Raw genomic sequence first — 57,671 nt, 5'->3', positions numbered from 1 at the left:
TCCGCACGACAGCTAAATAAGCAGAATCAAAGAAGCTGTGCGTTTCCTTCGTAATGACCGGTACGACACCGATGACAGAATGACGCGACTGGTTATCATACTTCGGAACCATGTCGAGATCGAGTTCCTTGCCATCCCGGTTTACGACGACAGTAACGACGCTGCGGCTATGTTCTGCTACAGCCTTAGAAATATCGGACCATTCATGAATCGGTGTACCGCCAATAGAAACAATGCGGTCGCCGTCTTTCATGCCACTGTTGGCAGCAGCGGAATTATCTACGATAGAACCGACAACCGGTTCTGTAGACACGGTCGTACTGCCGACAGTAAACATGACGCCCCAAATGAGGACGATGGCCAGAATAAAGTTCATGGCCGCACCGGCAGCAATGACGATGAGCCGGTAGCGTACCTTTTTCTTCAAAAACGACCTTTCATTCATTTCTTCCTGCTCGCTCATCCCCTGAATACGGTTGAAGCCGCCTAAGGGAATAGCCCGCAAGGAATACAAGGTGGATCCATATTGAATACTATAGATTTTGGGTCCGAAGCCGATAGCGAATTCATCGACTTGCATGCCGGACAATTTAGCCGTAAAGAAATGCCCAAATTCATGGACAAAAACGATCAAACTAAAAACAAAAATCGTTGCTGCTATTGTGATACCCAATATACAAACACCTTTCCTGCCGCGTTATGCAATCAAAAGCAGATATGCATAGACAGCCGGTGCGGCAAAAAGCAGGCTGTCAAAACGGTCGAGAATACCGCCGTGACCGGGAATGATGTTGCCCGAATCCTTGGCGCCGCACGCCCGTTTCAGGATCGATTCAATTAAGTCCCCCAGCGGTGCCATAATGGCGATAATCAGGCCAATGGCCAGCGCGTGGAGCAAAGAAAACTTAAAAATCGCAGAGAAAATCAAAGCCGTAACGATGGTACCAATAAAACCACCGAGGGCGCCTTCCTGTGTCTTGCCCGGGCTGATTTCGGGGCAAAGCTTGTTCTTGCCCATAAACTTACCCACAGCAAAGGCAAAGGTATCGCTGGCCCATGTAGAAAAGACCAGGAGGAAGACGAAAAAGCGCGACGGTTCCAGCATGACGTGCTGGAAAAGCGGTGTCAAATAAGAACCGAGCATGCCGTTGCGCAGGGCCAGCATGGCGAGGAAACCACCGCCAATATACAAGAGCCCATATAAAGAGCAGGCACTGTCCGTAACGGAAACCTTTTTGTGCAGGATGACCGTACGCAGTAAAATCCAGCTCATCATGATAACGCATAGGAGAAAGAGCAGCTTCATACCGGCAAACCACCAGGCGCTGAAGAGGCAAATAAGCCAGACATAGCCGGCATATTCCGTCAGGTTGGCCTTTTTGGCTGCCAAAAGGCGTACGTATTCATACCAGCCCAAGAGAGCCAGGAGCGTCATCATAAGGAAGAACAGCCAGTTTCCTTCGTAAATAATAAAGATCGTCAGGCCACCGCCGACGATACCTGTAATGATTCGTTTAGCCAACATAGTGCGTTTACCTGCCTTATTTTAACCCGCCAAAGCGGCGTTCCCGCCCCTGAAAGGACAGAATAGCCTCGATGAGCGTCTCTTTAGTAAAGTCAGGCCAGCAGAGATCGGTATACCAGAATTCCGCATAGGCAAGCTGCCAAAGCAGGAAATTGCTGACCCGTTTATCCGAGCCAGGACGGATCAGGAGATCTACGTCATTTTCCGGTGCCGTATAAAGGTACGAAGCCAGCGTATCTTCCTGAATATCTTCAGGCTGCAACGTGCCGGCCTGCACGTCTTCTGCCAGCCGTCGTGCTGCCCGGGTCAGTTCCATACGGCCGCCGTAATTGACAGCCACGTTGAGAACCAGACCGGTATTGTTTTTCATCTTCTCTTCTGCTGCGGCAAAGGATTTTTGCAAAATCGGATGGAGGCGGCTCAAATCACCGAGGAAATGAAGCCGTACATTGTGTTCATCCAGTTCGAGCAGATTCTTACTCAGGTATTCGTTCATCAATTTCATGATGTACGTCACTTCTGTTTCCGGACGTTTCCAGTTTTCTGTGGAAAACGCGTATACCGAAAGGACTTGAATACCCAGCTCCCCGGCAGCGACGACTATCCGTTTCAGCGTATCGGCGCCGGCGTGATGACCATATGTACGCGGCTTGCCCTGGCGCTTGGCCCAGCGGCCGTTGCCGTCCATAATGATCGCTACGTGACGGGGAATATTGTCAGGGTCCAGCATGTCTGCCGTTACTTCACTATCAGTACTAGGCGTAACAGCGTCCTGGCCGGACGGCCTTTTTTTCAAAAACGTATCAAACATGAATTATTCTCCGTGCGACAAGGCGTCACTGACGCTGTCACTTTTTTTCAAACTGTAATTGACGAGAAGCACTACGGAGCCATCAGCCGCCGCAGTTGCCCTGATGACGTAAATTGCCGTTTCATCACAGGCAAAAAAACGGCTGCGTGACACAGTCTGTGTCACGCTGTAGGCCATTTTGTTTGCTTCTAATACAGATTTGGCATACCCTAAGGGCATGCCAATGAGACTCCGTATATCCATCATACTTCCATAACTTCTTTGGTCTTCTTATCCTTCAGAGCATCAATGTCTTTGATCTTCTGATCCGTCATTTTCTGGATCTTGGTCTGTGTTTCTTTATTTTCGTCTTCCGTAATTTCCTTTTTCTTTTCCATCTTCTTCAACGTATCGTTGGCATCGCGACGGATGTTACGGATGACGACTTTGGCTTCTTCTGCATGCTTGCTGACCATTTTGCTCAGGTCTTTGCGGCGTTCTTCTGTAAGCTGCGGAATTTCCAGGCGGATAATAGTGCCATCGTTGTTCGGGTTGAGGCCCAAATCCGATTTGAGGATAGCTTTTTCAATTTCTTTCAACATGCTGCGGTCCCACGGTGCAATCGTAATGAGGCGCGGTTCCGGTGCAGAAACGTTAGCTACCTGATTGACCGGTGTCGGCGTACCATAGTAATCTACGGAAACACGGTCGAGGAGGCTCGTGCTGGCACGGCCTGTGCGGATAGAAGCGAGATCCCGTTTCAGTGCTTCTATACATTTGTTCATCTTTTCTTCATGCTCTGCTGTCAGCGTTTGTACGTCCATGAAAGATCACTTCCTTTAAAGTATTTATAATGTATACGTATATGATACAGCTTTTAGCCTTCTTTGTCGACCAGCGTGCCGATTTCTTTTCCTGTGCAAGCTGCGATAATACTGCCTTCTGTATCAATATTGAAGACGACGATAGGGATATTGTTATTCATGCACAGCGTCGTAGCCGTGTTATCCATGACGCCAAGCTGTTTCTGGATTACATCGAGGTACGAAAGGTGCGTATACATCTTAGCGTCCGGGTTAACCTTCGGATCGCTGTCATAGACGCCATCTACGCCGTTTTTCGCCATTAAGATGGCATTTGCATCGATTTCAGCAGCGCGCAAGGCAGCTGTCGTATCCGTAGAGAAATAGGGATTGCCCGTGCCGGCACCAAAAATGACGACGCGGCCTTTTTCCATATGGCGAATGGCACGGCGACGGATGTACGGTTCTGCTACCTGTTGCATGTTAATAGCTGTCTGTACACGCGTAACGACACCATTCTTTTCAATGGCACTTTGCAAGGCTAAGGCGTTCATGACCGTAGCCAGCATGCCCATATAGTCAGCCGATACGCGGTCCATACCTTGGGCATTGTCCGAAAGACCGCGCCAGATATTGCCGCCGCCTACGACGATGGCCAACTGAATGCCGGTATTTGCTACTTCTACTACCTGTTTGGCAATGGCATCAACCGTAGCCGGATCAATACCATAGCCCTGTTTGCCTGCCAGGGCTTCACCACTTAATTTCAAAACGACGCGCTTAAAATTTCTATCCATCATGGCCTCCTGTTAGAAAATAAGAGAACACAAAAAAGCAAGTGTTCTCTTATGGGAATCGTATTTAGCTTATTTAGCCTGTGCCATTACTTCAGAAACAAAGTCATCGTTGCGTTTCTGTAAACCTTCGCCGAGTTCATAACGGGTATAACGGCGGATGTCGATCTTTTCACCGATCTTAGCAATGTGTTCGTTGATAACCTGGGAAATCGTCTTGTCGCCATCTTTGATGAATTCCTGGTCGAGGAGGCAGTTTTCTTTGTAGAATTTTTCGATACGGCCAACGATCATCTTTTCAACGATCTTTTCCGGTTTGCCTTCGTTCAGAGCCTGCTGACGGAGAACTTCTTTTTCGTGTTCGAGAACTTCTTCAGGAACTTCTTCTCTCATCAGATAAGCCGGTTTAGCAGCAGCGATCTGCATAGCAATATCTTTGCAGAGGTTTTTGAAGTCGTCTGTCTGAGCAACGAAGTCTGTTTCGCAGTTTACTTCTACGAGTACGCCAATACGGCCGTTGCCATGGATATAAGAATATACGAGACCTTCAGCAGCGATACGGGATGCTTTTTTAGCAGCGGCAGCGAGGCCCTTTTCACGCAAGTAGTCTACTGCTTTGTCCATATCACCGTCGACGGCAGCCAGTGCTTTTTTGCAATCCATCATGCCAGCGCCAGTTTTTGTTCTCAAATCTTTTACCATGCTTGCTGTAATAGCCATTACAAATTCCTCCTAAAATTAACTGTATTATACAATAAAGTTTTTAATAGCCTGTTTCATTGGGCCCGTCTGTATGGCCCTATAGTCTAATAAAGGTAAGGAATGAGTGACACTCCTTACCTTTACGCTTATCATTTAATTCTCAAGGAGCTGCAGATTATTCAGCTGCTGCTTCCGTAGCTTCTTCAGCCGGTGCAGCTTCTTCAGTCTGTTCGCCCTGGTTGCCTTCGAGAACAGCGTCAGCAATTTTGCCTGTAAGGAGCTTAACGGCGCGGATAGCGTCATCGTTAGCCGGGATCGGGTAGTCGATAACATCGGGATCGCAGTTGGTATCAACCGTAGCGATAATGGGGATGTTCAGTTTGCGAGCTTCTTTAACAGCAATTTCTTCCTTCTTCGGATCGATGATGAAGAGAGCATCCGGGAGCTTCTTCATGTCTTTGATACCGCCGAGGTATTTCTGCAGTTTTTCCATTTCGTGTTTGAGAAGGGTTACTTCCTTCTTCGGCAACAATTCGAATGTGCCGTCTTCAGCCTGTTTTTCCAAAGCTTTCAGGCGTTTTACACGTTTTTCAATGGTCTGGAAGTTGGTGAGCATGCCGCCGAGCCAACGTTCGTTTACGAAGTACTGGTTGCAACGTTCAGCTTCGCTCTTAATGGATTCCTGAGCCTGTTTCTTCGTGCCTACGAAGAGAATTTTGCCGCCTTCAGCAGCGAGATCGCGGGCGAAGTTATACGCTTCGTCAACTTTCTTAACCGTCTTCTGCAGGTCGATGATGTAGATGCCGTTACGTTCCGTGAAGATGAAACGAGCCATCTTAGGGTTCCAACGACGGGTCTGGTGACCGAAATGTACGCCTGCTTCCAATAATTGTTTCATAGATACTACTGCCATAATTGTAATTCCTCCTGTTTTTTGGACCTCCGCCCGGTCATCACTTGCTAAAACCGCGCAAACGGCACAGCTGCAAGCTCGACGGTGCGTGTGTAATTTAAACCTTTAACATTATAGCATAAGAGCAATTGACAGACAAGGCCTTTTTTCTCTTTCTTTCCAGTGAGGCAAACATATGCCTCAAAGCGGCTCATAGCTCGCGGGCATATCTATGTAGAGAAAGAAAAAATAGAAGCTTTTATGGATTAATAATTGCATTTATGTTATGATAAAAGTAATTTTAAGGAACAGTTTAAAGTAACTGTATGTACGGGCGGCCCTTGTGACCGGTCTGCATCAAGAGGAGGAATTCGTATGTATGAATATTTAGACAAACTCCAGCCGGTCATCCTGGCTGGCGGGGAAGACTCCGGCGTCGGCTATAACGGCAAAGCCCTCGTCGAATTCGAAGGCGGTACGCTGCTTGAAACGATTCACACGATTTTGAACTTTACCTTCGATAAATCGCCAATCGTCGTAACCGATGACAAGAAACAGCTCAGCGCCTTGCCGGCAGCTAAGGATATGTTTATCGTAGAAGAAGCCTATAAGGGAGCCCAGACACTCGGTGCTGTAGCTACGGCCTTCCAGTATACCGATGCGGAAAACATCTTCGTTATCGGCGTTAACATGCCTTTTATTTCCATTCCTATGATCAACAAGATGGCCTACCATATCCAAATGGCTGACGTCGTCGTACCGGTACAGGATGGAACAGACATCTGTCTCCACGCCGTCTATAACCGCCGCGTTTTACCGCTCATGCGTGAAAAGATTGATGAAGGAGAACATCTCCTCCACTCGTTCTTCCCACAGATCGACCTGGTTCAAGTCGCCGTCCGTAAGGATAAGGAAGAAGACGCTATTTTCTTCAACGTCCACTCTACAGACGATTTAAAAGCTGCCGAAGAAAAATACGAAGAACTGCGCCGCAAGGAACCGGAAGTATTCGTTCCCGTTGCCGAAGCAGCCAAATAACAACCTGCTCGCACATGTAAGAGGTCCTGTCCAAACAGGGCCTCTTTTTTTTCTGCGCTCCTCTTTATAAACCTATAATAACAGACAGTGACCAGGGCCGTCCCACATGATTCACAAATAAGCCTCTCAGGGACAGACCGCATCAGGCTGCGCAGAGGTTCGCCCTTCCAGCACGTTGGGACACTATCCCGTTCCATCGCTAAGTAGCGTCGACAGCCGTCAATATATCAGATATGAGCCATGACGAAAAAAGGCCGGGCTCTGATGGGAACCTGATTTCATTATTTTATATTGTGTAATTTAATTTTTCAATCGATAATACGCTATTTTAATTGGATTATTCGCCATTTCTCACGTACAATGGACGTGTACAAAGGAGGTATCACTTATGGCAAAGACTTTGATCATCTATTACTCCCGGGCCGGGGAAAATTACGTAAACGGCCAAATCGTTTCCTTACCTGTAGGCCAGACGGCAAAGGCGGTCACGTATCTCGAGGAAGCTACAGGCGCAGATGTCTTCCCACTGGAACCGTTGCGTGCCTATAGCAAGGATTACACGACGTGTACACAAGAGGCCCTGGCGGAAGAAAAGGACCAGGCTCGTCCTGGCCTTACGAAAATGCTTACGGACGTAGCGGCTTATGAGCGGATTATCGTCGCCGGTCCCTGCTGGTGGGGAACTTTTCCGATGTTCGTCTTTACACAGCTGGAAGCGCTGGATCTTTCCGGCAAGGACGTGTATGTCCTAATGACCCACGAAGGCTCCGGCCTGGGCCACGTCATGCGGGACTTGCAACAATCCTGCCCTGGCGCAAGCGTCGTCGATGGTCTGGCAGTCCATGGCGCAGACGTAGAACAGGAAAAGGGACGGATTCAGGCCTGGGGCAAGGAAATCAGTGACTCATAGCGCCATCTCAGCAGGGAAAATCCGGCCTGGCAGCGTATAGGGAGCGCAGGAGGGACAGGAATTGGTGGATGCTTTCCCGGTGGTCCTCCTTGTGCGTACAGACGACGCAGGGGATGGTCTCCTCGCAGGCAAAGGGCGTCCAGGCAAAGGCTCCTGTGTGATCGTTGAGAAAGCCCGGTGAGAGGACGATGCCCCGTTTGGCAGCGACGTAGGTAAGGGACATGTCGTGGCTTTCGCTGTTGAAATAATGGCAGTTTGTCTCGGCGATGACCCGGCGCTGGACGATGCGCAGCGGCTCCTGGGACGGGCCGCCCACCATGAGGGTGTGGCCATTCAGGTCTTCTGTATGGATGATATCCTTTTGAGCCAACGGGTCATCGGTCCGTGTGACGAGATAGATTCTGCTATCGAACAAAGGATGCAGCTCAATATCCGGCACATGGCGCACGTCGCCCTGAAAGGCAAAGCACATATCGTACTCCCCCTTGAGGAAGGCGTCGAGGCCGTGGTGCCAGTCAAACCCCGGCGTCACAGATAGCCCCGGCTGCTCTGCCTCAAAGCGCGCAATGGCGTCGGGCAGGAAATAGATGGCCGAGCGGATAGGCACGACGATGCGGATATTTTCCTGGTATTGGCTGGCAAAATTTTGGCCCTGCTCGATAGCCATGGATAGCTCTGTCATGATATTTCTAAGCGTCGTCACGAACTGCTCCCCAGCCGGCGTGAGCGTAGCGCCCCGGCCGGAGCGGTCGAAAATGCGAAAGCCGATTTCCCCCTCGACGAGTTTGATCTGATACGTCAGAGTCGGCTGGGAAATGTAAAGGTTTTCGGCAGCTCTGTTGAAATTTTCCGTCTGGGCCAGCTCAATAATATACGCCATTTGCCGTGTGTTCATGGTGCTTCACCTCACTGCTTTATTATATGTGCTCATTGTAGCTTGGATGAGCATACTTGACAAGCTATATTGGTCCTGAGAGAGCGGACCTAAAAAAGGAGAAAAAGAAAATGGAATATGTAAAATTCGGCAATACTGGTATGGATGTGTCCCGTATTTGTCTCGGTATGATGAGCTTTGGCAAGCCAGGCAAGGAAAACGGGGTCTTCCCGTGGGCCCTTGACTATGAAGCAGGGAAACCGATCTTCCGCCGGGCTATCGAGCTGGGCATCAATTACTTTGATACGGCTAACGTCTACCAAATGGGTTCGAGTGAAGAAAACACGGGCCGCTATATCCGGGAGTTCGGTCTCGACCGCGATGAAATTGTCGTCGCTACGAAGGTCAACTTCGACATGCGTCCCGGTCATCCCAACGGCGGCGGCCTGTCGCGGAAGAATATCATGGCCGAAATCGACCACAGCCTGGAACGCTTAGGTCTCGATTACGTCGATGTCTATCAGATTCACCGCCTCGACCCGAACACGCCCATGGAAGAAATCATGGAAGCCCTCCACGACGTCGTCAAAAGCGGCAAGGCCCGCTACATCGGCGCGTCAACCATCTTCGCCTGGCAGCTCGAACGGCTCCAGAATATAGCCGAAGTCCACAATTGGACGAAATTTGCGTCGCTCCAGCCGCAGTATAATCTCATCTACCGCGAAGAAGAACGGGAAATTCTGCCTCTGTGCCAGGACCGGAAGCTGGCTGTCGTGCCCTGGAGTCCCCTGGCTGCCGGCCGCTGCGCCCATCCCTGGGGCACCGTCACGAGCCGGACAAAAATCGACGAAGTTTCGCCTATGGTCTGGAGTGCGACGGATGTGCAGGATAAGGTCGTCGTCGACAACCTGGAACACGTAGCCAAGGCCCACGGCCGCTCTATGGCTCAGGAATCCCTGGCGTGGATGCTCTCTAAGCCCTGCATCACAGCGCCCATCGTCGGCTGTACCAGCGTCGCCCACATCGAAGAAGCCGTCAGCGCCTTGGATATCAGGCTCGACGCAGACGAAATCGCCTCTCTCGAAGCGCCTTATGTACCGCACGTAAAGACCGGACTATACTAGGAGGAAATGCTATGAACGTATTATTCTTAAACGGCAGCAGCCACGTCCATGGCACGACCATGCGGGCTATTGAGGAAATGATCCATATCTTTGACGCCGAAGGTGTGGAAACGGAAGTCTTCCAGACTGGCGCCCAGCCTTTGCGGGATTGTCTCCAGTGCGGCTATTGCCAGACCCATGACGGCTGCGTCATCAAAGACGACGGCGTCAACAAGTTCGTAGAAAAGGCGAAAACTGCCGACGCCTTCATCTTTGCATCGCCTGTCTATTTCGCCCATCCCAGCGGCCGTATCTACTCTTTCATGGACCGGGCCTTCTTCAGCCGCTTCCCCAAGGACTACGAGCCGTTCCGCTTCAAACCCGCCGCAGCCATTGCTGTTGGGCGCCGGGGCGGCACGACGGCGGCGCTCGATGGGCTGAACAAATATTTCGGCCTGACCGCCATGCCCGTCGTCGGTTCGACCTATTGGAATATGGTCCACGGCTACGACTCCGCCGATGCGCCACAGGACCAGGAAGGCCTCCAGACCATGCGCAACCTGGCCCGCAACATGATCTGGCTTGTCCGGGCCATCGAGGCCGGAAAAAAAGCCGGTATTCCCTATCCGCAGGAAGAAAAAGGCATCTTCACGAATTTCGTACGGCGGGACATGTGATGAGCCGGCCTTGTGGTATAGTTCTGTAACAAAAAAGAGCAGTCCCTTTTTGGACTGCTCTTTTTGTGTATCATCATTCGAGGATGTAGACGAGAACGGTTTTGCGGCCGAATTGCATGCACTGGTTATAGTCGAGCATGCACAGATCGACGCGGTTACCTAAGATATCACTGCCTGTATCTTCTGCCCGGGCCACACCGTAGCCGGGAATGTAAACGGTCGTACCGAGGGGAATGACGTTCGGATCGACGGCAATTTCGCCGTAGCGGGCGCGCGTTCCCATCTTCGTAATGCCCCGGCCATCGCCATCGGTTGGCAAATACGCTGTAGCCACCATGGTATAGACGGCTTTGTATTTGGAAATGGTGCCCGTGTTGATTTCTACCGTTTCCTTCGTGCCTACGTGGCGGATGAGAGGCTGCATTTCTGTGACGAGGGTCGTCGAGATGGGTTCCTTGCCAATGACCTGTCCGTCCAGGCTGACGAGGTTGGTCTTGACGGTCTTCCGGCCGTTAACCCCTTCTTGGAGGACCTTTTCTTCTCCTTGGCCCAGCGTTTCGTCCGGAATACTTTCGATTGCGAAGGGAACGACTTCATCTTCTGTAATTTCCTTACGCGACAAAGCACCGACCTTAATGGTCATGCCGGACTTGACCGGCGCCTTGACATCACCGTAGGCCCGGTAGTTTTCTGCATCATACCCGGCCTGTACAACAGCTTCACCTACAGTCTGTTTAGCTGTCGCAAGGGTTTTCTTTTGATTCCGGAATTCAATCGTTACAGGCACAGCACGGCGTACTATGGCCAGCGTGCCATCCTGCAGCTTTTCTGTGGACAAGACGACTTCATCGTCCGGCCCGAGAGTAATATTATTTTCCCGCATGAGCGCTTTGGCGTTCACAGCGTGCGTATATACAGTCTGCGCATGACCATCCGCATCAATCGTGACAGACTTGCCGCGATCGACGAAGCCTGCCAGGGAGACAGCTACGAGCAGTACGATCAAGGTCACATACATGCTCGTTATGCGCCGGGATATGCGTTTTCCCATGCCATTCCTCCTTATTCTGACCAAACACCTTATCCCTCGATTTTATCAGAAGTGGGAGTGAATGTCAAAACAAGGCCTATTTTAGGCAGGATTTGTGTCAAAATTGTAACATTTAGACCGTTTAGAGGCCCTTTATTTGTCTTTTCAGGCCCAGTTCGCGCAGTTCCCGCGTATGGGCTTCGGCCATTTCCTGCAGCTGCTTTTGTGAGTGAATGGCTTCGCCCTGGCGGCTGTCCGAGAAATACCGGTAGGTGCCGTCACTGTTCATGGCATAGGCCTTGACGTTATCCTTGAAATACAACGACAGAATTTTCTTGATCCGTTCCTTATGGGGCTTATATTCGATAGGAATCATAAGCTCTACCCGTTCATTCAGGTTACGGGGCATCCAGTCTGCCGAAGAAATGAAGACGTCTTCCTTGCCGTTATTGTGGAAGCAGAAGAGACGGCTGTGTTCTAGGTAACGGCCGACGACGCTATGGACTTCAATATTTTCACTCAGCCCTGGCACGCCGGGACGGAGGACACAAATGCCACGCACAATCAGGCGGATATGAACACCGGCCTGAGACGCTTCATAGAGCTTGGCAATGACTTCCTTATCGAGGAGGGAGTTCATCTTAGCTGTAATGGAAGCCTTTTTTCCGGCTTTGGCCCAGGCGATTTCCCGATCAATTTCTTCATAAATCCGTTCGCGCAGGTTAATAGGCGCCACGGCGAGCTTATTCCATTGGGGTGAATCGGAATATCCTGACAGGAGATTGAAGAAAGCCGATGCGTCCACGCCGATGAGCGTATTCGCTGTAAAAACGCCTACGTCTGTATAGATACGGGCGGTCTTACCGTTATAGTTGCCTGTTGCCAAATGGACGTAACGGCGGATGCCGTCTTCTTCGCGGCGTACAACGAGGGTAATCTTCGAATGGGTCTTCAGGCCCATAATACCATAGATAACGTGGCAGCCGGCTTTTTCCAGCTTGGCCGCCATGTGAATGTTGTTTTCTTCATCAAAGCGGGCCTTCACTTCCATGAGAACCGTGACCTGCTTGCCGTTTTCCGCAGCCTGGGCCAGAGCGGCAATAATCAGGGACTTACTGCTTACACGGTATAAGGTCTGTTTAATAGCCAGGACATTCGGGTCCGTTGCAGCCTGACGGATAAATTCTTCTACCGTATCAAAGGTTTCGTACGGATGGTGTACCATAATATCATTTTCTGCAATGGCACTCCACAGATCCGGTGCCTCTGATTTGCCCAGCTCCCATGACGGCTGAGGGAAGGCCGGCGGATAACGCAGATAATCATACCCTTTAATGCCCGTAAAAGAGAAAAAGACCTTCAGATCTAACGGGCCGGGAATGGTATAAACGTCCTTTTCTTCGAGCTGCAACTCTGTCATGAGGAGGCTCCGTACCATACGGCTTGCTGCTTCATGCAGTTCCAGGCGGACAGCGGCGCCTTTTCTGCGCTTTTTCAAAGACTTGACTACTTCGGCCAGCAGATCTTCTGCGTCGTCATCGATGTCCAAATCTGCATCACGAGTTACGCGGAAAGGCGTCGTCTCCAGGATCTCGCAACCCAGGAAAAACCGTTCGGCAAAGGTGCTGAGGATGTCTTCCAAAAAGAGGAAGCGCTTTTCCCGTGTGCCATCCTGCACAGGTACGGCGATGATGCGGTCCAGTACAGGCGACGGCACCGGCAGGATAGCTGTCTTTACGCTGTCATCCCCTTCGCGGCGGCGCAGGAGAACAGCCAGGTTAAGGCTCAGGCTGCTGAGGAAGGGAAAGGGATGGCTCGGATCGACAGCCATAGGCGTGACGACCGGGTAAATTTCCCGTTCAAAGTAGCTTTCAAGCCACATAAACTCTTCTTCATTCAGCTCTTCCGGCGTAACAAAACGCAGGCCTTCACTAGCCAGACGCTGGCGCAGGCTCTGCAGATACGTATACTGCTGGTGTACTTGTTCATGTACCATCGTTTCGATTGCATCGAACTGTTCCTGCGGCGTCATACCGGCAATATCGTGATGATCCAGTTCACTTTCGACAAGGTGTTTAACACCGGCTACGCGGATCATAAAAAATTCATCTAAATTGGAAGCACTGATGGCAATAAAGTTCAGCTGTTCCAGGAGCGGATTCGACGGTACCGTCGATTCACGCAATACCCGTTCATTAAATTTCACCCACGTGCATTCGCGGTTAAGAAAATTCTGAGGATCTGTATATTCCACGGCTTACACCTGTCCTTTCACAAGCTTCGGCGTTACACCGAAGACTTCTTCAAAATTAACGCTGACCTTGGCAAACATCCACCGTTCCAGGGAAATGTCGAGACGCCGTTCATAATGAACGATCAGTTCTTCCTCTTGTAGTTCTGCCCGGATGGCTGTAATCTTGCCTGTATGACTTTTATCGAGAGCATCGGCCAAGGAGAAAATGGCCTGCAGCTTCGACACGAGAAGTTCGATTTCCGGTTCCAGCCGCCGTTCGACAATATCTGCGGAAAGATCTGTCGTAGCACTCATATTAACGTATGCCGCTACACAAGCGACGACTTCCTTTTCTTCGTCGGTCAGTCCGAAAAGATCTGTCCGGCGGATCAGTTCGTACGAGCAAACGCGGTGCTTGCGCATGTTGATAAACTTACCCGTTTCGTGCAGAATCGCCGCCAACCGCAGCAGATACCCTGCCCGTTCGCTCATGCCACCGAGCTTTTGCATTGCTTTAAAAAGTGTGGCCGAGTAGCTTTCTACGCGGGCCGAATGGGCCGGATCGTAGAGATACCGGCTGGCAATGGTACGGGCCAGGCCGAGGAGCAGGGCGTGCTGGTGCTCCCTGTAAGGCGCATTGGTCGTTTCTGCAATATAGTGCATGGAATAGCCTTCTGTAAAGGTCGTGCGCATGAGGACGATCATATCCACATCGATAGTGCGGAACAATTCATAATAAAGCATAATCGTCGGCATGATGACGTTAGCCAGCCCTTCGGACAGGCCGCAATTTTGCACCAGCTTGATGGGTGTCAGGCCGTGGAAGGACTGGACGAACTGAATGAAATCGCGGGGCCTGATGAGGGTCACGCCGTTTTGTGGCTCCATATGCATAAGGCGCCCTAAGAGCACTGCTGATTTTCCCGAAAGGACGACGTACTGAATCTGGTGAGCCTGGACGTTTGCCCATAAAGGGGCCAGGTTGCCATGAATGAATTCCCGCACAGCCGTAGGAAAAGATAAGTGCTGGCGCTGCTTTTTCGTAAAGTTCTCCAAAATCCGCAGGGAGCCGAGGTACACATTTTCCTGAAACAGGAGTTCATCGTTCTGCCAGCACGTAAGCCCCATGCCACCGGACGTGATGTCGATGAGGAGTACGGCCTGGCTGGCAAAATTAAATTTCCCTTTGAGCACGTGATAGTAAAGGCCAAAGAATTTGTAGTAAATTTCCTTAGCCATATGGACCACTTCTACAGTAAAGCCCGTACGCACGTAGATCTGGTCTAATGCGTTGAGCATATTATCGGCTTCGCGGATCGCAGTCGTCGTAATCACTCGTACATCGGTCACATCATAGTCCTTTAGGAGCTGGCGGAAACCCGTCAGGATACGGCAGATTTCATTGAGCGACTGGAAGCTGACGTGATGGGTCTTGAAGACCTCTTCGCCATATTCCACTTCCTGGGACACATTTTCTATGACCTCCATATCATCCAGGGACGTGAAGGAAATAATCTTCATGGCCATGTTTACGGTACCGATATGGATGATACCAAAGTAGTGCCTGGTATTATTTTCCATAGTAAAACCTCGCTGTTCTCTCAATATTCTCACTTTACTTCATTTCATTATACATGATTTGTGACGATTATACTTTCTTTTTTAGTATAAATTATGTAAAATTATAGACAGACCTGGTATATTGCCGGTGTTATATATGTTAAAATCTAGACAGACGTACGACAGTCGCTGCTGTAATAAGCAATTACGGATTGTTTTCAGCACACTGTTTTTTTGTACCGTTTTTCGTGCCATAAGGATAAGCAAAGTGAGGTATACCAATGGAAAAAATAGCCATCATTGATATGGGGTCCAACTCCATCCGTTTCGTCGCCCTGCAAATCGCAGATAACGGCGCCTATTCCTTTCTCTATCAGGAAAAAGAAGCCATCCGTCTCGGCCATGGCCTGAGCGTTTCCGGTGAGCTAAGCGATGCAGGCATGGAACGGGCACTGACCTGTCTCAAGGTCTACAAGCACATGATGGACGTCGGCGACATACACAATTGTCTGGCTGTAGCTACAGCAGCAGTGCGTAATGCCAAAAACGGCGCCGCGTTTCTCCAGCGCATTAACGCCGAAACAGGCATTACCATGGAAGTCATTACAGGTGAACGGGAAGCCTACTTGGGCTACCTGGGCGTCATCAATACGATTAACGCCCAGGATTTCGTCCTCTTCGACTTGGGCGGTGCCAGCGTGGAACTGTCCCTCGTACGGGGCGGTAAGGTCGAAAAGGCCGTCTCCGTTCCTATCGGGGCCGTTACCCTGACGGAACGCTTCAACACCAGTACGGACCCGGGCGAAACAGCTCTGACAGCGTGCCGCGAGTACATTATGGAAGAGCTGGAAGACGTTGCCTATATTGCCGGCACGGGCCTGCCTCTCATCGGTATTGGCGGCACAGCCCGTACCTTTGCCAAAATGGACCAGCGCGCTACGGGCTATGAGCTGCAAAAGATTCACAACTACATCTTGTCGTACGACAACTTTATGGAGCTGGCCCGTACGCTTACTAATACGCCGGCAACCGAACGGAAAAAGATCCCCGGCCTTTCTGCCGACCGGGCTGACCTCATTTTAGCCGGTACGGCCGTCATTGAGGCCCTCTTTGAAATGACCGGCAGCAGCGAAATGATCATCAGCGGCTGCGGCCTCCGTGAAGGCCTTTTCTTTGAATATTACGCCGCCCTCAACCAGGCAGACAGCCCGTGCTTTGACGACATTCTCGACGCGAGCATTGCCAACTACTTAAAGACCGTACCGGGCATGAATCCGGCTCACATCCGCCAGGTCACGCGAATTTCGGAGCTTCTCTTCGATCTCTTACAGCCTCTGCACGGGTACGGGCCGAAGGAAAAACGTCTCCTCGTTACAGCGGCCAAGATGCACGATGTTGGCAAGGTCATCAACTATTACGACCACGCCCGCCATTCAGCCTTCATCATCGGCCATGCACCCCTCTATGGCCTGACCCAGATGGAACAGATTAATGCTTCCTTCATTGCCGGCTTCCATCACGGCATTAGCCGCCGGACTATGCGGGCGTACCGCTACGGCACGATGCCGTCAGAAGACGATTGGACCATGATCCGCCGCCTGTCGACACTCCTGGCTCTGGCCGAAGCATCAGACCTGACGTACGAACAGCTCGTAGAAAATATAGAAATGACGTACGCTGAAAACGTCGTCGTCCTGGTCATTACGGTTACGCCGGGAGCTACGTACAACGCAGCGGAATACGAAATGAGCCAGCTCCTCAAGCAGTTCAAAAAGGAATTCGGCGCTACGCTTCTCCTCGTCTGGAAATAATGTATAGAAATTATAATATAATCCTATAAATACAAAAAAGACTCCCTATCAGGAGTCTTTTTTGTGTGCGCCGTTTCGTTGCGCTTAGCAGTCTTCCAGGAGCGATACGTCCTCGCCGGCGAGGATTTTTTTCATTGTCCGGGCCGGACACATACGACCGCACATGGAGCATGTGCCTTCACATTCAGGCTTGCTTGATTCATAGTAGCGGCGTGCTTTTTCCGGGTCGATTGCCAAAGAAATCATCTTGTCGAAATCTACGTCTACACGGGCCTTGCTCATGGCGTCATCCCAGGCCTGGGCGCCGGGGACTCCCTTGGCCAAATCCGCAGCGTGAGCGGCGATGCGGGCGGCAATGATCCCTTCCTTCACATCTTCTACGGTGGGCAGACGGAGGTGTTCCGCCGGCGTGACGTAGCAGAGGAAGTCGGCGCCACAGGAACCGGCAATGGCACCGCCTATGGCACTGGTAATGTGGTCATAGCCAGGTGCGATGTCCGTAACGAGGGGTCCGAGAACGTAGAACGGCGCATTGTGGCAGAGCCGTTTTTCCAGCTTCATGTTGGCAGCGATTTCCGTCAGTACCATGTGGCCCGGGCCTTCGATCATGACCTGAACATTGTGTTCCCATGCACGTTTTGTCAGTTCGCCCAAGGTGATCAGCTCTTCAATCTGCGCGGCATCTGTCGCGTCATGCGTACAGCCCGGACGGCAGGCATCACCGAGGCTCAGGGTTACATCGTACTTTTCGCAAATATCCAGCAGACGATCGTAGTATTCGTAGAACGGGTTTTCCTTCTTGTTCATTTCCATCCAGGCAAAAAGGAGGGACCCGCCGCGGGATACGACGTTCGTCAAACGGGGATTGCGTTTAATCCGTTCCGCTGTCTTCTGGTTCATACCACAGTGTATCGTCATGAAGTCCACACCATCTTCTGCATGCTGCTCGACAACGGAGAAGAATTCTTCTACAGAAATGTCCTTCAAGTCCTTATCGAGCATGCCTACGGCGTCGTACATCGGTACGGTGCCGATCATGGCCGTCGACATGCCGACGAGCTTGCGGCGGAATTCCCGTGTCTTGCCAAAGTTCGACAAGTCCATAATGGCTTCTGCCTTCATGTCGATAGCATTCTGGACCTTTTGCAATTCTTCTTCGTGGTTATTGTGTTCCGGTGACACGCCAAGATTGACGTTGATTTTCGTGCGGCAGTTGAGGCCGACCCCTTCCGGGCTCAAGGCCGTGTGCAGCTTGTTTGCCGGAATGGCAACCTTGCCTTCAGCGACGAGAGCCATGAGGGCTTCCACACTCATCTTTTCCTTTTCCGCAACCGTTTTCAGCTGCGGCGTCACAATACCCTTGCGGGCAGCATCCATTTGCGTTGTGTACTCCATGCTAATATCCTCCTAAACATATCCAAAAAAATATACAAAAAAAAGCTCACCCTCATAGGGTAAGCTATTATATCCGGTAACAGCTTCCCTACGTCGGTATTATCCGAATCAGGTTCAAGGGTCAAATAAGAATTTTCTCAGCCTTACGGCTCCCCTAGCTTTTTATCCTTCCCAAAGTATAATACAAGTCGTCCTAAATTACAACCGTTTTTTTTACAAAGTGTATACGCCCATAGGACAGGCAACGGCAAAAAAATTCCTTTGATCGTTTTTCTTACTTTTCACGGAAAAGAAAAGTTCTCTTTTGAAAATCAAAAGTTTACTCAGTCAACTTTTTAAAAACCTACTTTTCACACTTAAAATGCCTGTGCCTTTGCCATGCCCGCAGCACACGGACAAGGTGCACGTTTCCCCTGTCCGTGTTATAATAAGGCCAGGAAATACCACTATAAGCTCAATAAGGAGGTCATTTCATGAAAAAGAAATCCTTGAAAACACTGGCTCTGGCAGCCCTTCTGGCTGCATCTGTTTCTGTCGGCATGTCGGCTCCAGCCTTAGCTGCTGAAGCTCCGGCCCCGTCTGTCGTCAACGTAACAGGCTATGCTGAACAGGAAGTTGCCCCGGATACGGCCTACATTACTGTCGGTATGGAAAGTACAGATGCCAACGCCCAGAAAGCCCGGACCGATAACAATACAGTCATGAACAATGTGACTAACGCCGTTAAACTCATGGGTGTCAGCAAAGACGACATGAAGACGACAGGCTTTTCTATGCAGCCGAACTACAACGACAAAGGCAAAATCGTTTCCTACACGGTAACCAACAACTTGTCCATCCGCGTCACGGACTTTGATCTCATTCCGCGGATCATCGAAAAAGCTGGTGACGCCGGTGCAAATCGCGTGACGAATATGCGCTTTACAAACGAACACGCTGATACCGTAAAGACGAATCTCATCAAAGAAGCCGTCCACAACGGTCGTCAGGCAGCAGAAGCCGCAGCGATGGCAGCGGGCGGACAGCTCGGCAAAGTAAAGGAAATCAACATTTCCGGCAGTTCCTCGGCATACAGCCACAACTACGCACCGATGGCTCTGCGCGCTGTAAAAATGGCTGATTCCGAAGCGACACCGGTCGAAGCCGGTACGAATACGCTCAGTGAATCCGTGAGCATGACATTCTACATTTTATAAGTACTCCAGACAAGACCTGTCCTCTTTGGGCAGGTCTTTTTTCTTATCCAGTTATTCTTATTTAGTATTCGTTATTATTCATTGTTCAAAATGATAGATATATAAATTTTACTATGGTATAATACGCTCATCTGACTCGCATTTTTCTATGACAAGGAGGTCTATGATGACTCACACACACATCACCCCGGCCCTTTTGGCCTGCCTGATCTGCCTGAGCCTGGCCGCCGCGCCTGTCCGTGCGGAAGAAGGCGCCCACGTGTACACGCGGGAACAGCACACGTATACGGCTACGTCAGCGTCTTCATCCCATGAAGTGACGAAAGAAACGACCCACGAGAGAGGCACACATACGAGCACGTCCTTTCATAAAGACCGGGCGGCTATTGCCGCCGGCACCGTCCTTTTCCCGCAGATGGGCGATTACGATGTAAAGAAGCAAAAGGAATCTGCTCATGATAAAGCGCTGCGCCAAGCCGGTATTCCCGGTGTCCTGGCCATGGTTCAGGCCGATAATGGCAAATGGGGCCTCATGGGGCCCTCTGGCAATTTGACAGTCACACCACAATATAAATCTATAGAGCCGACAAACCGGGGCATCTTCAACGTCACCGGCGTCAAACACGTCACGGCCATTACGCCTACAGGCGATACCGTAGCGCCGAACGACGCCCGACGCCAGCCGCTGCCCCTCTCACCGTATCATGCCTACCGGGACGGCGGTAAATGGGGCTTTGCCGATGCTTCAGGCCACACAGTCCTGCCGCCTGTCTACAAGGACGTCTTGGCATCCTTCAGCGAGGGTATTGCCTTCGTCAAGCTTGATACCGGCAAGAAGGTCGCCATCGACGAAAAAGGACAGATTCTCTTCGACGCGCCGTCTGATGACATGTATCCCTACGAAAACGGTCTGGCTGAATATCGCCGTCACGTAAGCAACCTCAACTGGGGCACTGTCGTGGGGGTCTTTATCGGCACGCAATTCGGTACAGGCTACGACGGCACGGTCATGGGCGGCTTCATCCGCGATGGCGTGAAACGCGGCTACATCGACCGGACGGGTCACATCGTCGCCGATAGCAAGAACCATTTCGTCTACCCCATGAGTGCTTGGGGCACGTTTATCGAAAACAAGGACCAGACGATTTTTGTCAACCGCCGCGGTGAAACCCTCTTCGGTCCGGGAAATTACGACGCCAGCGTCGGCACCTTCTCGGAAACCTTGGGCATTGCCACACTGAAGAATAAAGACAACGGCAAATTCGGCGCCCTGGACCTGACTAACGGTACGCTTGTCATTCCCTTTGCGTACGACGGTATCGAATTTTTGGGCAGTGACTGCCTCGTCGTCCGGCAAGGAAAAGAGCAAACCTTAGTCAATACGACGGGCCAGATTATAGGGACAGTCCCGAAAGCTACAACACTCGTCCCCTATGGTGACGAAAAGGTCACATGGGCCAAAACAGGAAAAACCTACGCCATCGTCGACGACCGCTGCCAGGTCCTCACAGCCTTTCCTGCTGGCAGCATCCAAGACGTAACGTCCTTTAGAAATGGACTTTCCGTTGTTAAACAAGAAGGAAAATACGGTATCATGCGCACAGATGGTACATGGTTGGTGATGCCGCAGTATAAAAAGATAACTCTCGTCTGACTTCAAGATGCGAAACAGCCCTGGTATACGTGAATACACGTACCAGGGCTGTTTTGTTATCAAACATTACTCCTATTAACTGTTATTAACTCTAATTTACTCTTAATAATTCTTTATCACTCTTTTTATTTTCTTCTCTATCAACCTCGTCATGCCCGTAAATTACGGCTAACAGAGGTGTCAGTTCTTTCGTATCTGTCGTATACTGCTCTGCCCTAAGGAGACGACCATCGATATGCCGCCAGACCTGGCTTACGCTGACCGCATACGTTTCTTCTTCCTGTTTCACCTTGTGGACGCTGATTACTTCGGTCAGCAGTTCCGTCTTGCCGACACGCTTAGCAGCTATAGCCAGGTCGGCATAGGATGGATTTTCTTCTGTATTTTCAGAAAAGACAGCTCCCCCATGTGTGTGGGACAGACGGTCCGCTACTGCCGCTTTTATGTAATCCGCACTGGATGCCAAATCCGGGTCGATCAGGACGGTAACAGGTGCAATATAGACTGGCGACGTCCCCTTTGACTGTGCCGGTTTATAGAAAGAGCCTCCATTTTGGCCCCACAAAGCGTCGTAATAGTGTCGCACGGCAAGTCAGCGTAGACGATCATAGAGTGCGGGAAATAGGGCGTATAGCCCGTTTCTTGCCAAACGGTTTCCTCCGGGAACTGGACATAGCCCATATGGAAAGTCTGCAGGAGTCCCAGCACGGGATCCCCTTTAAGAACGATGCGGTCCAAATGAAACTGGCCGTCATAATCACGGACGAAGTACTTGTTGCCTACGGCCGGAGCGCCGAAGGTAATGGTGCGGATTTGTTCCGGCCCCACGCCTTGGCCGGCCAGCCAGACAGCTGTCAGCGTTGCTGCTGCGCCGCCTAAGCTGTGACCGGTCAGGAGCACGCCGGCCGGTGCTTTTTCATCAGCGTGGATAAGAGCGGAAGCCAGGACCGGCTCCTTTGTCGTGTCCTCTAAGGGCGTGTTGAGGATGGCCTGTGTGTAGTCCCAAAAGCCCTGGTGTACACGTGGTGCTTCAGGGCCCGTTACAGCCTGGCCTTTAAAAGGCACGCCATGCGTACGCAGGTCACTGCGTACGTCAGCCAGGTTCGTCGTGCCGGTCATCGCTAAAATAGCCGGTGCTGTCTGATCCTGGGGCTTACGCAGGAGTACGTACTGGACGTCTGATTTCTTATCGCGCCGGTCATAATAGGTATATTGCCAGCCGTCGTTTGTAAATTCCCGTCGTGCCATTTGACCCGCTTTATCGCCATACGATGCCAAAGAGGCCCAGGCCGCTGTATATCGCAACGCAGCCTGGGTCTCTTCCGGCGTCGCCGGCGCTGCCAGGACAGTGCCAAACGACAAGGCGGCAAGACAAAGGGTTACGCAGGTTGCCGCTAGTTTCATGATAGATTCTCCTTGGTATTAAATGGTACTTAAATGTCCCTTTAGCGTCATCGGTCCCATAGGGCCGGCGACACTACCTCAGCTTGCCAGAAGGTTATGCCTTAGACAGGATAGAGTATACTTCCCGGTTGGGGTGGGTGCTTTCTTCAAAGTATAAGGTACGGGCCAGCTCCCGTTCCAGTCCTTCCCGGCGTTTCTTTTCTTTCAGGATGGCCAGGACGTCAGCGTGGGCACAGATTTCCAGGTCACCTTTGATATGTTTGACCTGGACCAGATGACGCAGGCGGCGGATAATCTGAATGGCCACCGTTTCCGGGGCAAAGAGATAGCCTGAGCCGCCGCAAATATTGCAGGGGCTGAACTGGACCTGATGCAGGCTCTGACGGGACTTACGACGTGTAATTTCTACCAGATTGAGGGCCGTCATGCCTAAGACATGGGTTTTAGAACAATCGGACGCCGTTTCTCTGGCCAGGATGTCGAGGATTTCCTTACGCCGTGCAGGCTGAGCCATATCGATGAAATCGATGAGGATAATGCCGCCAATATCGCGGAGCCGTAACTGTCTGGCAATCTCTACAGCGGCTTCCTTGTTGACGTGGAAAATCGTGTCCTGAAGGGTGCTGCTACCCGTGTACCGGGCACTATTGACGTCGACCACAGTCAGGGCTTCCGTACGGTCGATGATCAGGTTGCCCCCCGATGGCAGAGGGACTTCCCTGGCCATGAGGGATTGGACCTGTTCTTCCAGGTGGTACGCATCGAAGATGGGGTCCTGACCCTGATAGAGTTCGATACGGTTGCGCCATTCGTCACCCGGGAAAACCTGGCACATGCGTTCATACGCGTCCTTGTCGTCAACGATGACCTTCTTGACGTCGCTCGTGCAATGGTCCCGGACGGTGCGCATGACGAGATCGGCTTCTCTGTATAAGAGCTTCGGCTTTTTAGCCAGCTTGTAGCGTCGCTCGACGCTTTCCCACGTATGCAGGAGATACTGGATGTCGGCCGTCAAATCGGCTTCCTTTACGCCCTTGGCGACGGTACGGATGATGATGCCCATGCCCTTGGGCTTGAGGTCACCCGCAATCTGGCGCAGACGGTTCCGTTCTTCTTCATCACGGATCTTCTTCGATACGCCGATATAGTCTACCGTCGGCATGAGAACGGCATACCGGCCGGCAATACTGACGTTGGCCGTTACCTTGGCGCCCTTGCTGCCCTGCTCTTCCTTGATGACCTGGACGAGGACGCTCTGGCCAACGGAAATGCGGGTTTGTTGAATTTGTTTCTTTGTCGCTGCCCGCGGAAAAATATCGCTCATGGCGAGAAAGGCGTTCTTGCGGCGGCCGATATTCACGAAGGCTGCCTGCATGGCAGGCAGGATGTTCTGGATAGTACCGCGGTAAATGTGATTGACAATGTGGTTTTCATCGTCCCGTTCGACGGAAAAATCCTTGAGGACACCGTCTTCGACGACGGCCATGCGCGTTTCTTCGGGCATGATGTTGCCGATAATCAGTTTCATGAAATCACCTCCTGTCGTACAAGCCATGTAGGCCGAATCGTATTATTCAATGGCAAAAAGAGAACGGTTTTCCCCGTCTTTCCGTGTATAAATGGCGCGGCGCCGGGCCAGCATCAGGTCGGCTACGGCAGGAAGCTCAAAGGAGTTGACCAGAATGTCCCAGACCTCCTGAGGCTTAATGGCGCCGTCTGCCGTCTGGTAGATGCCGGCACGGATGGTGATGCGGTCGTCTTTAATAGTGCCCGTCAGGGGTTCGATGACATGGTCCTTGACGTGAATTTCCCTGGCCTTATGCTTGCCTTTTATAGATACCTTTTCGAAGGTAATATCTGCGTCGTCATTAAAGCGGCGCAAAACAGCATCAAGTCCGGCCTGGTCGAGCGGTGCTGTAGCCGGTCCAAAGAGATCGTATACGGCGTAATTGGCCATAGCCATGAGCTTCGGAGCCTTGGCGTCGATATAGTGGCCGTCGAGAACGGCAAAACCGTCGGGCGACTGGGCATTCATGCGTTCCATGACTTCCTGCACAGGTATTTTTTCTGCCAGCTCCATGTCAAGATATTCTACGTCAGCACAGACGCCAACACCGAGAGCCGAAGCAAAGCTCAGCTTCATATGGGGATTAAAGCCTTCGGAGTAATTAATGGGCAAATGAGCGCGGACGATGACGTAGCGCACGGCCCGGGCAAAATCAAGATGGGACAGGAATTGAAGGGCCCCGTCTTTTTTAACAGCTAAACGTAGTCTTTCCATGGCTAGCCTCTCCTTCCTTATGGTCCACAATAGAAACGCCTAATTCGTTACATACACCGCAGCCAGTACAGCTCAAATGACGGCAGTCGTGGGTCAGTTCACCCTGCAGGGCGCGCTGCCATTCCCGTTTCAGGAAGGCCTTGGAGGCGCCATCAGCCAAGTGGTCCCACGGCAGCGGTTCATCCACATCCCGCGTGCGGGCTGCGTAATAATCCGGATCAACACCGGCATTCTTGAAAGCTGTAAGCCACTTGTCGTAATCGAACAGTTCCGTCCAGCCGTCGAATTTGCAGCCCAGCTTCCACGCTTCGTAAAGGACGGCGCCCAGGCGGCGGTCACCGCGGGCAAAGGCAGCTTCCATATGGCCCGTACGGGCATCGTGGTAGTGGTAGGAAATGTGCTTATCCCGGATGAGGCTCTTCAGGTACTGCTGCTTCCGTTCGATTTCTGCCACGGGCAGCTGGCCAAACCACTGGAAGGACGTGTGCGTCTTTGGCACAAAGCTCGACACGGAGACGGTCACCTTGCCGTTGTTTTTATGCGTAATCTGGCGGTACAGGTTAAGCACCTTGTAGGCCAGATCAGCAATACCTGCCAGGTCTTCGTCCGTTTCCGTAGGCAGGCCCATCATGAAATAAAGCTTTACTGTAGACCAGCCGTTGCGGAAGGCGTTTTCACAGGCCTGCATGAGGTTTTCTTCCGTAACGCCCTTGTTGATGACGTCGCGCAAACGCTGGGTTCCGGCTTCCGGCGCCAGGGTCAGGCCGCTCTTACGGACCTGCTGGACCTTCTTGGCAATGTCGATGGAAAAGCTGTCAATACGCAGGGATGGCAGGCTGACGCTGACCTTCTGGTCTTTAAATTCTTCCAGGAGCTGATCGACCAGTTCCGGCAAACAGGAATAGTCTGCCGAACTAAGGCTCATGAGAGAAATTTCATTATAGCCGGAATTATCGATAATCTGACGGGCCAGCTGTACCAGATGTTCCGGTGTCTTTTCCCGGACCGGACGATAGAGCATGCCAGCCTGGCAAAAGCGACAGCCCCGGCTGCAACCCCGGAAAAGTTCCAGGACGGCGCGGTTGTGGACGATGTCGATATTGGGCACGATGGGCTTGGTCGGGAAAAAGACGTGTTCTTCATCGGCGACGACGCATTTTTCAATCGTTGCCGGTACGCCCGGTTCAGTTACTTCAAGAAAGTCGAAGGCTCCGTCTGCCGTATAATGCGGCGTATAGAAGGCCGGTACGTAGTTGCCCTGCTGGGTCGCGAGGGTCTTCAAAAGGCCTTTCTTACCGCCCGGTTTGCCCTGTTCTTTCCATTCAATAATCGTATCAGCCAGAAGCTGTACAGATTCTTCCGATTCGCCCAGGCAAAAAAGATCGATGTAATCAGCCAATGGTTCTGCGTTGTAAGCGCAGGGACCGCCGGCGACGACGAGGGGCATATCTTCCCCGCGGTCTTTGGAAAACATGGGAATCCCTGCCAAATCGAGCATATTAAGGATGTTGCTGAAGCTCATTTCATACTGCAGCGTAAAGCCGACAAAATCGAAATCGACGACAGGCGTCTTTGTTTCCAGAGAATACAAGGGATAGCCCTTTTGACGCATGAGCGCTTCCATATCGGGCCACGGTGCATATACCCGTTCAGCGGCTACGTCGTCCCGTTCGTTGAGAAGCGCATAAAGGATGCGCAGGCCCAAATGGCTCATGGCCACTTCATAGACATCGGGGAAACAGTAGGCTACAGTAAGCTTCACGTCTTCATGATTCTTGACGACGCTGTTCCATTCGCCGCCTACATAGCGGGCAGGTTTGCTGACCTTACTCAAAAGGACAGGATCTATAACAACAGTTCGTGACAAAGGAAAACCTCCTATCAGAAATTGAGTATGCATAAGACAGCCCGCAGGGCGGCATGAGGCTGCACTGCGGGACAATTCAGAAAATCATGGTTTGCTGACGCATATAAATACTCATGAGTATCCCCATGGCCATCATATTTGTCGTCAAGGCACTGACACCGTAGCTCATAAAGGGCAGCGGAATGCCTGTAACCGGCATGATGCCGCAGGTCATACCGACGTTGACAAGAATCTGGAAGGCCCACATGGAGACGATGCCTGTCGCCAGAAGCATGCCGAAGGGGTCTTTACATTCCTTGGCTGTAATGAGACCACGGTAAATGAGGATAAAATACAGAAACAGGATGAAGAGACAGCCTAAGAAGCCGAGTTCTTCACCAATAACGGAAAAGATAAAGTCCGTATGGTTTTCCGGCAGGAAGTTGAGCTGGCTCTGTGTGCCCTGGAACAGCCCCTTGCCGAAAAGCTCCCCTGAGCCGATGGCAATCTTGGACTGGATAATATGATAACCAGCGCCAAAGGGATCGGCGTTCGGATCGAGGAAGACGAGGATACGGGACTTCTGATAGTCCTTCAGGAAATGCCAGCCAATGGGCGCCAGGATGATGCCTACGATAGCTGCATTACGCAAGAGGGACATCTTAATATTGGAAATGAAGAGCATCCCCAAGGCAATGGCCAGGAAGACCAGACTCGTGCCCAAGTCAGGCTGCTTCAAAACGAGCAGGAAGGGAATGCCGACGAACAAGGCAATAGGGAGGAGACTGCGCCACGTATTGAGCTTACCAATACGGTCTGATAAAAGGGCGGCAGTACAGATGATCATAATCAGCTTGGAAAATTCCGACGGCTGAATCGTAATCGGTCCGAGCTGAATCCAGCGCTGAGCCCCTAAAGCCGACGTGCCGACAAACATAACCGCCAAGAGGACGATGAGGTTAATCCCATACAGCGGCTTGGCGAACCGTTTCAGCTTCGTGTAATCGTAGCGGCTGAAAAACAGGACGATGAGCAAGTTGAAGACAAACGCCACGCCCTGCTTGACGACGAAATCGTAATTGATGACGCCTTGGTTAATATGGGTCGCACTGCCGATAATGCACAAGCTGCAGCAGACGATCAAGATGGTCACGCCCAGCATGACCTTATCCAAATTTCTCCATTCTCTTTTAAACATTCGCTATAACTCCTAACGGCGGTACGAACGCCAGGCCCGGCTTTGGTCACGGCGCTGCCGCACAGATAAACGCGGTGCCAGAGACAATACAGCCTGGGACCCGGCCTGGACGTCGGCCACTTCTAATTCCGGTTCTGTTTTATCTTCCTCTACCGGGGACGGTCCGGTCATGTTCGGCGACAAGCTGGCTGCGGCCTGACGCAGTTCTTCAATAGCTGCAGCTGGCAGCGTCAGAGCCGCTTCAGCTGCTTTTGGCACAGGTTCGCCTGCCTCCACAGCTACGGTACCGGCAGACGGCAGCAATGTTATCGCTTCGTCCCAGGCAAAGGGCCTTTCTTCAAGCAGTGCGTCACACATGAGGGACAAGGACTGGAAAAAAGGATTCTCTCCGGAAACGTGCATGATCTCCCCGTCCTGACCGGCTGCATGAACGAAATCATCGTGGGGCAAGAGGCCTGCCACGTGTTCTGCATTCAGCGCAGCCATGGCTTCATCAGGGCTGACGTAGCCCGGCCGGGAGGCGTAAAAATTATTAAAGACCACAGCATAATTAAACTGTTTATGTTTATTGCAAAACTGCATGACCCGTCCTGTATCACGCAAGGACGACCACGTCGGTTCTACGACGAAGAATACCATGTCCGCAATGGCTACGGCATCCTTATAGGCGTTGCCCCGGCCAGGCGGGCAGTCGATGAGGATATAGTCGTACGTACGGCTCAGCGTATCGAGGGTATACTGAAAGCCCGGTGCGTCGACCTTTTCCCACGTGTGTTTCTGGCTTGCCGCCAGGAAATCGAGATAGGGCGACAAGGGAATAACCGCTTCAGCAGCACTACAACGCCGTTTCATAATATCGACGGCATCATAGAGGACCTCGTCTTGAACGCCGAAGAGCAAATCCAAGTTGCGCAGGCCCATATCGGCATCGGCAGCCAGGACCGTGCGGCCGCGGCGGGCCAACGTAACTGCCAGGGAAGCTGTGACCAGCGTCTTGCCGACACCCCCCTTACCGGAGGCTATAGCTATGATTTGGGACATGGAACTTCTCCTTTCCTATTCGTTTATTTTACTTACTGCTGTTTATTTGATGCATTGCCATTTTTACTGCTGTCTTTCGTATCAGCGTAGGCACCGACGTGGAAGTATTCTTCCAGCATAGTCTTGGCAATAGGGCCGGATGCCGTAGCACCGTAGCCGCCCTGTTCTGTCAAAACGGCAATGACGATGCGCGGATGTTCATACGGCGCATAGGCTACGAACCACGCATGGTCTGCACCGCCATAGTTTTCGGCAGTCCCTGTCTTGCCGGCTACCTGAATGGGGAACCCGGCAAAGAGGGACCCGGCTGTACCGGATTCTTCTGCAACGTTACGCATGCCTTCGCGAACCAGGTCGAGGGTCGACTTGGAAACCGACAGGGTACCTACCTGTTCCGGCGCAAAAATCTTGTACGGTGTGCCATCCAGGTTGTCAATACGGCTGACGAGGAAGGGTTTGTACTGGATACCACCGTTGGCTACTTCGCTGACGATCATGGCAGCCTGCAGCGGTGTGACGAGCTGAAAGCCCTGGCCAATAGCCGAGTTGAACGTATCGCCCAGATACCAGTCCTGATTAAAGACCTTCTTCTTATATTCTTCACTGGCAACGAGACCTGAGGCTTCACCGCGCAGGGCGATGCCCGTCTTTTTGCCCATGCCAAACATGCGTGCATATTCAGCCAATTTATCAATACCTACACGACGGCCCATTTCGTAGAAATAGACATTATCGGATTTAGCCAACGCTTCTGTGAAGTTCAGCCAGCCCAGGGCTTCGCCACCGGCGTTACGCATATCGACGAGCCAGTGACGGCCGCTATCGAAGATCATTTCATCGGCCGTAACCTTTTTGAGTTCCAGTGCCGCCGTCCCTGTAATCAGCTTAAACGTCGAGCCTGGCGGATATTCACCGGCAATGACGCGGTTTTCCATAGGATGATTGGGGTTATCGTTGATCTGGGCCCATTCTTTTTCTGTAATGCCCCGCGTAAACCAGTTCGGGTTGTACGCCGGACGGCTGGCCATGGCGAGAACAGCCCCGGTGTTCGGGTCGATGGCCACGGCAGCAATACCGTGTGTACCAATGCCGTTGGCGATTTGCTGATCCATGGCAGCTTCTGTAGCCTTCTGCAGGTTCAAATCGATGGTTAAGTGGAAATTATGTCCCGGTACGGGATTTTTCCGTTCCATTTCCTTTACAGGCGTACCAGCTGCGTCGACTTCTACCTGGCGGCCACCATCTTTGCCGCGCAAGAGATCATCGTAATACGCTTCGAGACCGGCCCGGCCGATCTGGGTGATGCTGGAAATGCCATCCTGCCCTTCGAGCCGTTTCAAGTCTTCTTCGTCGATCTGGCCGACGTAGCCGAAGACCTGTGCGGCCATATTATTGTACGGATAGTAACGGATTGGCTGCACGTCGACAGAAATCCCCGGCAGATCATTATGCCGTTCTTCTACTTGCGTTACGATATCCTGTGTCAAATCCTGGGCAAGCACAGTCGGTTCGAAGGAATTCTTACCTTTTTCCATTTTTTCCTTGAGTTTTGCTTCGGGCACCTTGAGGATCTGCGCCAACGTATGCAGCTCATCGTCAGTCAATTTTTTCTTTGTCGGCACGTACGTAACCATAAAGCTAGGCCGGGAGCCAACGAGAATCTGGCCGTTCCGGTCGTACATGACACCGCGCATGGCCGCAATCGGAATGGCCCGCAAGCGGTTGCCATCGGCCAGGCCGTGATAGTAATTGCCTTCAAAGAGCTGCAAATACACGAGCCGGCAAATCAGCGCGGCAAAGATGAATATGACGATCCAATAGAGGTAGCGAAAACGCCCGTCTTGGTTCTTTTTTTTCATTAAAGCTTCAAGCATGTATGATTCTCCTTGTACGCCTTGTCCACAAGCTTAATGGCGAAAATCCATAAAGGTGTAGTACAAATCATGGCGGCTCATTTTCCAAACAAAATGGTTGACCGGCAAGGCCAGGACGCCGTGATAAATGAGCATGGGCAGGCTGAACTCGACGAGGTACGCCACGAGATGGACATACTGGCCGGCCAGGAAGAGGACGCCACAGGTAACGACGAGATAAAAGAGCGTCGCCCCGAGGACCAGGAGCAGCGTCAAGAGCCACTGCTCTTCTTCAATATACCGGCCAATATAGCTGCAAATCGTGGCAATGATCAAATACGGCAAGAGGTGGACACCAAAGAAATTGCCCAGGACCACGTCTTGCGTAAAGCCGCCTAAGAGGGCCGTAATGATGGCCACCTTTTTGCCATAGTGCAATGACATGAGAACGACAAAAAGGAAAATCAGGTTCGGCTGGGTACTGCCATCAAAGATAAAAGGCAAGACCGTAGCCTGCAAGATGAAGACCACGAAGGCCGTGATCAGACAGACTGATTTCCTCATAATGCAGCAGCTCCTTTGACACCTTCTACTTTATCGCGCTGTGTTTGTGGTACCAGCTTCGGTGCTACATCAGGTTTGGCGTACGAACCAGTATCGGCAGACGAAAGAATGACAAAGACTTCTTCCAGCTTCGAGAAATCTACACCGGGACGAATGACAGCGTACTTGACGAAATCATCGTCGTTTTGATGAATTGATACGATCGTGCCGATGAAAAGGCCTTTCGGATAGATAGAACCAAAGCCCGACGTCACAAGCGTATCCCCTTCGAGGATATCTGCATCCTTGGCAATATTGACAAACTGCGGTTCCGTCGGTACGTTGCCGTTACCGCGGACGACAGAAGCGACACGCGATTCCGGACGCTGGACAATAGCGCCAATACTCGTCCGCGGATCCGTCATGAGCTGAACCCGCGACGAATGGGGATAGGCGTTGCTGATAAAGCCGACGACACCTTTCGGCGTGACGACAGCCATATTTTCCTTAATGCCTTCTTCGCTGCCTACATCGATGACCAGTGTATTAGTCCACGTGCCATAATCACGGGAAATTACCGATGCAGCACGGACGTTAAATTGGCGGTGCGCCGCCTTGAAATCGAGCATTTCCCGATAGCGTTTATTTTCTGCAGCAATTTCATAATAATCGACGCTCTTTTCCTTGAGGGCCGCATTTTCCTTTTCCAGAGATTCCCATTCGATACGGTTCTTAAGGCTTATATCGACGATATGGAAATTGGACGACAGCGTATCGAGGATGCCACTGGCAGCGTATTCAAAGGGAGATACGATCATCTGTAAGGGTCGTGAAATAAACGGCATGGAATCGCGCTGGCGCCAAGCCCAGCCAAAAATGGCTATGAGGATGAATAAGACGAGTACGATTATGAGACTCTTTTTACCGAACGAATACACTGTTAAAATCTCCTTCTGTAAATGCGTTCTACACCTTCAACTAAGGCGCCCAATTTTTCCCGGTCTTGCAATGCCCGGCCCGTACCAAGAGCGACGGCCATTTCCGGCTCTGGCGACAAGGCTACAGGAACACCGAGTTCCTGGGAAAAAAGCTGGTCCATACCATGGAGCTTCGCGCCGCCACCGGTAAGGACAATGCCGTGTTCCATAATATCGGCCGACAATTCCGGCGGGGTCTCACGCAGTACAGCCTGGACGAGGTCGAGGATTTTTACGAGAGGTTTGCCCATGACGCGATAAATTTCACTGGCTTTGACACCTACTTCGCGCTGCAGGCCATCGTCAATGCCGCGGCCTGTAAAATAATAGCCCCGGTCTTCTAAGGGTAAAACGGCAGAACCGTTGTGAATTTTCATTTCTTCAATCGTTTCATCGTCAGTGACGACAGCATATTCCTGGCGGATATAATCGCGGATAGCCTGGTCAAAATCCTGGCTGCCCAAATGGATCGACCGGGAAATAACGATACCGCCTAAGGAAAGAACAGCGATATTGGTCGTACCGCCACCTACGTCGATGACCATACTGCCAATAGGATCGTACACAGGCAGACCGGCGCCTAAAGCAGCGGCAGCAGCCGTTTCAATGAGGTAGGCTTCTTTGGCACCGGCCTGGAAAATAGCTTCTACGACAGCCCGCTTTTCGACATTCGAAGCCGCAGCCGGTACGCCGACCATAATGCGCAGGCGCTGAACACTGCGTACAGCCTTACTCAAAAGATACCCCAGCATAGTGCGGGTTACATTGTAGTCAGCAATAATCCCGTTTTGCAAGGGCTTATGAATCTTCACCGTTTCCGGCGACTTGGCCAACATCGTTTCTGCCGCATGGCCGACTGCGACGATCTTACGGTTCCGTTCATCCGTTGCCAAAATGGACGGTTCAGACATTACGATCCCCCGTCCTTCTACATATACTTGGATTGTACTGGTGCCCAGGTCAATCCCGATATTCTTCGTTAATGGTGAAAACATCGAACCCATGTCATATCCTTTCAAGGCAGGTCAGACAAGCCTGCACGTCTAAATTTCAATTCTACAGTCATCCATATATTTTAGCACAAACATACGTCACTAACTAGGGGAAAATGAGTTAAATTCATAGGAGCCTGTCATTTTATTACTCACGCTTCTTTTCTCCCTATGGTATACTATGTATATATGTGTGCGCGTGCGCCATATATCCTATAGTGCCTATACTCGTTATTTCATACAGAAAGGATGTGTCTCCTATGTGGAAAAAATCTCTCAGCCTGACCTTGGCTGCCCTCTTTGGTTGTGCCACCCTGGGCCTGGCTGCTACACCGGCGGTTATGCCAGCAGCGGCAGTAAAGCCCTTGCCGGTGCAAACGAGCCAGCCCGTAGATGCCGTAGCCAGTGCCTCCATTCCAGACGAAGAGGTGACACCTGAAACGCCAAAAGACACGCAGGAAACGAAAGAAAAAGACACGACGCTGCCTGCGTCGATCAAACATTTGGATCTCGTTCTCATCCTCGATAAGAGCGGCTCTATGTACGGCCTTGAAAAGGATACGATCGGCGGCTATAACAGCATGCTGAAAAAAGAACGGGCCCTCCATGTAGATACGCGCGTGACGACGGTCCTCTTCAATAATGAATCGACGCTGCTCACGAACCGCCGCGATATTGACGCCGTCGAAGATATGACGAGCAAGCAATACACGGTCGGTGGCTCTACGGCTCTGCTCGACGCCTTGGGAAATACGATCAACCGTCTCAGCCGCATTGACGGTATTAACAACAAAAACCACAAGGTCATCGTCGTCGTCATTACAGATGGCCTGGAAAATGCCAGTCACGAATACAGCCGGGCAACCATCAAAAAGATGATCACAGATAAGCAGGAACAAGGCTGGGATTTTCTCTTCTTAGGTGCTAATATGGACGCCGTCACAGAAGCAGGTACGTTGGGTATTGACAGCGACCATGCCGTCAATTACCAAAACAACGCCCGCGGTGTCCGGGCCAACTTCAACGCCATCGCCGCATACACGCAGAGTACGATGCAGCAAAACGGGGACGACTCGTGGAAGGATGAAGTTAAACAATAGGCCTGTCTTACAGGATACAAATCAAAACGGTGCTTCGCCACATGAGCGATGCACCGTTTTTTTCAGTCTTTCTGTACGTCGTCCTTCGTTTCCGCAGGCACTGCTTGGGAAGCTATGTCATCCAGGTAGGTCCAGCCTTCTTCCTGATGGACTTTGCCTTCCTTCATAAGGTGGCCTAAAGCCCGTTTGAAGGCTGCCTTGCTGAGACCGAACTTGGCCTTAATGACAGCCGGCATAGTCTTATCGCCATAGGGCATCTTGCCGTTACGGCTCTGGAGAAATGCGAGAATCTGCTGGCAGTCTGCATCCATAGCCTGTTCCTTCACCGGACGCAGGGAAATATTGATGCGGCCGTCTTCACGCAGGAAAGTCACACGGCCTTTTACCATCTGGCCGATGAGTACCGGTCCATTGAACTCACTGCGATGCAAAAAGGCAATCCACCGTTCCCGCGTCATGAGATAAGCTCCCTGATCGGTCATATTGTAAATGGCCCCTTCGACCCAGTCGCCTACCTTGGCTTCTGTCGCCGGTTTCGATGCGCGGCGCATTTCATCTTCTACTTCCATAGAAACGGCCAGGCGGTGGGATTTATCTTCGTAGAGCTTGACCCACACGTATTCCCCTTCTTTAGGACGGCCCTTCATTTCGGCAAAGGGCAGGAAAATGCCCCGTTCCGTACCGACGTCGACGAAAGCGCCAAAGCGCGTCGTATTGATAATGGGTACGTAGCCAATCTGGCCAATTTTAATTTTCGGCAAGTGCATGCTCGCCGTCAGCCGGCCCTGGGGATCGTGGTATAAGAAGACCGTTACCTTGTCGCCTACGGCTACAGGACTGGTCTGCTGGTTATGGTGCAGTAAAATATCGTCGTTCGTGTTGCCTGTACCGCCATTGAGGAACGCCCCCATTTCGCCGAGACGCAGCACTTCCAGCGTAACGATACTGTTTTCTTGTAAAACCTGATTCATATTATTCCCCTTCGAACGGAATCCGTTCGGCGTCGCTCCATAAGTTTTCCAGTTCGTAGTAGCTCCGATCCTGTTCGACAAAGACGTGAGCGATGATTTCGCCAGCATCGATGAGGATCCAGCGGCCCGAACGGTAGCCTTCTACGTGGCGTACAGTATAGCCGGCTTTTTCCAGCTGTTCTTCAATATTGTCCGCGACGCTCTGGGCCATGCGGTTGTTGCGCACGCTGCAGATGACGAAGTAATCGGCCATGATCGAGGCCGGTTCCATGTTGAGGATAACAATATCCCAGGCTTTTTTGTCGTACGCTGCCTGTGCGGCAATTTCGTAGGACGTGCGTTCTTTTGTTTCTTCCGTTTGTTGCTTCATGACTAATGGCATGCTTTTATTTCTCCTTTTGTACAGGCAGCCCGTGGCAGCCCGTTAATTACTGTTTGCAATGGCGTTATTTGTCGTACCAATGATTTTCTGCACTTCTACAGGATCATACGTCCAGAGCGTAGCCCCGTTCTTGCCCTTCGCTGCATCAGGCGTCTTCAAGGCTTCGCCAGGCAGCATGTAGAAATGGATGTTATCGACAGGCACGTTGCGGAAGGACCAGGCCAGGCGGGCCATATCCTTCGCAGAAATATTAGAATCTACCGTATTCCATACGCGGTATACATTAATGGCGTTGGTAATGCCGAAGTGATTTTCCAGATTTTCATAAAAGACCTTGACGAATCGTTCCTGCCGCATAGCCCTGCCTAAGGAACCGTCGCTGTCGGTATAGCGCAAATAGCCTGCGGCTTCATTGCCGTCGAGAACCTGATAGCCCTGGGCTAAGGCAATATCGGCTTTGCCGTCGGCATCTTCATGATACATATCCTTTTCCACGTATAATGGCATACCGCCCATAGTATCGATAAAGTGGGCAAAGGACGACGACGTAAAGGAAACATAGTAGGGCACGGGAATCTTGAAAATATCTTCGACAACAGCCCGGGTCAGGCTCAAACCGCCTTCACTATAAATTTCACTCAAGGCCTGGGCGCCTTTTTCCTTGCGACCTTCAATTCTCGTATTATCGGGCAGCATAATAAAATCGATGGTCTTCTTGTCCTTGTTAACCGCTGCCAGACCGACAAAATTCGTCTGCGTCGGGTTTTCCTCATCTGTACCGATGACCAGTACATACAAGGGCACGTCAGGGCTCTGCTGGGTGAAATCTTCACTGCTTACCGGCGCCGGATGGAAATGATTCCACGCCAAAACGGCCGTGATAAAGGCCAGGATTACCAAAACGATGACACCCAGACGGCGCAGGCCCCGGCGACGCCGTTCTTCCGGCGTCAGGACGCGGCGCTTTTTCTTCTTTGGCCGCTTGCCTTGCTTTTCTGCTGTCCCCTGTGGCCTTTCCTTTGTTTTCAGTGTTTCTGCCGTTCTTTTTTCTTCCTCGCCTGGCGTATTAACCGTTACGTGCGTAGGTGGCTTGCGTGTGTCCTTATCCATGCCGGGCCTCCCCCATACTGAGGATTTGCGCATTCCGGTTGACTACGGTGCCGACAAAAATGGTCTTGTCTTGCTCTAACAGATGTGTAATAGTCGAATCGTAACCGGCCAGGACGGTCTTGTCCAAATCTTCCTTGGCCAAAGCCCGCAAGTGGTCTACACCGTCGAAATCACGGCCGGCCTCAATGTAGTCGGCAACAAAAATGATTTTTTCCAGCTGGCTCATGTGCGGCGCTCCCGTCGTGTGATGGGCAATGGCGGCCAAGACGTCGGCATCATCAATGCCGTACTGCTCTTTGGCTACCGTCACGGCTGCATAGCCATGGAGGAGACTGCCAGTCTGCATGATAACCGGGTCAAGGCTGTCGCCAAAAGCCCGTAACGCTAAGGCCTGCATCTCTTCCAGGCGTTTCTGTTTGGCTGCATCGTGGAGGAGCCCTGCCATTTCGGCTTTATCGGCATCACTGCCATAGCGTACAGCCAGCTGCCGCGCCGCTGCGGCTACGCCTAAGACATGTGTATAGCGGTGACCTGTCAGGCTCTGCTGCAAATCCCCTTTAATTTTTTCTTTCAATTCTGTACTGTACATTGATATATCCCATTCTTCCTGATGTAATCTAAGACAGGCGGCGGTATCATATACCGTACGGAACGGCCCGTCTGCAGACGGCGCCGCAGTTCCGTTGAAGAAATATCCATCGTCGGTACAGGTAAGCGCAGGATGTGCTTGCCCAGATCACCAAAGCTTTCGATGACCGGGTCAATGCCTGCCGTACCGTCCGGCCGGGTAGCACCAATGACGTGGCACAGCCGCAGAATTTCTTCCGGCTGATTCCAGTTATGTAAGTCCTGAATCGTGTCGGTACCGGAAATAAAATAGAAGCTGTACCGGTCGCCGTAATGATCCTGCAAATAATGAATCGTGTCGACGGTGTACGACGGGCCCTGGCGGTGCATTTCCAAATCGCTGACCATAAAATACGGGTTATCTGCCGTGGCCAGGCGCGTCATTTCCAAACGCTGCTGCGCCGTTGCTCCATGGACTTCCTTGTTCGGTGTCATGTAGGAAGGAATAAAGAGGACCTGCTCCAAATCAAAGACCTGACGAGCTTCTTCTGCAATCATCAAATGGCCCAGGTGAATAGGGTTAAACGTACCCCCCATAATCCCCAGTCTAACGCGTTCCATGATAGAGATAAATCCCTCCCCAAATAACCACTGCTGTCAGTATATATAATACCAGAAAAACAGCATAATGTTTATACTCATAATGGGTTTTAGGCGAACGGGCGTACTGCCCAAAGGTCCGCAGGTACCCGCGTACTACACGTAACACCCGTTTCATTCGCGGATCTGCCCTTGACCGTGAATGATGTATTTATAGCTTACGAGCTCGGCCAGGCCCATAGGACCACGGGCGTGCAGTTTTTGCGTGCTAATGCCGATTTCAGCGCCGAAGCCAAACTGGAACCCATCTGTAAAGCGCGTCGATGCATTGACATACACGGCAGCCGAGTCGACTTCCTTCAGGAAGCGTTCAGCCGTTTCTTTATTTTCCGTGATGATCGTTTCCGAGTGGTGCGTGCTGTAGTGGCGGATGTGATCCATAGCCTCGTCTACAGAGGCTACAGTCTTAATCGACATGATCAAGGCGTTGTACTCCGTCTTCCAGTCCTCTTCCGTAGCAGTAATGGCGTCGCTGCCGGCAACAGCCTGGGCCTTAGCATCAGCCCGCAGTTCTACCTGGTCCGTTTTCATAACCGGCACGAGGCGGTCTAACAGGGGCTGCAAAACGTCCTCATGAACGAGAAGTGTTTCCATGGAGTTACACGTCGACGGCCGCTGGACCTTCGAATTTTCAATAATCGGCACGGCTTTATCGAGGTCAGCCTCTTTATCGACGTAGACGTGGCAGACACCACTGCCCGTTTCGATGACCGGCACGCGGGCCGTATCGACGACCATGCGGATCAGGCCGGCACCACCGCGGGGAATGGCCAGGTCGATAAATTCGCGCAGCGTCAGCAGTTCCCGGACGAGGGCACGGTCCGTATTTTCCAGGAGGCCTACGACGTCCGGATTGATACCGGCTTTTGCCAGGCCGGCGTGAATCACCTTGGCCAGAGCTAAATTAGAAGAAATAGATTCGCTGCCGCCGCGCAAGACGGTAGCGTTGCCCGATTTCAGGCACAGGGCTGCTGCGTCGACGGTAACGTTGGGCCGCGATTCGTAAATAATGGCAATGACGCCTAAGGGTACGCTGACCTTGCTGATAGCCAGGCCGTTCGGACGCGTCCACGACGCCAGCGTTTTTCCCACAGGGTCTGGCAATTCGCTGACCTGGCGCACGCCTTCGGCCATAGAAACAATCCGTTCCGGTGTCAGCTTCAGGCGGTCCAGCATGGCCGGAGCCATGCCCTTTTCGCGGGCCCGCGCCAAATCCTCTGCGTTGGCTGCGAGAATAGCATCCGTCTGGTTAATGAGTTCTTCAGCAATATATAAAAGAGCCTTGTTCTTGACGTCCGTCGCCGTCGTGGCTAAGACGTAGGCAGCGTCATGGGCTGCCTTTGCTTTGCTGTATACTTCTGATTCCATAGGATTTCCCTCCCTGTTAGTACAGAGCCACCAGGTTATCCCGGTGAATGACTTCTTCATAAATGCCGTCCGGGCCGAGAACGCCGGGAATGGCCGACGACTGCAGTCCCTTAATGGCATTGATGTGGACACTGCTGTAGTTGGTAATGCCTTTGGCAATAATCAGGCCGTCGTATTCCACATTGACGATATCCCCTTCGTGAAACATACCGGACACACTCTTAATACCTACGGCCAAGAGGCTCGAGCCATGAGCTAAAATGGCATTACGGCAGCCTTCATCGACGTGCAGTGTACCCGTAGCCTTACTGCCTGATACCAGCCAGCGTTTCTTCGAATGTAGCGGCGCTTCTTTAGCCTTAAAGAGCGTGCCTACAGGCTCGCCGGCAACGATGCGGCTGATAATACCGTCTTCACTGCCTGAGGCAATGACCATATCCACATCGGCTGCCGTCGCAATGGAAGCCGCCTGGATTTTCGTATGCATACCGCCCGTCCCCATGGCACTGCCGGCATCACCGGCAATTTCGTAAATGTGCTTGTCGATCGTTTCTACGACGGGAATAATCGTTGCTTCCGGATGGGTCTTCGGGTTATCCGTATAGAGACCGTCAATATCCGACAAGAGGATCAGGAGATCTGCGTCGACGAGGCCGCTCACCATAGCCGACAAGGTATCGTTATCGCCAATCTTGTATTCGTCGACGGCGACGACGTCGTTTTCGTTAATAATAGGAATGATACCCATGTCCAGCATTGTGAGGAGCGTATTGCGGGAGTTCATGAACTTGCTGCGGTCCTGCGAATCCATGCGCGTCAGGAGTACCTGGCCGACGATCTGTCCGTATTCACTAAAGAAGCGTTCATATGTATGCATGAGGACGCCCTGGCCGACAGCAGCAATAGCCTGCTTTTCCCGGATATTGCGCGGTCGGTGATCCAGGTGTAACGGCGCCAGGCCGGCGTTCGTCGCACCGGAGGTGACAAGGATCATTTCCTTGCCCATGTTTTGCAGATTCGCCAATTCGCGAACGAGATGTTCAATGCGCTGGTAATTCAACTTGCCCGTACTATGGGAAATCGTACTGGAACCGACCTTGACGACGATTCGTTTCTTATCCCCAAAGCCCTTGCGTATGCTGTCCATGAGATCACTTCCTAGGCTTTAATAAATTCGTAATGGGATTTTTCTTTCTTCTTCTTGAAAAGTACACCGTAATGGCCAATAACCTGCACCAGTTCGGCACCGAGCATATCGGCCAGGTCTTCCATGGTTTCCTGTGTATCCAGGTTAGCATTGTTGAGGACGTGGGCCTTTACCAGTTCCCGCGCCGTAATGGCTGCACGGGCGCTGTCGATGACGGGATTGCTCAGGCCGTCCTTGCCAATCTGGATGACCGACGGCATTTGCGAAGCCAGAGCTTTGAGTGTACGTTTATCTTTACTTGTCACAATAGGTAATTCCTTTCTATAAAAGCAGTGCTTTACTGATGATATTCAAATTCCATGCCATAAATGCGGACCGTATTGCCTTCTTCAATGCCATTCTTGCGCAGGAGCTTATCCAGTTCCATATAGCGCCAAATACGCTGGAAGCGGCGTAAGGACATGTCGTCGTTGAAATTGGTCATGGCCACGAGCCGTTCAATACGCGGGCCGGTAATGACAAAGGCACCGTCGTCGTCGCGGGACACTTCGAAGTCCGGTTTTTCTTCCATCTTGTAGACTACTTCTTCCGTATTTTGTTCCGGTTCTTCTACGTACGTATCGAGGACCTGCCAAACGTATTCCATGAGCTCCGGCAAGCCTTCTCCTGTCGCAGCGCAGACCGGGTAGACTTCAATATGGCGTTCATCCATATATTTTTGGAGACGCTGCATCGGTTCGTCCGATTCGAGGAGGTCGATCTTATTAGCAACTACGATCTGAAGCTTCTTCGACAGCCTTTCACTGTACTGGGACAGTTCCTTGTTGATCTTTTCGAAATCCTCGATGGGATCGCGTTCTTCACTCCCTGAAACGTCGAGAACGTGAATGAGGATTTTCGTCCGTTCAATATGACGGAGGAAGTCGTGCCCCAGACCAATACCGTCGGCAGCCCCTTCGATGAGGCCCGGAATATCGGCCATGACGAAGCTGCGCATTTCCGAAAGGGTAACGACGCCCAGAATCGGGTTGAGCGTCGTGAAATGATACGCTGCTACTTCCGGTTCGGCTGCCGAAACGGAGCGCAAAATGCTCGACTTGCCAACGCTCGGATAACCGATGAGGCCGACATCAGCGAGAACCTTCAGTTCCAGCTTGAGCCAGCGTTCTTCCCCCGGTTCGCCTTTTTCGGCAAAGGTCGGAGCCCGGTTGGCACTGGTACGGAAGTGGTAGTTGCCGCGGCCGCCACGGCCACCTTTGGCAACGATAGCCGTCTGGCCATCTTCGTGGAGATCCGCCATGAGGGCGCCCGTCGTTTCTTCGCGCACAAGTGTACCGACCGGTACGGGAATGATCAAATCATCGGCATCGCGGCCGAATTTATTGCTCCCCTGGCCTTTGCCACCGGGCTTAGCCTTGAAGAGCCGGCGGTAGCGGAAGTCGACGAGGGTATTGACGTTGCGGTCGGCTACGAGGACGACATTGCCGCCCTGGCCGCCGTCACCGCCGTTCGGGCCACCCTTGGGTACGAACTTTTCGTGGCGGAAGCTGCTCATGCCGTCGCCACCGCTGCCGGATTGTACAAATATTCTTGCTCTGTCTATAAACATGGTTCACCTCATGATAAAAAACGAAACCAACGATCCCTGGGACGCTCTAAAAAAAGAAATACAAAAAGGGACGCGGTAATATAAGTATACCACGTCCCTCGTCTATCTGTCCCGATATGATCTAGTATACTTTTTCAGTATCCTAATTATTCTACCTGTTTTCCCTGACTTTGGCAAGGGCATTTATTTATTTTCCAAGATTTCCAAGGCTTTTTGATACTGCAAATCTGTCGTATCGTTCGGTTCCAAATTGACTTCTACATCGGGCACGATGCCGACACCGTCAATTTCCCTGCCGTTGGTCGTCTTGTATTTGGCCACGGTCAGCTTCAAGGCCCCGGCCTTATCGAGGGGATATACGCCCTGGACGGTACCCTTGCCGTAGCTCTTCGTGCCGACAATGGTGCCGAGTTTCAAATCCTGAATGCAGCCAGCCACGATTTCCGAGGCACTGGCTGAATTGCCATTGATGAGGACCACCATGGGAATCCGTTCGTCTGTCCCGTCAGCCTTGTATTCCGATTCTTCGCCCGAACGGGACGTAAAGGAAACGATGACGCTGTCAGGCGGTACGAAATTGTTGCACACGGCGACGGCCTGATCGACAAGTCCCCCTGGGTTATTGCGCAGGTCCAGGATCATCTTTTGCATGCCTTCACCTTTGAGGCGCTGAAATTCCTTCGTAAATTCTTCGCCAGTATTTTCGCTAAAGACAGCGACGCGGATATAGCCAATGTTCGTGCCTTCTACCATATGACCGGCTACGGTCTGAATTTTTATCTTCTTCCGTTCGATCGTATAGTCCTGTGTCGTGCCGTCGCGGCCAATCGTCAAGGTGACGCTCGTTCCTTCAGGACCGCGGACGGCCTTCGATACGTCTTCTAAAGGCATGCCCTGCGTCGGCTTGCCATCGACGGCAAGAATCAAATCGCCACGCTGCAAGCCCGCTGCCTGGGCGGGACTATCGTCCATGACGCCGGCTACGAGGACACCGTCATCACTGGTACCGATATAGACACCGACACCGGCATAGGAGCCTGACGTTTCGTCAGAAAAGGCCTGGAAATCATCGCCGTCGAGATAAATGCTGTGCTTGTCGCCGAGCTTACTGACGATGCCTTCAAGGGCACCGTTCAGAAGTTCCTGTTTATCCACTGCACCGGGATAATTCGTTTCTACCAGGTGGAGCGTACGGAAAAACTTGATGAACCCCGTCGGCGAACCTGTATAGTAGGCAAAGAGGCCTGCGAGCAGGAGAAAACTGCATGCCACCGTGAGCAACGCCCAAGAAATGGCTTCAGTCAGTTTTTTTATCCAGCTCTTTCGTTTTTCATGTAGTGTACTCATAAAGGCCTCCTTCTGGTCTTATAAATAGCCCATGGGGTCAACCGGTTCGCCATTGGAGCGCACTTCAAAGTGAACGTGCGGCCCTGTCGAGTTCCCTGTAGAACCGGCGTAGGCAATAACCTGGCCTTTGGAAACGGTCTGCCCTGACGATACGGCCAACGATTCGTTATGACCGTAGAGTGTCGACAGGCCATTGCCGTGGTCGATGACAACGCCATAGCCGTAGCCGCTGATCCAGCCGGCTTCAACGACGACACCCGAATCAGCTGCATGAACCGGCGTGCCATAGTCAACACCGATATCGATACCCGAATGGAGAATCTGGCGGCCAAAGATCGGATGGGTACGGTAGCCAAAGGGCGACGTAATGACGCCGTTTACCGGCCACATAAGAGCCCCGGTGCCGCTGACGGGCTGGTAAGCATCATTGCTGCTGTCGACGCTGCCACCGGAGCTAGAGCTATCAGCCTGGGCCTGAGCCGCCGCTGCTGCGGCGGCTGCGGCCTGTCGGGCTGCGGCACGGTCACGCAAGGTCTGGGCAATCTGGTTGGACGATGCTTCCAATTCCTTGTACGCTTCTTCAGCCGTAGCCTTATCGCTTTCAGCCTTTGCCAGGATGGCCTGCTGTTCGGCCTTATGTTTCTCAATTTCTGCCTGTTTGGCTGCGGCTTCATCCTTCAGCTTCGCCTGCTGGGCCCGCTGCTCTTCCAGCGCCGCTTTGGCCGAGGCAATCTGAGCCTGTTCTTCCCGGATGGAAGTAATGAGCTCTAAATCGGAATTGACAATGCGTCGCAAGAGTTCGATGCGATTGGCAAAATCGTCAAAATCCTTAGCGCCTACGACGACGTCAAGATAATTCAGCTGGCCGTGCATATAAATATCACGAATACGCCGGCTCAGGACCTGTTCACGGCTGGCCAAATGGGTCTGGGCTTTTTCCAGTTCCCCCTGTGTCTTGACGATCTGCTTATCCGTTTCTGCCAGCTGATCAGAAATATTCTTATATTCTGCCCGGGCTGCATCCAGGCTTTCCTGGATAACCCGCAGCTTTTCAAAGACGTTGCCAATAACGGCTTCGGCTTCGTTCTTCTTTTGTGCCTGTTCGTTCATCTGGCTCTGCACCGTCGAGAGCTGATTCTGCAGATCTTCGTCTTCTGCGAGAACCGCCCAGGCCGGATTCATCAGGCAAAGCGCTGCCAGGATGGCCAACAGGGATTTCTTGTAGCTTACAGTCTGCATGACATCACACCTTCATATAACGTTTCAAAGAAATGGTACTGCCAATAGCCCCGATGATCATGCTGATAACGAGGATAATGGCGCTGGCCTGATACATGAATGGGTACGGGCTGACCAAAGGTAAGAAGGCCAGGGTCCGGTGAATCGTTGCCACCGTAAATTCATAGAACTGGACCAGGGCTAAATCGGCAATGAGGCCGCCAATGAAACCGAGGAGCAAGCCTTCCAAGAGGAACGGCCAGCGGATAAACCAGTTCGTCGCACCGACGTATTTCATGATGCCGATTTCCCGGCGCCGGGCAAATACAGTCAGGCGGATCGTGTTAGAAATAATAAATAAGGTTGCAAAGGTGAGGAAAATGATGAGCGCAATGCCGCCCCAGCGGATGATCGTCGCCACCTGGAAGAGCTGCTCAATGATTTCCTGACCGTAGTGGGTACTTTCTACTTCTTTGTACTCGCCTACGACTTCTGCCGTCTTACGCACCTGTTCCGGATTATTCAGGGTCAGCGTATACGATGTAGGCAAGGGGTTTTTGCCATCGAGGGCGTCAAGGATCCCCGGCTGATCTTTCATCCGTTCCTTCAGCTTGTCCATGGCCTGATCTTTATTGGTAAATTCGATGGACTTCACGTCTGGCAGTTCTTTCAGCCGCTTGCCAACACTCATGACCTGGTCTGTCGTCAGGCCGTCCTTCAAATAAACGCTGATCTGTACCTGGTTTTCCAGATTATCGGCAAAATAGTCCAAATTCGCGACCATAATCAGGAAAAGGCCTAGGACGAAGAAAGAAACGGCCACCGTCGCAATAGACGCGATGGACATAAAGCTGTTACGCCAAAAGGACGTGAACGCTTCAGAGAGGTAGTAGCGCATCGTTCTAATCTTCATAGTCGTAACCTCCCTGCTGTACGTCGCGGACAATCTTGCCGTCGACAATTTCAATAACGCGCTTATTCATCATGTCGACCAGGGTCTGATCGTGTGTTACCATGACGACCGTCGTGCCCATGTGATTAATCTTGGTGAAAATTTCCATTATCCCCTTGGACGTTTCCGGATCGAGGTTCCCTGTCGGTTCATCGGCAATGAGGAGGAGCGGCCGGTTGACAATGGCCCGGGCAATAGCGACACGTTGCTGTTCGCCGCCGCTCAGATTCTTCGGCAGGGCATCGGCTTTGCCTACGAGGCCAACCAGATCGAGTACGTTACGCACCCGTTCCTTAATAAGCCGCCGTGGTGCTTCAATAACTTCCATGGCAAAGGCTACGTTTTCTTCAGCCGTCTTATTGGGCAGGAGACGGAAGTCCTGGAAGACAATGCCCATACGGCGCCGCAAATAGGGCACACGGCCCTTGCGCAGCTTGGTTACGTCAATGCCATCGACGATAACCGTGCCTTCCGTTGGCAGCTCTTCATGGTCCAGAAGCTTAATGAACGTCGACTTGCCGGCACCACTGGCACCGACAACGAAGACGAACTCGCCTTTTTTAATATGCACATTGGCGTGATCCAAGGCAACGGAACCGTTGTCATAGACCTTCGATACATTCTTGAAATAAATCATGTTTTCTGTGATTCCTCTTTTCCTCGACCCAGCCAGCTACAGGGTCCGAGATTTTTTCAGACATCTACTATTATATACGAAAAACAGCGGCCTGCAAATCGCTGTTTCTCAAATCTGTCCAGCGCTTCAGGACCGCTTGTTTTCTTTTTCTATTACTTGTAAGGCCAGCGTGGCGTTGCGCATAGACTGACGGCGCAAGTGATTGAGCTGTCCTTTTACGCCAGCCGAAATGCCGTGCTGACTCAGTTTTTTCAAAACATCGTCTACGAGCCCTTGCGCTGTCACTGTTTCCATCGTGCCACAGAGGTGCTCCCCTATAGCGTCGATAAAGCTGTCGATTTTCGGATCATAGGAAATCGACGTGACTGGCACGCCCATAATGGATGCAAAAACCAGGGCGTGAAGACGGTTGGCAATGACCGCGTCCATACAGCCCATGAGTGCCATGAACTCGACCGTATTGTAACTCGCCTTGAGGACCGTTGCCGGCTCGTGCATGCGCGACGCAATATCGGCACCGGCTTCGACGTCAGCCGGATACTGCATAGGGATGAAAATGATACGGGCTCCCGTTTTTTGTACGAGCACATCTGCCGCCTTGGCAATCTCATCCTTAAAGCGGGTCAGATTCTGCCAGTTGCGCACGGCAATACCGATACGGCCGCCGACACCATCGATGCCGGCCTGTTTCAAGAGGTAATAGCCTACCTTCGTATCGGCCGGATGAATGGAAAGCACTGCATCGGCTGTTACGTGGATCGGCGGTTTCGTAACGCCCATGCGTTCGAGCTCCCCTTTCGAATCCTTATCACGGACGCTGACCATCTGGACGCGCTGCAACACCTTGCGCACAGCTGCCCGCGCCTTGGGCTGCCGCACAGGGCCAATACCCTGGGCATACAGCATGACCGGTACGTGAAAAAAGAGGGCCATACGCATAATAAGAAGATAATAATAGAGGCTGCGCGTACTAGTTACGTCCTGCAGCAGGCTGCCGCCGCCACTGATGAGCAGGTCCGACCGGCTCAGGGCAGCAGCAATACCCGGCAAATTCAAACGATGCACAGTCCGTACGTGATGGTTTTCCCGGGTTAGCTGGGAATTGCCCGTAATGACGGTAATCTCCGCCTGCGGCATGAGGTCTTTCAGGGAGCCGATTAAGGCTGCCAGCATAGCTTCGTCGCCAGCGTTGGCAAAGCCGTAATAACCGGAAATGACAATCTTAGTCACGCGTGTCCACCCGCTTTCCGAGCCAGGTCGTTACATACTGGAAAATGGCAATGGCACAAATGAGGAGAATCCCCAGGACCGTGCCTACTGCCCAGCCGTCGAGGCCGCGGATAAAGGACATGAGGAAAGGCGTACGGATATGGGCAAAGGTTTCTACCATAGAACCGACGCCGATAACCGAGGCAATGACTAAGAAGAAATGCAGCAGCTGTGGCCATTTACGGTAAATAGCTGCCACGAGGAGGAAAAAGGCCGGATGACCGACGAGAAATTCCTTTTCCCGCGGCCGGGCATACATGGCATTTTCCAGGAAGCGGCGCATGACCACTTCAAAGCCCGGTACAGGCACGCCCGATGTGTGGCCACTGCGGCCGACGAAAATAATCGCTACCAGACCGAGGAAGCCTACGAGGATGAGCGTTCCCATGCGGATAGGAATATTGAGGAATTTCCGTACGAATTCCGTAAAATCTGCTGGCGTTGCCAGCTGCCGGCCCATAACAGGGAAGCGGCGTACGTAGCCGATGGCTACGATAATGAGCGGCAAGAGGAAGGTCAGCTTCACGCCGCGATAGTAATCAAATTCCATGAAGAAACGGATATTTCCCAGCATGGCCGCAATGAAGAGGCCGCCAATCATGGACATACCCACGGCTGCGGCGAGGCCCAGCGTGCCATCACGGATAACCCGGCCATAGCCAAGCTTTTGCGTGATGTGCTGGCTCTTCCAGTAGTCGAGGAGAATGAGGATCGCCGCCGACGGTGCCGTAACAGCACAGCCTACAGCCATCATCTGCAGGAAGAGAGCGCCCTTGGCAATCATGGCGCCACCGGCACCAAAGAGGACGGCCAAGACGAGAAGGCCGTAGTTGATGCGGTTCGAAAGAGGCAGCAAGAGATTCAGGAGCAAGACGAAGCCACAGGCTGCAGCCGCTGCCGTAATAGCCAGGAGCAGCTTATTTGGATAATAGAGCGGCATCACCGATGCTTTGCCCAGGTGATAGCCCCGTTCGCTCAGCTTCGTCGATACGTTGTGAATGTAGTTGAGGTTCGTATCGGTCAAAGACTGGCCATGGAGGGGCTTCTTATAAAGAGGATAGAGATTAGCCCGCACGTTGCGTTCCAAATCGCTGATATAGAAGCGCATCGTCGCTTCTTCCGGCGTAATCTTATCCAATTCTTCTTTCGACATAGCATAGACACGGACCGTATCATAATGCATGAGACCGGCCAAGTCATACATGCCATCTTGCTTGTCATACTGCAGCTGATCCGCTGCTTCGATCATGTAGAAAGGCATCTGACGGGCCAGCATACGATCTGCTGTAAGCTGTAAGAGACCTTTCCGTTCGCCAGCGTCCGGGCTGTAGCCCAAGACTTCCTTGCCGACAAACATGACGCCCGAAACATTCTTAATCTTGTCAGCACGACGGAAGAAGGCTTCCACCTTATCCGGCGTAGGATCGCTGTAGTTCGTCGGCCGTAAAATGACGTGGAAGCCGGCTTTGGCGATCTTGTTGGCGTCGGCCGACATAATACCCAGGTTTAATTCGCCCAGGGCCGGCATGACACCGTGAATGCCCAGGATACGGTACTGGGGATTGTCGATAACTACGGCGTTTTTAGCGCCCAAACGGGTCTGTAAATCTTCCGTCAGTTCATCAAAATAGAGATCATTTTGATTCTTCGGCTTACCGATGAGGTAATATTCGTAGTTTTCATTGCGCAGGCCAAACTGGGGGTAATAGACCTCGCTGGCCATTTTCGTAATGAGTGAACATTCACCACGCTGGGTCATCTTGTTCAGCGTCGTGTCATAAATGGTGAAACTCGTAATACCGGCATCGCGGCATTTTTGCAGAATCGTATCCAGATCATAGCCATCGTTCAAACCCATGACGACGACAGCGTCGTAATCGAGGGCTTGCTCAATAGACATGGTGTCTGTTTCCACCTGATTCCGTTCCATACAGAGATATATACTGCACAGGAGGCCTATAAAAATGGCAACTACCATGAGCCAGATACTCCGTTTGTTCTTTTTGTTCATCTAATCACCTTATCTGCGGCTAACTAACCTGCCCGTGCAGCGTCAGGGAATCTCCCTGCATGGTTATGCTGTCCGGTACGATACCAAGCGGAAAATCCGCAAAGTCATACACTTCCAGGCGGGCCAGCTGGAAACCGCTGTATTTCGCGCCCAGCGCCGAGACCGTCACATTTGATGGCAAGAACATGAGCTTCGTGCCTTCCATGCCAAAGTGCCCGCTAATATCGGCATCCGCATTGACCAGGCCGCCCACGCGGATCTTGCCCTGCAGGTGTACCTGATCGCCACTAAAGGTAACGCTCAGATCTTTTGCACCTTTTACGGCTTGCTTCAAATAAGCCTGCAAATCTTCACTCGTAATGCGCGCGTTTAGCTCACCGCTCTGGGCCGACGTGACGACGAGTTTATGCTGCGTCAAGCTGTCAATGGGGTTAAATTGTACGCCGTGGAGGTTACAATCCATATGCTGGACGCGCAGCTTGCCAATGCGTATTTCATCACCGCTGGCCTGAACATCATCGATGTGCCCAGTCAGGATTTCAATACCTGGCGAGCTGGTAACGCTCACATCCTGCGGCTGAATTTCCATGTGCTCTGCCAGGGCCTGGTAAATACCGGCCTGGGCCAGCTTCGGTGCGCCCAAATCGAGCCCTGCAAGCAAGGCTGCGACGATCACACCTGTCACTATCCATTTTTTCTTCATCATTTATATGCTCTGCTTTGCCAGCCGCTTTTCTTTCTGCTGCTGCAAGAAGCCTTCAATAAACATATCCAGATTGCCATCCATGACGGCCTGAATATTCCCTGTTTCCACGTTCGTACGGTGATCCTTGACGAGCGTGTACGGGTGGAATACGTATGAGCGGATCTGACTGCCCCATTCGATGGCTTGGTGTTCACCGCCGATTTCGGCTTTCAGCTGGGCTTGTTTTTCCTGTTCCAGTTCAAATAAACGGGCACGTAAGTACTTCATACACATTTCCCGGTTTTGTACCTGAGACCGTTCATTCTGGCACTGGACAACGATGCCCGTCGGGATATGGGTCATACGTACAGCGGAGCTCGTCTTATTGACGTGCTGGCCACCGGCACCGGACGCACGGAAATAGTCAACGCGGACATCATCCATATTGATTTCAATATCCACATCGTCCGGCAGTTCCGGCATCACGTCGACAGCCGTAAAGGACGTATGACGGCGTGCTGCAGCATCGAAAGGAGAAATACGGACCAGGCGATGTACGCCCTTTTCCGATTTCAAGTAGCCATAGGCATATTCCCCTTCTATGGTAAAGGCGGCGCTCTTAATACCGGCTTCATCACCAGGCTGCATATCCATGACGTTGATCTTAAAGCCGTGTTGTTCGGCCCAGCGCGTATACATGCGTACGAGCATTTGTGTCCAGTCCTGGGCTTCCGTGCCGCCGGCACCGGCGTGGAAGGTCAGGATGGCGTTACACGTATCATATTCACCGGAAAGGAGCAGCAATACTTCGCGCCGTTCAATTTCCTTCAAGAGGGCATTGTACTGTTCTTCAATTTCACCGGCCAGGTCCGATTCCTTTTCTTCCATAGCAATTTCCAGGTAATCCAGGAGGTCTGCTGCTTTCGTTGCCAGTTCTTCGTGGCCTTCGACTTCCGTCTTCAGGAGTGTCGCTTCCTGCGAAATTTTACGGGCCTTGTCCGGGTCATTCCAAAAATCAGGATCGCTCATTTGCATGTCCAGATCCATAATGCGGTCTTTCTTTTTAGCGAGGTTAAAGTGAATCCCCGATTTCCTGTATTCTCTTCTTTAAATCTTCCAAAGGCTTACGCATTTCTTCCAATAACACAAGAATCACCATCTTTCAAATGATAAAAATACAATAGGACAGGCGCCGCCCCTGATGAGAGAGGCAAACGCCTGTATGAGTTCCCGCTAGCTTACTTCGAATTACTCTTTCTTACCGTTTTCCAAATCTTCCTCTTCGCCTAATTCAGGGATTTCGTCGTGCACTTCCTTGGCACCCTGCAGGTGATCTTCTACCTTCGGTACGTCCGGCTGCTTGCTGTACGTAATCTGAATGTGATAGAGAAAGGTAACAGTCGTCTTTTTGATAGAGTCGACCATTTCTTCAAACATTTCATAGGCTTCAAATTTATATTCGACAAGGGGGTTCTTCTGGCCATAGGCACGCAGGTTGATGCCTTCCTTGAGGGCATCCATAGCGTCTAAATGGTCCATCCACTTGCTGTCGACAACGCGGAGCATAATGGCCCGTTCCAATTCACGCATCGTTTCGGAGCCCACTTCTTCTTCGCGGGCAGCGTAGAGATCGCTGGCGATCTGATAGAGCTTTTCTTTGACTTCCACACGGCTCATGTTTTCCAGCTCTTCGCTCGTAACGGCATCCTTCGGAATGAAGTACTGCTGCATTTGCGTCAACAGGCCCGCAAAATCCCATTCTTCCGGATAGAGCTTTTCATCAGCGTATTTAGCCAGACCATCATCGATGATGTCGCTGACCATACCGAGAATGGTATCCTTCAGGGAATCGGCTGTAAGTACCTGGCGGCGCTGGCCATAGAGGACTTCACGCTGCTGGTTCATGACATCGTCATATTCAAGGACGTATTTACGAATTTCGAAGTTATGGCCTTCGACCTTCTTCTGCGCCTTTTCAATGGACTTGGTAATCATGCTGGCCGTAATCGGTTCATCTTCGTCGAGGCCGAGCTTATCCATAAACTTGGAAATATTATCAGAGCCGAAAATACGCATGAGGTCATCTTCAAGGGACAGATAGAACTGTGTCGTACCGGGGTCGCCCTGACGGCCTGCACGACCACGGAGCTGGTTATCAATACGACGGCTTTCGTGCCGTTCTGTACCGATAATCATGAGGCCACCCAATTCAGGCACACCTTTGCCCAGTTTAATATCTGTACCACGGCCAGCCATGTTGGTTGCAATGGTAACCATATCCTTCTGGCCGGCATCTTTGATAATTTCAGCTTCCTTTTCATGGAACTTGGCGTTCAGCACGTTGTGAACGATGTGTTCCTGATCAAGGAGACGGCTCAGGATTTCCGACTGGCTGATGCTCGTCGTACCAACCAGGATCGGCTGGCCGGTCTGATGACGTTTGACAACTTCCCGTACGACGGCACGGTACTTGGCGTTCTTCGTCTTATAAATGACATCCGGTAAATCCTTACGGATAGCCGGGCGGTTCGTCGGAATGACGTACACGTCGAGTTTATAAATCTTATTAAATTCATCTTCTTCCGTCTTGGCCGTACCGGTCATGCCGGCGAGTTTTTCGTACATACGGAAGTAGTTCTGGAAGGTGATCGTAGCCAAGGTCTTGCTTTCGCCCTGAACCTTGACATTTTCCTTCGCTTCAATAGACTGATGGAGACCATCGCTGTAACGGCGGCCAAACATAAGGCGACCCGTAAATTCATCGACAATGACGATTTCGCCATTTTTGACGACGTAATCCTTATCACGGTGCATCATGAATTTGGCGCGCAATGCCTGAATGACGAGATGGTTCAATTCCAGGTGTTCACTATCGAACATGTTGCTAATGCCAAGCATCTTTTCGACCTTAGCTACGCCGGAATCGGTCGGTGCAATGGTCTTTTGCTTTTCATCCATGATATAATCATCAGCCGTAAAATGCTTGACGATTCCTGCCAACGTATAGTACAGATCGGTAGACTTTTCGCCAGGACCGGAAATGATCAGTGGTGTACGGGCTTCATCGATGAGGATACTGTCCACTTCATCGACGATACAGTAATTCAGAGGCCGTTGTACCATCTGGTCCTTGCTGATGACCATGTTATCACGCAGGTAGTCGAAACCAAATTCATTGTTCGTACCGTACGTAATATCTGAATTATAAGCACGGCGGCGCTGTTCATACGTCAAATCATGGACGATAAGACCGACGGACAGACCGAGGAACTTATAGATCTGGCCCATTTCTTCACTATCACGCGTAGCCAAGTAATCATTGACCGTAACGACATGGGCGCCTTTTCCCGTGAGGGCGTTCAAATAGACCGGCAAGGTTGCAACCAGTGTTTTCCCTTCGCCGGTTCTCATTTCGGCTATATCACCGCGGTGTAAGACAATGCCACCCAGGAGCTGTACATCGAAATGACGCATACCCAGGACACGGCGTGACGCTTCACGAACCACGGCAAAGGCTTCCGGCAGAATCTGGTCCAGCGTTTCACCCTTGCTCAGGCGTTCCTTGAATTCAAAGGTCTTAGCCTGGAGCGACGAATCACTAAGAGCTGTCACCTGCGGCTCCAGATCATTAATGTGACGCACAATAGGCCACATTTTTTTCAATTCCCGGTCCGTGTTATTGCCGAGAAGATGTTGTATGAATTTATCAAACACGAAAAGACCTCCATTACGAACGTATTGATGAGCTACTGACACTAACTAACACTAATATCAATTCAACATTTTACAACAAAAAGCCTGCTTTTTGCAATAGGCCCATGTAAAACCTCTGTATCTAAGCGTCCTTCTTACAGTAAAAAGGAATCGTAGGCAGCGTGTACCTGAACAGCACAAATTCATTTTCTAAAAATAATTTTCCATTACCCTATCTTTTTCAAGTAATAGATGATAGAATGAATTGTTACCATAAAGGAGGAACTATGTTAGAAAAATTTCAAGAATTAAATATCAGTGAAGAGATCATCCGTGCATTGAATGACATGGGTTTCGAAGAACCAACCCCTATCCAGGCAGAATCTATTCCGGTTGCACTGGCCGGCAAAGACATGATTGGCCAGGCTCAGACCGGTACCGGCAAGACGGCTGCATACGGCATCCCCGTATTGGAAAAAATTATGGCCGCTCCGGCAACCAAAGACATTCAGACGGTCATTCTCTCGCCGACGCGTGAACTGGCAGTACAGGTCGCTGAAGAAATCAACCACCTCGCCCAGCATACGTCGATCCAGGCCCTGCCGATTTACGGTGGCCAGGATATGGAACGGCAGCTGCGCCGCCTGCGCAAATGCCCGCAGATCATTGTGGCCACACCAGGCCGCCTCATTGATCATATGAAACGCGGAACGATCCAGCTCAGCCACATCTCCACTATCGTCCTCGACGAAGCAGATGAAATGCTGAACATGGGCTTTATAGATGATATTAAATTGATCATGGGCGCTACGCCGGAAACACGGCAGACGCTTCTCTTCTCGGCTACAATGCCTAAACCAATCCAGGAACTGGCAGAAAACTTCCTGCACGATCCCCAGATCATCCGCATGAAAGCCAAAGAAGTAACCATGGAACTGATCGAACAGTCCTATATCGAAGTACCGGACCGTCAGAAGTTCGATATCCTCTGCCGGCTCCTCGATCTGCAGGAACCAGACCTGGCGATCATCTTCGTACGCACGAAACGCCGCGTCGATGAAGTTTCCGAAGCCCTGAAAAAACGCGGCTATTCTGCCGAAGGCATTCACGGCGACCTGACCCAGGCCAAACGTGATACGGTCATTCGCCAGTTCCGCGAACGCACCATCGATATCCTCGTCGCTACTGACGTAGCTGCCCGTGGTCTCGACATCAGCGGTGTCACCCACGTCTTCAACTACGACCTGCCCCAGGATCCTGAAAGCTACGTACACCGCGTAGGCCGTACAGGCCGTGCCGGTCAGACCGGTGAAGCTACGACCTTCGTCATTCCCCGCGAAATGGAACATTTGCGCACGATTGAACGCCTGATTAAGCGCTCCATCAAACGCCGCAAAGCTCCTACCCTTTCGGAAGCCCTCGAAGGCGCCCAGCAGGCAGCAATCCGCAACCTTATCGTTACGACGGAAGAAGCAGATTTCGCCATGTACAAGTCGAACGCGGAAGAACTGCTCTCCAACTTTGATTCCGTCTCCCTCGTCGCCGCAGCCATTAAGCTCCTGACGAAAGAACCGGATACGACACCGGTCAAGATTACAGAAGAAGCACCGCTCCGCGTGAGCCGCAGCCGTCGCCGTGAAGGTGGCCGCAAAGACCATCGCAGTGGTGACCGCCGTGAAGGTGGCCGTCGTGAATTCCGGCCGCGCCGCAAAGACCATGAAGGCGATTCCCGCCGCAGCCAGCGTAACGAAGGCAGCCGCGACCGTCGTCATGAAAACGGCGATAAAAACCGCAAAAAGGTTCATAAAGAACCGAACCGCTCTGTATTCAAGCCCTATTTCAAGGACTAATACGCACGGTTTAGAAGCCTTTCTCTAAGAACAAGGCAGAGCGCTATTCCCGCGCAGGGACAAGCGCTCTTTTTTTATGTTTCTCTGTCTACTAGAGAAAAATTTCTGTCTTTTTCAGGCGTATTTTATGTTTTCCCTTTACAGGCCTAACTCATTGTGATACATTTAAATATATAGCATAAAAGTTAGGTATATATGCTATGCCAGTTGTCTATAGAAACTGGCACAGTACTTGAGGGAGGCGTTTTCTATGATAGAAAAAAGAATTATCGGGGTTGCAGGTTTAGGTCACGTAGGTGCGCATGTCGCGTTTTGTCTCGGCATGATGGGGGTCGCCGACGAAGTACTCCTATGTGACGCCAACGAAAAGAAAGTCATCAGTGAATGCAATGACTTGAACGATGCATTCATGTTCATGCCCAACCATACGACCTACCGCGTCGTCGATTATGCAGGTCTTGCTGAAGCCCACATTATCGTCAATGCCGTAGGTGATATCCGTATTTGCCAGTCTTTAAACCGTGACGACGAACTCGCTAACAGCGTCCGCCAGGTATCGGACTATGTACCCAAAGTCATGGCTGCCGGCTTTAACGGTTACTTTGTCAACATTACCAATCCCTGCGACGTCATTACGCGCCTCATTCAGAAATTAACGGGCCTGCCCAAGAACCATGTTCTCGGCACGGGTACAATGCTCGACTCGTCCCGTCTGGTACACGCCATCTGCGACGCTACCAACCTCGACAGCCGCGGCTTCTTTGCTTTCATGATGGGCGAACACGGCAACTCTCAATTTGCTCCCTGGTCTCAGGTCAACTTCTACGGCCAGACGCTCGACCAGATTGAATCCCAACTCGGTGTTAAGCTCGACCGCGCTGCCATCCAGGAAAAAGCTATCCAAGGCGGCTGGCTCACCCTGTCCGGCAAGGGCTGCACAGAATACGGCATCGCTTCGGCTGCAGCAACCTTGGTACGTACGATTCTCCACGATGAAAAACGTATCATCTCCTGCTCTGTCGAACTCGACGGCCAGTATGGTGAACACGACATCTACATTGGTGTACCGGCCATCATCGGCGCCAATGGCGTAGAAAAAGTCCTGGACTACGAATTGAGCGAAGACGAAAAAGCAACCTTCAAAACATGCATTGCAAAAGTACGCTCGAATATCGAAAAAGCCAACGCTATTTTGGCTGAAAAATAAGTACCAGCAAAAATGCCACCTGGCCTTAGCCAGGTGGCATTTCTTTTATCCTTCTTTACGAATATCTTCTACTGTTTCCGTATACACGTCCGCCACAGTATGACGGGCCAGCTCGGCCTCAAAGGCCTGCTGGATTGCATCGAGCTCGATAGTCAGGCTTTCATGGATATGACGTCCTACAGGACACTGTGGATTAGGATGACTATGGAAGCGGAACAACTCTTCATGACTAGTCTTTTCCACTGCATCATAGACCTGTAAAAACGTAATCTCACCTAAGGGCTTAGCCAGCGTAATACCGCCAGGACCACGCCGTGTTTCCAAAAGGCCCGCTCCCTTCAGTTGTCCGACGAGATTGCGGATAATGACAGGATTACAGCCTACGCTTCCGGCGAGGAAATCGCTCGTTACCTTATAGTCCTGGGAAAAATAGGCCGTCGCCGTCAAAATATGGATAGCTATAGAAAATTTAGTTGAAATTTGCATAAAATCGTACCTCGTTTTCTTTCCTAACAAATAATACAATAGTATTATACCAAGAAAACGCCAAATCGGCAAAAAAAAGACACTCTTATGACTGAACCGCTCCCCGTCAAGTAGACAGAGCAAAAAATAAAACATGTACTTATTACTGCCACCGATATCCGGTGGCAGTTTTTATGCTGCCACGTAATAGTTATTGTGCTTTTCCATCGGGGTTACTACACCCAGTTTTCTCTGTAAACGCTTAGTATTGTAATAGCCAATGTAATCCTCAATCATTGCA

The 57,671-nt window shown here is 51.6% G+C and carries 54 protein-coding genes and 1 riboswitch (1 of these 55 running past the window's edge); of the genes, 10 read left to right on the top strand and 44 right to left on the bottom strand.

Features of this window, described 5'->3' with window-relative positions:
* The 8 genes from rseP to rpsB all read right to left on the bottom strand — a co-directional run.
* Positions 1–673: the 5' portion of an RIP metalloprotease RseP gene (gene rseP / locus H8J70_RS04530; RefSeq protein WP_186502673.1), read on the bottom strand. The gene continues 353 nt to the left of window position 1, outside the view; 673 of the gene's 1,026 nt are visible here — the first part of the coding sequence; it begins with the start codon at positions 671–673; the stop codon falls past the left edge of the window.
* A gap of 24 nt (positions 674–697) precedes the next feature.
* Positions 698–1,525, bottom strand: a complete 828-nt coding sequence (locus tag H8J70_RS04525; RefSeq protein ID WP_186502672.1) for a phosphatidate cytidylyltransferase — start codon at positions 1,523–1,525, stop codon at positions 698–700.
* Positions 1,526–1,541: 16 nt separating this feature from the next.
* Entirely contained in the window at positions 1,542–2,336 is a 795-nt protein-coding gene (gene uppS, locus H8J70_RS04520; protein ID WP_186502671.1) for an undecaprenyl pyrophosphate synthase, read from the bottom strand.
* A gap of 3 nt (positions 2,337–2,339) precedes the next feature.
* Complete coding sequence (locus H8J70_RS04515; protein WP_246415264.1) at positions 2,340–2,582, bottom strand: hypothetical protein; 243 nt, start codon at positions 2,580–2,582, stop codon at positions 2,340–2,342.
* On the bottom strand, positions 2,579–3,139 hold the full coding sequence (gene frr / locus H8J70_RS04510) for a ribosome recycling factor (RefSeq protein ID WP_186502670.1): 561 nt from the start codon (positions 3,137–3,139) through the stop codon (positions 2,579–2,581). Before frr ends, H8J70_RS04515 begins: the two co-directional genes overlap by 4 nt.
* A 53-nt stretch (positions 3,140–3,192) precedes the next feature.
* Entirely contained in the window at positions 3,193–3,918 is a 726-nt protein-coding gene (gene pyrH, locus H8J70_RS04505; protein WP_186502669.1) for a UMP kinase, read from the bottom strand.
* A 66-nt stretch (positions 3,919–3,984) separates the two neighbouring features.
* Positions 3,985–4,632, bottom strand: coding sequence for a translation elongation factor Ts (gene tsf / locus H8J70_RS04500; RefSeq protein ID WP_186502668.1), 648 nt, complete (start codon positions 4,630–4,632; stop codon positions 3,985–3,987).
* A 157-nt stretch (positions 4,633–4,789) separates the two neighbouring features.
* Positions 4,790–5,527 carry a 30S ribosomal protein S2 gene (gene rpsB / locus H8J70_RS04495; RefSeq protein WP_186502667.1) on the bottom strand — a complete coding sequence of 246 codons (738 nt, stop codon included), beginning with the start codon at positions 5,525–5,527 and terminating at the stop codon, positions 4,790–4,792.
* 354 nt (positions 5,528–5,881) lie between these two features.
* On the opposite strand from rpsB, the gene mobA reads away from it, so the two are divergent.
* Both mobA and H8J70_RS04485 read left to right on the top strand, forming a co-directional pair.
* The gene (gene mobA / locus H8J70_RS04490) at positions 5,882–6,544 is read left to right on the top strand and encodes a molybdenum cofactor guanylyltransferase (RefSeq protein ID WP_186502666.1); all 663 of its coding nucleotides are present in this window, start codon (positions 5,882–5,884) and stop codon (positions 6,542–6,544) included.
* Between the two features lie 388 nt (positions 6,545–6,932).
* Positions 6,933–7,454 (top strand): flavodoxin, encoded by a 522-nt coding sequence (locus tag H8J70_RS04485; protein ID WP_186502665.1) that lies wholly within the window; start codon positions 6,933–6,935, stop codon positions 7,452–7,454.
* A gap of 7 nt (positions 7,455–7,461) precedes the next feature.
* Here H8J70_RS04485 and H8J70_RS04480 read toward each other — a convergent pair whose 3' ends face one another.
* Positions 7,462–8,349 (bottom strand): LysR family transcriptional regulator, encoded by an 888-nt coding sequence (locus tag H8J70_RS04480; RefSeq protein WP_186502664.1) that lies wholly within the window; start codon positions 8,347–8,349, stop codon positions 7,462–7,464.
* A 110-nt stretch (positions 8,350–8,459) separates the two neighbouring features.
* Here H8J70_RS04480 and H8J70_RS04475 point away from each other — a divergent pair, with 110 nt between their 5' ends.
* Together H8J70_RS04475 and H8J70_RS04470 are read left to right on the top strand one after the other, a co-directional pair.
* Entirely contained in the window at positions 8,460–9,452 is a 993-nt protein-coding gene (locus H8J70_RS04475) for an aldo/keto reductase (protein ID WP_186502663.1), read from the top strand.
* Between the two features lie 11 nt (positions 9,453–9,463).
* The gene (locus tag H8J70_RS04470; RefSeq protein WP_186502662.1) at positions 9,464–10,108 is read left to right on the top strand and encodes a flavodoxin family protein; all 645 of its coding nucleotides are present in this window, start codon (positions 9,464–9,466) and stop codon (positions 10,106–10,108) included.
* 73 nt (positions 10,109–10,181) lie between these two features.
* On the opposite strand, the gene H8J70_RS04465 is transcribed toward H8J70_RS04470, so the two are convergent.
* The 3 genes from H8J70_RS04465 to H8J70_RS04455 form a co-directional block, all read right to left on the bottom strand.
* Positions 10,182–11,159, bottom strand: coding sequence for a resuscitation-promoting factor (locus H8J70_RS04465; RefSeq protein ID WP_186502661.1), 978 nt, complete (start codon positions 11,157–11,159; stop codon positions 10,182–10,184).
* 121 nt (positions 11,160–11,280) lie between these two features.
* A complete protein-coding gene (gene ppk1, locus H8J70_RS04460; RefSeq protein ID WP_186502660.1) occupies positions 11,281–13,392 on the bottom strand; it encodes a polyphosphate kinase 1 in 2,112 nt (703 codons plus the stop codon).
* Between the two features lie 3 nt (positions 13,393–13,395).
* A complete protein-coding gene (locus tag H8J70_RS04455) occupies positions 13,396–14,952 on the bottom strand; it encodes a Ppx/GppA phosphatase family protein (protein WP_186502659.1) in 1,557 nt (518 codons plus the stop codon).
* A gap of 260 nt (positions 14,953–15,212) precedes the next feature.
* Between H8J70_RS04455 and H8J70_RS04450 the strand changes: the two genes are divergently transcribed.
* Positions 15,213–16,742, top strand: coding sequence for a Ppx/GppA phosphatase family protein (locus tag H8J70_RS04450; protein WP_186502658.1), 1,530 nt, complete (start codon positions 15,213–15,215; stop codon positions 16,740–16,742).
* An 84-nt stretch (positions 16,743–16,826) separates the two neighbouring features.
* Here H8J70_RS04450 and thiC read toward each other — a convergent pair whose 3' ends face one another.
* A complete protein-coding gene (thiC, locus tag H8J70_RS04445) occupies positions 16,827–18,137 on the bottom strand; it encodes a phosphomethylpyrimidine synthase ThiC (protein WP_186502657.1) in 1,311 nt (436 codons plus the stop codon).
* A 68-nt stretch (positions 18,138–18,205) separates the two neighbouring features.
* Positions 18,206–18,303: riboswitch (TPP riboswitch) on the bottom strand.
* Positions 18,304–18,610: 307 nt separating this feature from the next.
* Here thiC and H8J70_RS04440 point away from each other — a divergent pair.
* Together H8J70_RS04440 and H8J70_RS04435 are read left to right on the top strand one after the other, a co-directional pair.
* Positions 18,611–19,333 carry an SIMPL domain-containing protein gene (locus H8J70_RS04440; protein WP_186502656.1) on the top strand — a complete coding sequence of 241 codons (723 nt, stop codon included), beginning with the start codon at positions 18,611–18,613 and terminating at the stop codon, positions 19,331–19,333.
* Between the two features lie 163 nt (positions 19,334–19,496).
* On the top strand, positions 19,497–20,987 hold the full coding sequence (locus tag H8J70_RS04435; protein WP_186502655.1) for a WG repeat-containing protein: 1,491 nt from the start codon (positions 19,497–19,499) through the stop codon (positions 20,985–20,987).
* A gap of 91 nt (positions 20,988–21,078) precedes the next feature.
* On the opposite strand, the gene H8J70_RS04430 is transcribed toward H8J70_RS04435, so the two are convergent.
* The 11 genes from H8J70_RS04430 to mreB form a co-directional block, all read right to left on the bottom strand.
* A complete protein-coding gene (locus tag H8J70_RS04430; protein WP_186502654.1) occupies positions 21,079–21,453 on the bottom strand; it encodes a hypothetical protein in 375 nt (124 codons plus the stop codon).
* An 11-nt stretch (positions 21,454–21,464) separates the two neighbouring features.
* A complete protein-coding gene (locus H8J70_RS04425) occupies positions 21,465–22,391 on the bottom strand; it encodes a lipase family protein (RefSeq protein WP_186502653.1) in 927 nt (308 codons plus the stop codon).
* Positions 22,392–22,485: 94 nt separating this feature from the next.
* Positions 22,486–23,919 carry an Rne/Rng family ribonuclease gene (locus H8J70_RS04420; protein WP_186502652.1) on the bottom strand — a complete coding sequence of 478 codons (1,434 nt, stop codon included), beginning with the start codon at positions 23,917–23,919 and terminating at the stop codon, positions 22,486–22,488.
* A gap of 42 nt (positions 23,920–23,961) precedes the next feature.
* On the bottom strand, positions 23,962–24,672 hold the full coding sequence (locus H8J70_RS04415; protein ID WP_186502651.1) for a TIGR03936 family radical SAM-associated protein: 711 nt from the start codon (positions 24,670–24,672) through the stop codon (positions 23,962–23,964).
* Complete coding sequence (locus tag H8J70_RS04410; protein WP_186502650.1) at positions 24,647–26,572, bottom strand: TIGR03960 family B12-binding radical SAM protein; 1,926 nt, start codon at positions 26,570–26,572, stop codon at positions 24,647–24,649. The genes H8J70_RS04415 and H8J70_RS04410 overlap by 26 nt, the downstream gene beginning before the upstream one ends.
* A 43-nt stretch (positions 26,573–26,615) precedes the next feature.
* Complete coding sequence (rodA, locus tag H8J70_RS04405) at positions 26,616–27,716, bottom strand: rod shape-determining protein RodA (RefSeq protein WP_186502649.1); 1,101 nt, start codon at positions 27,714–27,716, stop codon at positions 26,616–26,618.
* Positions 27,717–27,728: 12 nt separating this feature from the next.
* The gene (locus tag H8J70_RS04400) at positions 27,729–28,757 is read right to left on the bottom strand and encodes an AAA family ATPase (protein WP_186502648.1); all 1,029 of its coding nucleotides are present in this window, start codon (positions 28,755–28,757) and stop codon (positions 27,729–27,731) included.
* A gap of 32 nt (positions 28,758–28,789) precedes the next feature.
* Positions 28,790–30,631, bottom strand: coding sequence for a penicillin-binding protein 2 (gene mrdA / locus H8J70_RS04395; RefSeq protein WP_186502647.1), 1,842 nt, complete (start codon positions 30,629–30,631; stop codon positions 28,790–28,792).
* A 33-nt stretch (positions 30,632–30,664) separates the two neighbouring features.
* Positions 30,665–31,174: a rod shape-determining protein MreD gene (gene mreD / locus H8J70_RS04390; protein ID WP_186502646.1), complete on the bottom strand. Its 510-nt coding sequence runs from the start codon at positions 31,172–31,174 to the stop codon at positions 30,665–30,667.
* Positions 31,171–32,091, bottom strand: coding sequence for a rod shape-determining protein MreC (gene mreC / locus H8J70_RS04385; protein WP_186502645.1), 921 nt, complete (start codon positions 32,089–32,091; stop codon positions 31,171–31,173). Before mreC ends, mreD begins: the two co-directional genes overlap by 4 nt.
* A gap of 2 nt (positions 32,092–32,093) precedes the next feature.
* Entirely contained in the window at positions 32,094–33,134 is a 1,041-nt protein-coding gene (gene mreB, locus H8J70_RS04380; protein WP_186502644.1) for a rod shape-determining protein, read from the bottom strand.
* Positions 33,135–33,382: 248 nt separating this feature from the next.
* On the opposite strand from mreB, the gene H8J70_RS04375 reads away from it, so the two are divergent.
* Positions 33,383–34,222: a vWA domain-containing protein gene (locus H8J70_RS04375; RefSeq protein ID WP_246415263.1), complete on the top strand. Its 840-nt coding sequence runs from the start codon at positions 33,383–33,385 to the stop codon at positions 34,220–34,222.
* 62 nt (positions 34,223–34,284) lie between these two features.
* On the opposite strand, the gene H8J70_RS04370 is transcribed toward H8J70_RS04375, so the two are convergent.
* The 18 genes from H8J70_RS04370 to secA all read right to left on the bottom strand — a co-directional run bounded on the left by H8J70_RS04370 (position 34,285) and on the right by secA (position 53,869).
* The gene (locus H8J70_RS04370; RefSeq protein ID WP_186502643.1) at positions 34,285–35,193 is read right to left on the bottom strand and encodes a CvfB family protein; all 909 of its coding nucleotides are present in this window, start codon (positions 35,191–35,193) and stop codon (positions 34,285–34,287) included.
* Between the two features lies 1 nt (position 35,194).
* Positions 35,195–35,575: a ribosome silencing factor gene (gene rsfS / locus H8J70_RS04365; protein ID WP_186502642.1), complete on the bottom strand. Its 381-nt coding sequence runs from the start codon at positions 35,573–35,575 to the stop codon at positions 35,195–35,197.
* Positions 35,576–35,617: 42 nt separating this feature from the next.
* Positions 35,618–36,685 carry an LCP family protein gene (locus tag H8J70_RS04360; RefSeq protein ID WP_246415262.1) on the bottom strand — a complete coding sequence of 356 codons (1,068 nt, stop codon included), beginning with the start codon at positions 36,683–36,685 and terminating at the stop codon, positions 35,618–35,620.
* Complete coding sequence (yqeK, locus tag H8J70_RS04355; RefSeq protein WP_186502641.1) at positions 36,678–37,274, bottom strand: bis(5'-nucleosyl)-tetraphosphatase (symmetrical) YqeK; 597 nt, start codon at positions 37,272–37,274, stop codon at positions 36,678–36,680. Before yqeK ends, H8J70_RS04360 begins: the two co-directional genes overlap by 8 nt.
* On the bottom strand, positions 37,256–37,873 hold the full coding sequence (gene nadD, locus H8J70_RS04350) for a nicotinate-nucleotide adenylyltransferase (RefSeq protein ID WP_186502640.1): 618 nt from the start codon (positions 37,871–37,873) through the stop codon (positions 37,256–37,258). Before nadD ends, yqeK begins: the two co-directional genes overlap by 19 nt.
* 153 nt (positions 37,874–38,026) lie before the next feature.
* On the bottom strand, positions 38,027–39,280 hold the full coding sequence (locus tag H8J70_RS04345) for a glutamate-5-semialdehyde dehydrogenase (protein ID WP_186502639.1): 1,254 nt from the start codon (positions 39,278–39,280) through the stop codon (positions 38,027–38,029).
* Between the two features lie 16 nt (positions 39,281–39,296).
* Complete coding sequence (gene proB, locus H8J70_RS04340; RefSeq protein ID WP_186502638.1) at positions 39,297–40,427, bottom strand: glutamate 5-kinase; 1,131 nt, start codon at positions 40,425–40,427, stop codon at positions 39,297–39,299.
* 11 nt (positions 40,428–40,438) lie between these two features.
* Positions 40,439–40,732 (bottom strand): YhbY family RNA-binding protein, encoded by a 294-nt coding sequence (locus H8J70_RS04335; RefSeq protein WP_186502637.1) that lies wholly within the window; start codon positions 40,730–40,732, stop codon positions 40,439–40,441.
* 32 nt (positions 40,733–40,764) lie between these two features.
* Positions 40,765–42,036 carry a GTPase ObgE gene (gene obgE / locus H8J70_RS04330; protein ID WP_186502636.1) on the bottom strand — a complete coding sequence of 424 codons (1,272 nt, stop codon included), beginning with the start codon at positions 42,034–42,036 and terminating at the stop codon, positions 40,765–40,767.
* 183 nt (positions 42,037–42,219) lie between these two features.
* Entirely contained in the window at positions 42,220–43,383 is a 1,164-nt protein-coding gene (locus H8J70_RS04325) for a S41 family peptidase (protein WP_186502635.1), read from the bottom strand.
* An 18-nt stretch (positions 43,384–43,401) separates the two neighbouring features.
* The gene (locus tag H8J70_RS04320) at positions 43,402–44,622 is read right to left on the bottom strand and encodes a murein hydrolase activator EnvC family protein (protein WP_186502634.1); all 1,221 of its coding nucleotides are present in this window, start codon (positions 44,620–44,622) and stop codon (positions 43,402–43,404) included.
* 4 nt (positions 44,623–44,626) lie between these two features.
* Positions 44,627–45,514, bottom strand: coding sequence for a permease-like cell division protein FtsX (gene ftsX / locus H8J70_RS04315; protein WP_186502633.1), 888 nt, complete (start codon positions 45,512–45,514; stop codon positions 44,627–44,629).
* Positions 45,504–46,190 carry a cell division ATP-binding protein FtsE gene (gene ftsE / locus H8J70_RS04310; protein WP_186502632.1) on the bottom strand — a complete coding sequence of 229 codons (687 nt, stop codon included), beginning with the start codon at positions 46,188–46,190 and terminating at the stop codon, positions 45,504–45,506. The genes ftsX and ftsE overlap by 11 nt, the downstream gene beginning before the upstream one ends.
* A gap of 126 nt (positions 46,191–46,316) precedes the next feature.
* A complete protein-coding gene (gene csaB, locus H8J70_RS04305) occupies positions 46,317–47,420 on the bottom strand; it encodes a polysaccharide pyruvyl transferase CsaB (protein WP_186502631.1) in 1,104 nt (367 codons plus the stop codon).
* Positions 47,413–49,470 carry a DUF5693 family protein gene (locus tag H8J70_RS04300; RefSeq protein ID WP_186502630.1) on the bottom strand — a complete coding sequence of 686 codons (2,058 nt, stop codon included), beginning with the start codon at positions 49,468–49,470 and terminating at the stop codon, positions 47,413–47,415. Before H8J70_RS04300 ends, csaB begins: the two co-directional genes overlap by 8 nt.
* A 19-nt stretch (positions 49,471–49,489) precedes the next feature.
* A complete protein-coding gene (locus tag H8J70_RS04295) occupies positions 49,490–50,176 on the bottom strand; it encodes an LmeA family phospholipid-binding protein (protein ID WP_186502629.1) in 687 nt (228 codons plus the stop codon).
* A protein-coding gene (gene prfB / locus H8J70_RS04290; protein WP_246415261.1) for a peptide chain release factor 2 occupies positions 50,177–51,314 on the bottom strand; the annotation gives its coding sequence in 2 pieces (ribosomal slippage) (positions 50,177–51,241 and positions 51,243–51,314; 1,137 coding nt in all). It abuts the gene before it with no gap.
* Between the two features lie 89 nt (positions 51,315–51,403).
* The gene (gene secA, locus H8J70_RS04285) at positions 51,404–53,869 is read right to left on the bottom strand and encodes a preprotein translocase subunit SecA (protein ID WP_186502627.1); all 2,466 of its coding nucleotides are present in this window, start codon (positions 53,867–53,869) and stop codon (positions 51,404–51,406) included.
* A gap of 266 nt (positions 53,870–54,135) precedes the next feature.
* Between secA and cshA the strand changes: the two genes are divergently transcribed.
* Positions 54,136–55,698: a degradosome RNA helicase CshA gene (cshA, locus tag H8J70_RS04280; protein ID WP_186502626.1), complete on the top strand. Its 1,563-nt coding sequence runs from the start codon at positions 54,136–54,138 to the stop codon at positions 55,696–55,698.
* Positions 55,699–55,948: 250 nt separating this feature from the next.
* Positions 55,949–56,905 carry an L-lactate dehydrogenase gene (locus H8J70_RS04275; protein ID WP_186502625.1) on the top strand — a complete coding sequence of 319 codons (957 nt, stop codon included), beginning with the start codon at positions 55,949–55,951 and terminating at the stop codon, positions 56,903–56,905.
* A gap of 45 nt (positions 56,906–56,950) precedes the next feature.
* Here H8J70_RS04275 and H8J70_RS04270 read toward each other — a convergent pair whose 3' ends face one another.
* Positions 56,951–57,391, bottom strand: coding sequence for an Rrf2 family transcriptional regulator (locus tag H8J70_RS04270; protein WP_186502624.1), 441 nt, complete (start codon positions 57,389–57,391; stop codon positions 56,951–56,953).
* A gap of 171 nt (positions 57,392–57,562) precedes the next feature.
* Positions 57,563–57,667, bottom strand: coding sequence for an IS3 family transposase (locus tag H8J70_RS12835; RefSeq protein ID WP_425489114.1), 105 nt, complete (start codon positions 57,665–57,667; stop codon positions 57,563–57,565).
* Positions 57,668–57,671: the final 4 nt, after the last annotated feature.

It is taken from the genome of Megasphaera hominis (assembly GCF_014269395.1).
Taxonomy (GTDB): domain Bacteria; phylum Bacillota; class Negativicutes; order Veillonellales; family Megasphaeraceae; genus Megasphaera; species Megasphaera hominis.
Note: the sequence above shows the minus strand (reverse complement) of the source record. Positions and strands in the feature narration are given on the sequence as shown.

What these genes read in the sequence shown, in the direction of transcription:
- H8J70_RS04300 (WP_186502630.1), bottom strand. Translation starts at nt 49,470, where the DNA reads ATGAACAAAAAGAACAAACGGAGTATCTGGCTCATGGTAGTTGCCATT.
- H8J70_RS04415 (WP_186502651.1), bottom strand. Translation starts at nt 24,672, where the DNA reads ATGGAAAGACTACGTTTAGCTGTTAAAAAAGACGGGGCCCTTCAATTC.
- H8J70_RS04325 (WP_186502635.1), bottom strand. Translation starts at nt 43,383, where the DNA reads ATGAGTACACTACATGAAAAACGAAAGAGCTGGATAAAAAAACTGACT.
- frr (WP_186502670.1), bottom strand. Translation starts at nt 3,139, where the DNA reads ATGGACGTACAAACGCTGACAGCAGAGCATGAAGAAAAGATGAACAAA.
- mreD (WP_186502646.1), bottom strand. Translation starts at nt 31,174, where the DNA reads ATGAGGAAATCAGTCTGTCTGATCACGGCCTTCGTGGTCTTCATCTTG.
- H8J70_RS04320 (WP_186502634.1), bottom strand. Translation starts at nt 44,622, where the DNA reads ATGCAGACTGTAAGCTACAAGAAATCCCTGTTGGCCATCCTGGCAGCG.
- H8J70_RS04435 (WP_186502655.1), top strand. Translation starts at nt 19,497, where the DNA reads ATGATGACTCACACACACATCACCCCGGCCCTTTTGGCCTGCCTGATC.
- obgE (WP_186502636.1), bottom strand. Translation starts at nt 42,036, where the DNA reads ATGTTTATAGACAGAGCAAGAATATTTGTACAATCCGGCAGCGGTGGC.
- ftsE (WP_186502632.1), bottom strand. Translation starts at nt 46,190, where the DNA reads ATGATTTATTTCAAGAATGTATCGAAGGTCTATGACAACGGTTCCGTT.
- rodA (WP_186502649.1), bottom strand. Translation starts at nt 27,716, where the DNA reads ATGTTTAAAAGAGAATGGAGAAATTTGGATAAGGTCATGCTGGGCGTG.
- H8J70_RS04525 (WP_186502672.1), bottom strand. Translation starts at nt 1,525, where the DNA reads ATGTTGGCTAAACGAATCATTACAGGTATCGTCGGCGGTGGCCTGACG.
- H8J70_RS04425 (WP_186502653.1), bottom strand. Translation starts at nt 22,391, where the DNA reads ATGAAACTAGCGGCAACCTGCGTAACCCTTTGTCTTGCCGCCTTGTCG.
- H8J70_RS04450 (WP_186502658.1), top strand. Translation starts at nt 15,213, where the DNA reads ATGGAAAAAATAGCCATCATTGATATGGGGTCCAACTCCATCCGTTTC.
- H8J70_RS04370 (WP_186502643.1), bottom strand. Translation starts at nt 35,193, where the DNA reads ATGAATCAGGTTTTACAAGAAAACAGTATCGTTACGCTGGAAGTGCTG.
- proB (WP_186502638.1), bottom strand. Translation starts at nt 40,427, where the DNA reads ATGGACAGCATACGCAAGGGCTTTGGGGATAAGAAACGAATCGTCGTC.
- H8J70_RS04295 (WP_186502629.1), bottom strand. Translation starts at nt 50,176, where the DNA reads ATGATGAAGAAAAAATGGATAGTGACAGGTGTGATCGTCGCAGCCTTG.
- H8J70_RS04420 (WP_186502652.1), bottom strand. Translation starts at nt 23,919, where the DNA reads ATGAAACTGATTATCGGCAACATCATGCCCGAAGAAACGCGCATGGCC.
- H8J70_RS04360 (WP_246415262.1), bottom strand. Translation starts at nt 36,685, where the DNA reads ATGGATAAGGACACACGCAAGCCACCTACGCACGTAACGGTTAATACG.
- H8J70_RS04375 (WP_246415263.1), top strand. Translation starts at nt 33,383, where the DNA reads ATGTGGAAAAAATCTCTCAGCCTGACCTTGGCTGCCCTCTTTGGTTGT.
- H8J70_RS04485 (WP_186502665.1), top strand. Translation starts at nt 6,933, where the DNA reads ATGGCAAAGACTTTGATCATCTATTACTCCCGGGCCGGGGAAAATTAC.
- mrdA (WP_186502647.1), bottom strand. Translation starts at nt 30,631, where the DNA reads ATGCTTGAAGCTTTAATGAAAAAAAAGAACCAAGACGGGCGTTTTCGC.
- uppS (WP_186502671.1), bottom strand. Translation starts at nt 2,336, where the DNA reads ATGTTTGATACGTTTTTGAAAAAAAGGCCGTCCGGCCAGGACGCTGTT.
- yqeK (WP_186502641.1), bottom strand. Translation starts at nt 37,274, where the DNA reads ATGTACAGTACAGAATTGAAAGAAAAAATTAAAGGGGATTTGCAGCAG.
- cshA (WP_186502626.1), top strand. Translation starts at nt 54,136, where the DNA reads ATGTTAGAAAAATTTCAAGAATTAAATATCAGTGAAGAGATCATCCGT.
- H8J70_RS04475 (WP_186502663.1), top strand. Translation starts at nt 8,460, where the DNA reads ATGGAATATGTAAAATTCGGCAATACTGGTATGGATGTGTCCCGTATT.
- H8J70_RS04270 (WP_186502624.1), bottom strand. Translation starts at nt 57,391, where the DNA reads ATGCAAATTTCAACTAAATTTTCTATAGCTATCCATATTTTGACGGCG.
- pyrH (WP_186502669.1), bottom strand. Translation starts at nt 3,918, where the DNA reads ATGATGGATAGAAATTTTAAGCGCGTCGTTTTGAAATTAAGTGGTGAA.
- rpsB (WP_186502667.1), bottom strand. Translation starts at nt 5,527, where the DNA reads ATGGCAGTAGTATCTATGAAACAATTATTGGAAGCAGGCGTACATTTC.
- mreB (WP_186502644.1), bottom strand. Translation starts at nt 33,134, where the DNA reads ATGGGTTCGATGTTTTCACCATTAACGAAGAATATCGGGATTGACCTG.
- H8J70_RS04440 (WP_186502656.1), top strand. Translation starts at nt 18,611, where the DNA reads ATGAAAAAGAAATCCTTGAAAACACTGGCTCTGGCAGCCCTTCTGGCT.
- tsf (WP_186502668.1), bottom strand. Translation starts at nt 4,632, where the DNA reads ATGGCTATTACAGCAAGCATGGTAAAAGATTTGAGAACAAAAACTGGC.
- H8J70_RS04400 (WP_186502648.1), bottom strand. Translation starts at nt 28,757, where the DNA reads ATGTCCCAAATCATAGCTATAGCCTCCGGTAAGGGGGGTGTCGGCAAG.
- H8J70_RS04410 (WP_186502650.1), bottom strand. Translation starts at nt 26,572, where the DNA reads ATGCATACTCAATTTCTGATAGGAGGTTTTCCTTTGTCACGAACTGTT.
- H8J70_RS12835 (WP_425489114.1), bottom strand. Translation starts at nt 57,667, where the DNA reads ATGATTGAGGATTACATTGGCTATTACAATACTAAGCGTTTACAGAGA.
- mobA (WP_186502666.1), top strand. Translation starts at nt 5,882, where the DNA reads ATGTATGAATATTTAGACAAACTCCAGCCGGTCATCCTGGCTGGCGGG.
- H8J70_RS04480 (WP_186502664.1), bottom strand. Translation starts at nt 8,349, where the DNA reads ATGAACACACGGCAAATGGCGTATATTATTGAGCTGGCCCAGACGGAA.
- H8J70_RS04345 (WP_186502639.1), bottom strand. Translation starts at nt 39,280, where the DNA reads ATGGAATCAGAAGTATACAGCAAAGCAAAGGCAGCCCATGACGCTGCC.
- nadD (WP_186502640.1), bottom strand. Translation starts at nt 37,873, where the DNA reads ATGGAACGCGTTAGACTGGGGATTATGGGGGGTACGTTTAACCCTATT.
- H8J70_RS04470 (WP_186502662.1), top strand. Translation starts at nt 9,464, where the DNA reads ATGAACGTATTATTCTTAAACGGCAGCAGCCACGTCCATGGCACGACC.
- H8J70_RS04515 (WP_246415264.1), bottom strand. Translation starts at nt 2,582, where the DNA reads ATGATGGATATACGGAGTCTCATTGGCATGCCCTTAGGGTATGCCAAA.
- H8J70_RS04275 (WP_186502625.1), top strand. Translation starts at nt 55,949, where the DNA reads ATGATAGAAAAAAGAATTATCGGGGTTGCAGGTTTAGGTCACGTAGGT.
- ftsX (WP_186502633.1), bottom strand. Translation starts at nt 45,514, where the DNA reads ATGAAGATTAGAACGATGCGCTACTACCTCTCTGAAGCGTTCACGTCC.
- H8J70_RS04465 (WP_186502661.1), bottom strand. Translation starts at nt 11,159, where the DNA reads ATGGGAAAACGCATATCCCGGCGCATAACGAGCATGTATGTGACCTTG.
- H8J70_RS04455 (WP_186502659.1), bottom strand. Translation starts at nt 14,952, where the DNA reads ATGGAAAATAATACCAGGCACTACTTTGGTATCATCCATATCGGTACC.
- rsfS (WP_186502642.1), bottom strand. Translation starts at nt 35,575, where the DNA reads ATGCCATTAGTCATGAAGCAACAAACGGAAGAAACAAAAGAACGCACG.
- thiC (WP_186502657.1), bottom strand. Translation starts at nt 18,137, where the DNA reads ATGGAGTACACAACGCAAATGGATGCTGCCCGCAAGGGTATTGTGACG.